This is a genomic window from Bacteroides sp. RTP21281st1_H5_RTP21281_210402, assembly GCF_040918965.1.
GTDB lineage: Bacteria > Bacteroidota > Bacteroidia > Bacteroidales > Bacteroidaceae > Bacteroides > Bacteroides congonensis.
Map to the genome: position 1 here is coordinate 1 of NZ_JBCOWR010000025.1, position 51,995 is coordinate 51,995.

General features: G+C 42.5%; 47 protein-coding genes and 1 tRNA gene. 28 read left to right on the forward strand and 20 right to left on the reverse strand.

The features are described 5' to 3' along the window. Nucleotides 1-1,056: 1,056 nt before the first annotated feature. The 8 genes from AB5443_RS22815 (at nucleotide 1,057) to AB5443_RS22850 (ending at nucleotide 5,378) form a co-directional block, all read left to right on the forward strand. The gene (locus tag AB5443_RS22815; protein ID WP_368119641.1) at nucleotides 1,057-1,461 is read left to right on the forward strand and encodes a hypothetical protein; all 405 of its coding nucleotides are present in this window, start codon (nucleotides 1,057-1,059) and stop codon (nucleotides 1,459-1,461) included. Nucleotides 1,462-1,502: 41 nt separating this feature from the next. Beyond that, complete coding sequence (locus tag AB5443_RS22820) at nucleotides 1,503-2,045, forward strand: hypothetical protein (RefSeq protein ID WP_022137015.1); 543 nt, start codon at nucleotides 1,503-1,505, stop codon at nucleotides 2,043-2,045. A gap of 80 nt (nucleotides 2,046-2,125) precedes the next feature. Further along, nucleotides 2,126-2,716, forward strand: coding sequence for a DUF2695 domain-containing protein (locus tag AB5443_RS22825; protein WP_022137017.1), 591 nt, complete (start codon nucleotides 2,126-2,128; stop codon nucleotides 2,714-2,716). A gap of 76 nt (nucleotides 2,717-2,792) precedes the next feature. Then, on the forward strand, nucleotides 2,793-3,206 hold the full coding sequence (locus AB5443_RS22830) for a transcription factor IIS helical bundle-like domain-containing protein (protein WP_022137018.1): 414 nt from the start codon (nucleotides 2,793-2,795) through the stop codon (nucleotides 3,204-3,206). Nucleotides 3,207-3,340: 134 nt separating this feature from the next. Further along, nucleotides 3,341-3,940: a hypothetical protein gene (locus AB5443_RS22835; RefSeq protein ID WP_022137019.1), complete on the forward strand. Its 600-nt coding sequence runs from the start codon at nucleotides 3,341-3,343 to the stop codon at nucleotides 3,938-3,940. Nucleotides 3,941-4,045: 105 nt separating this feature from the next. Beyond that, nucleotides 4,046-4,405, forward strand: a complete 360-nt coding sequence (locus tag AB5443_RS22840) for an immunity 22 family protein (RefSeq protein WP_229087778.1) — start codon at nucleotides 4,046-4,048, stop codon at nucleotides 4,403-4,405. 80 nt (nucleotides 4,406-4,485) lie between these two features. Continuing rightward, on the forward strand, nucleotides 4,486-4,998 hold the full coding sequence (imm9, locus tag AB5443_RS22845) for an Imm9 family immunity protein (protein WP_195406465.1): 513 nt from the start codon (nucleotides 4,486-4,488) through the stop codon (nucleotides 4,996-4,998). A 119-nt stretch (nucleotides 4,999-5,117) separates the two neighbouring features. Continuing rightward, nucleotides 5,118-5,378, forward strand: coding sequence for an Imm17 family immunity protein (locus tag AB5443_RS22850; RefSeq protein ID WP_022137022.1), 261 nt, complete (start codon nucleotides 5,118-5,120; stop codon nucleotides 5,376-5,378). A 472-nt stretch (nucleotides 5,379-5,850) separates the two neighbouring features. Here AB5443_RS22850 and AB5443_RS22855 read toward each other — a convergent pair whose 3' ends face one another. The 9 genes from AB5443_RS22855 to AB5443_RS22895 form a co-directional block, all read right to left on the reverse strand. Next, nucleotides 5,851-6,366: an RNA polymerase sigma factor gene (locus tag AB5443_RS22855; RefSeq protein WP_368114331.1), complete on the reverse strand. Its 516-nt coding sequence runs from the start codon at nucleotides 6,364-6,366 to the stop codon at nucleotides 5,851-5,853. A gap of 95 nt (nucleotides 6,367-6,461) precedes the next feature. Next, nucleotides 6,462-7,928, reverse strand: a complete 1,467-nt coding sequence (locus AB5443_RS22860; RefSeq protein WP_368114330.1) for an ATP-binding cassette domain-containing protein — start codon at nucleotides 7,926-7,928, stop codon at nucleotides 6,462-6,464. A gap of 70 nt (nucleotides 7,929-7,998) precedes the next feature. Next, on the reverse strand, nucleotides 7,999-10,194 hold the full coding sequence (locus tag AB5443_RS22865; protein ID WP_368114329.1) for an alpha-glucuronidase family glycosyl hydrolase: 2,196 nt from the start codon (nucleotides 10,192-10,194) through the stop codon (nucleotides 7,999-8,001). Between the two features lie 10 nt (nucleotides 10,195-10,204). Continuing rightward, entirely contained in the window at nucleotides 10,205-11,185 is a 981-nt protein-coding gene (locus AB5443_RS22870) for a glycoside hydrolase family 43 protein (RefSeq protein ID WP_022137526.1), read from the reverse strand. Nucleotides 11,186-11,236: 51 nt separating this feature from the next. Continuing rightward, nucleotides 11,237-12,373, reverse strand: coding sequence for an endo-1,4-beta-xylanase (locus AB5443_RS22875; protein WP_368114328.1), 1,137 nt, complete (start codon nucleotides 12,371-12,373; stop codon nucleotides 11,237-11,239). Between the two features lie 26 nt (nucleotides 12,374-12,399). Further along, on the reverse strand, nucleotides 12,400-13,884 hold the full coding sequence (locus AB5443_RS22880) for an MFS transporter (protein WP_277135533.1): 1,485 nt from the start codon (nucleotides 13,882-13,884) through the stop codon (nucleotides 12,400-12,402). A gap of 250 nt (nucleotides 13,885-14,134) precedes the next feature. Continuing rightward, nucleotides 14,135-16,141, reverse strand: a complete 2,007-nt coding sequence (gene pulA, locus AB5443_RS22885) for a type I pullulanase (RefSeq protein WP_277135532.1) — start codon at nucleotides 16,139-16,141, stop codon at nucleotides 14,135-14,137. Nucleotides 16,142-16,206: 65 nt separating this feature from the next. After that, nucleotides 16,207-16,773: a crossover junction endodeoxyribonuclease RuvC gene (ruvC, locus tag AB5443_RS22890; RefSeq protein WP_022137522.1), complete on the reverse strand. Its 567-nt coding sequence runs from the start codon at nucleotides 16,771-16,773 to the stop codon at nucleotides 16,207-16,209. After that, nucleotides 16,770-17,072 carry a DUF4286 family protein gene (locus AB5443_RS22895; protein ID WP_022137521.1) on the reverse strand — a complete coding sequence of 101 codons (303 nt, stop codon included), beginning with the start codon at nucleotides 17,070-17,072 and terminating at the stop codon, nucleotides 16,770-16,772. Before AB5443_RS22895 ends, ruvC begins: the two co-directional genes overlap by 4 nt. 118 nt (nucleotides 17,073-17,190) lie before the next feature. On the opposite strand from AB5443_RS22895, the gene AB5443_RS22900 reads away from it, so the two are divergent. Beyond that, nucleotides 17,191-17,264 (forward strand) — tRNA-Ala (locus AB5443_RS22900). A gap of 115 nt (nucleotides 17,265-17,379) precedes the next feature. Here AB5443_RS22900 and AB5443_RS22905 read toward each other — a convergent pair. Next, a complete protein-coding gene (locus tag AB5443_RS22905) occupies nucleotides 17,380-17,592 on the reverse strand; it encodes a hypothetical protein (protein WP_022137520.1) in 213 nt (70 codons plus the stop codon). Between the two features lie 156 nt (nucleotides 17,593-17,748). After that, nucleotides 17,749-18,765, reverse strand: coding sequence for an energy transducer TonB (locus AB5443_RS22910; protein ID WP_044656677.1), 1,017 nt, complete (start codon nucleotides 18,763-18,765; stop codon nucleotides 17,749-17,751). Between the two features lie 377 nt (nucleotides 18,766-19,142). On the opposite strand from AB5443_RS22910, the gene AB5443_RS22915 reads away from it, so the two are divergent. The 9 genes from AB5443_RS22915 (at nucleotide 19,143) to AB5443_RS22955 (ending at nucleotide 32,935) form a co-directional block, all read left to right on the forward strand. Beyond that, nucleotides 19,143-22,136 (forward strand): SusC/RagA family TonB-linked outer membrane protein, encoded by a 2,994-nt coding sequence (locus AB5443_RS22915; RefSeq protein ID WP_368114327.1) that lies wholly within the window; start codon nucleotides 19,143-19,145, stop codon nucleotides 22,134-22,136. A gap of 27 nt (nucleotides 22,137-22,163) precedes the next feature. Further along, nucleotides 22,164-23,771, forward strand: a complete 1,608-nt coding sequence (locus AB5443_RS22920; RefSeq protein ID WP_277135525.1) for a RagB/SusD family nutrient uptake outer membrane protein — start codon at nucleotides 22,164-22,166, stop codon at nucleotides 23,769-23,771. Between the two features lie 101 nt (nucleotides 23,772-23,872). Beyond that, nucleotides 23,873-24,892: a phenylalanine--tRNA ligase subunit alpha gene (gene pheS, locus AB5443_RS22925; RefSeq protein WP_022137516.1), complete on the forward strand. Its 1,020-nt coding sequence runs from the start codon at nucleotides 23,873-23,875 to the stop codon at nucleotides 24,890-24,892. A gap of 98 nt (nucleotides 24,893-24,990) precedes the next feature. Continuing rightward, nucleotides 24,991-26,190 carry an MFS transporter gene (locus AB5443_RS22930; RefSeq protein WP_073342458.1) on the forward strand — a complete coding sequence of 400 codons (1,200 nt, stop codon included), beginning with the start codon at nucleotides 24,991-24,993 and terminating at the stop codon, nucleotides 26,188-26,190. Further along, the gene (gene nth / locus AB5443_RS22935) at nucleotides 26,187-26,864 is read left to right on the forward strand and encodes an endonuclease III (protein WP_044654172.1); all 678 of its coding nucleotides are present in this window, start codon (nucleotides 26,187-26,189) and stop codon (nucleotides 26,862-26,864) included. The genes AB5443_RS22930 and nth overlap by 4 nt, the downstream gene beginning before the upstream one ends. A gap of 93 nt (nucleotides 26,865-26,957) precedes the next feature. After that, nucleotides 26,958-28,217, forward strand: a complete 1,260-nt coding sequence (pgk, locus tag AB5443_RS22940; RefSeq protein ID WP_044654171.1) for a phosphoglycerate kinase — start codon at nucleotides 26,958-26,960, stop codon at nucleotides 28,215-28,217. Nucleotides 28,218-28,324: 107 nt separating this feature from the next. Continuing rightward, nucleotides 28,325-29,371, forward strand: coding sequence for a porin (locus AB5443_RS22945; protein WP_277135523.1), 1,047 nt, complete (start codon nucleotides 28,325-28,327; stop codon nucleotides 29,369-29,371). A 163-nt stretch (nucleotides 29,372-29,534) separates the two neighbouring features. Then, on the forward strand, nucleotides 29,535-30,716 hold the full coding sequence (locus AB5443_RS22950) for a DUF418 domain-containing protein (protein WP_277135521.1): 1,182 nt from the start codon (nucleotides 29,535-29,537) through the stop codon (nucleotides 30,714-30,716). Nucleotides 30,717-30,730: 14 nt separating this feature from the next. After that, nucleotides 30,731-32,935: a tetratricopeptide repeat protein gene (locus AB5443_RS22955; protein WP_368114326.1), complete on the forward strand. Its 2,205-nt coding sequence runs from the start codon at nucleotides 30,731-30,733 to the stop codon at nucleotides 32,933-32,935. Here AB5443_RS22955 and AB5443_RS22960 read toward each other — a convergent pair. From AB5443_RS22960 to AB5443_RS22980, 5 genes are all read right to left on the reverse strand, one after another. Continuing rightward, the gene (locus AB5443_RS22960) at nucleotides 32,930-33,511 is read right to left on the reverse strand and encodes a Maf-like protein (RefSeq protein ID WP_277135519.1); all 582 of its coding nucleotides are present in this window, start codon (nucleotides 33,509-33,511) and stop codon (nucleotides 32,930-32,932) included. The two genes, AB5443_RS22955 and AB5443_RS22960, sit on opposite strands and share 6 nt — an antisense overlap. Before the next feature lie 99 nt (nucleotides 33,512-33,610). Beyond that, entirely contained in the window at nucleotides 33,611-34,132 is a 522-nt protein-coding gene (locus tag AB5443_RS22965) for an HAD family hydrolase (RefSeq protein WP_022137508.1), read from the reverse strand. Then, nucleotides 34,113-34,907 carry a Rossmann-like and DUF2520 domain-containing protein gene (locus AB5443_RS22970; RefSeq protein WP_277135518.1) on the reverse strand — a complete coding sequence of 265 codons (795 nt, stop codon included), beginning with the start codon at nucleotides 34,905-34,907 and terminating at the stop codon, nucleotides 34,113-34,115. The genes AB5443_RS22965 and AB5443_RS22970 overlap by 20 nt, the downstream gene beginning before the upstream one ends. Before the next feature lie 7 nt (nucleotides 34,908-34,914). Next, the gene (locus AB5443_RS22975) at nucleotides 34,915-35,250 is read right to left on the reverse strand and encodes a hypothetical protein (RefSeq protein WP_022137506.1); all 336 of its coding nucleotides are present in this window, start codon (nucleotides 35,248-35,250) and stop codon (nucleotides 34,915-34,917) included. Between the two features lie 2 nt (nucleotides 35,251-35,252). Further along, on the reverse strand, nucleotides 35,253-35,789 hold the full coding sequence (locus AB5443_RS22980; RefSeq protein WP_022137505.1) for a nitroreductase family protein: 537 nt from the start codon (nucleotides 35,787-35,789) through the stop codon (nucleotides 35,253-35,255). A 102-nt stretch (nucleotides 35,790-35,891) separates the two neighbouring features. On the opposite strand from AB5443_RS22980, the gene AB5443_RS22985 reads away from it, so the two are divergent. Beyond that, entirely contained in the window at nucleotides 35,892-36,113 is a 222-nt protein-coding gene (locus AB5443_RS22985) for a hypothetical protein (protein WP_073342472.1), read from the forward strand. A 77-nt stretch (nucleotides 36,114-36,190) separates the two neighbouring features. Here the strand turns inward: AB5443_RS22985 and AB5443_RS22990 are convergent, their stop codons facing one another. From AB5443_RS22990 to AB5443_RS23000, 3 genes are all read right to left on the reverse strand, one after another. Beyond that, nucleotides 36,191-36,733, reverse strand: coding sequence for a carbonic anhydrase (locus tag AB5443_RS22990; RefSeq protein WP_022137502.1), 543 nt, complete (start codon nucleotides 36,731-36,733; stop codon nucleotides 36,191-36,193). Nucleotides 36,734-36,871: 138 nt separating this feature from the next. Continuing rightward, complete coding sequence (locus tag AB5443_RS22995; protein ID WP_277135517.1) at nucleotides 36,872-38,671, reverse strand: RagB/SusD family nutrient uptake outer membrane protein; 1,800 nt, start codon at nucleotides 38,669-38,671, stop codon at nucleotides 36,872-36,874. Between the two features lie 13 nt (nucleotides 38,672-38,684). Further along, on the reverse strand, nucleotides 38,685-41,801 hold the full coding sequence (locus AB5443_RS23000) for a TonB-dependent receptor (RefSeq protein WP_277135516.1): 3,117 nt from the start codon (nucleotides 41,799-41,801) through the stop codon (nucleotides 38,685-38,687). Between the two features lie 242 nt (nucleotides 41,802-42,043). Here AB5443_RS23000 and AB5443_RS23005 point away from each other — a divergent pair, with 242 nt between their 5' ends. From AB5443_RS23005 to AB5443_RS23035, 7 genes are all read left to right on the forward strand, one after another. Then, complete coding sequence (locus tag AB5443_RS23005; RefSeq protein WP_277135515.1) at nucleotides 42,044-43,042, forward strand: GNAT family N-acetyltransferase; 999 nt, start codon at nucleotides 42,044-42,046, stop codon at nucleotides 43,040-43,042. A gap of 175 nt (nucleotides 43,043-43,217) precedes the next feature. Continuing rightward, the gene (gene mce, locus AB5443_RS23010; RefSeq protein ID WP_008999807.1) at nucleotides 43,218-43,622 is read left to right on the forward strand and encodes a methylmalonyl-CoA epimerase; all 405 of its coding nucleotides are present in this window, start codon (nucleotides 43,218-43,220) and stop codon (nucleotides 43,620-43,622) included. Between the two features lie 29 nt (nucleotides 43,623-43,651). Continuing rightward, nucleotides 43,652-45,205, forward strand: coding sequence for an acyl-CoA carboxylase subunit beta (locus AB5443_RS23015; protein ID WP_044655719.1), 1,554 nt, complete (start codon nucleotides 43,652-43,654; stop codon nucleotides 45,203-45,205). 31 nt (nucleotides 45,206-45,236) lie between these two features. Beyond that, nucleotides 45,237-46,157, forward strand: coding sequence for an OadG family transporter subunit (locus tag AB5443_RS23020; protein WP_044655720.1), 921 nt, complete (start codon nucleotides 45,237-45,239; stop codon nucleotides 46,155-46,157). A gap of 24 nt (nucleotides 46,158-46,181) precedes the next feature. After that, nucleotides 46,182-46,613, forward strand: a complete 432-nt coding sequence (locus tag AB5443_RS23025) for a biotin/lipoyl-containing protein (protein WP_022137408.1) — start codon at nucleotides 46,182-46,184, stop codon at nucleotides 46,611-46,613. 1 nt (nucleotide 46,614) lies between these two features. Next, entirely contained in the window at nucleotides 46,615-47,775 is a 1,161-nt protein-coding gene (locus AB5443_RS23030; RefSeq protein ID WP_022137409.1) for a sodium ion-translocating decarboxylase subunit beta, read from the forward strand. Nucleotides 47,776-48,030: 255 nt separating this feature from the next. Beyond that, complete coding sequence (locus AB5443_RS23035; RefSeq protein WP_044656133.1) at nucleotides 48,031-49,344, forward strand: hypothetical protein; 1,314 nt, start codon at nucleotides 48,031-48,033, stop codon at nucleotides 49,342-49,344. A 100-nt stretch (nucleotides 49,345-49,444) separates the two neighbouring features. Here the strand turns inward: AB5443_RS23035 and AB5443_RS23040 are convergent, their stop codons facing one another. Then, a complete protein-coding gene (locus AB5443_RS23040) occupies nucleotides 49,445-50,449 on the reverse strand; it encodes a class II fructose-bisphosphate aldolase (protein ID WP_022137411.1) in 1,005 nt (334 codons plus the stop codon). A 372-nt stretch (nucleotides 50,450-50,821) separates the two neighbouring features. On the opposite strand from AB5443_RS23040, the gene AB5443_RS23045 reads away from it, so the two are divergent. Together AB5443_RS23045 and AB5443_RS23050 are read left to right on the forward strand one after the other, a co-directional pair. Next, nucleotides 50,822-51,076, forward strand: a complete 255-nt coding sequence (locus AB5443_RS23045) for a type B 50S ribosomal protein L31 (RefSeq protein WP_004300906.1) — start codon at nucleotides 50,822-50,824, stop codon at nucleotides 51,074-51,076. 168 nt (nucleotides 51,077-51,244) lie between these two features. Beyond that, nucleotides 51,245-51,652 (forward strand): hypothetical protein, encoded by a 408-nt coding sequence (locus AB5443_RS23050; RefSeq protein WP_191029627.1) that lies wholly within the window; start codon nucleotides 51,245-51,247, stop codon nucleotides 51,650-51,652. Nucleotides 51,653-51,995: the final 343 nt, after the last annotated feature.

Consider the following 51,995-nt stretch of genomic DNA (forward strand, 5'->3'; position numbering starts at 1 on the left):
TTGACAAACTTTTCAAAGAACTCATTTTATTTACTGCCAGAGCCGCTTAGGCGTGGCGAATTTTTAACGAACTATTGATATGTTTCTAAAATATATAAATAGACAGCTGTGGGGAAAATGTGGGGAAAAATTAGATAATTAAAAAGGCTAAATGACTGGAAATAATCACTTAGCCTTTTAATCCGTACCCAGACCCGTACTTCGTAATTGCTGCGCCCATCATTCAAGACTGTCAAATCGGGTCTTTCCTGTCAAGCCAATGATGCCTATGCGTATGCCAAACACATGGATTACGGATTTCTCGTTCCGTGAACAAACACTTTATCCGCAACTCTGCTATGTGGTGTATTGGCTTAACTCCATTTCTATGGGCAACACTTTTGTTGCAGATTTCAAGCAGCTTTTATCGAAATACCCATCAGTAAGAACTCGTTTATTAGGCTTTCCTCATAATTGGGAACAAGAGCCTTTGTGGAGATAAAATAATTGCCCTGTTTCTTAAAAAGCACTGGGGCAAACCAGCTCCGTCTTTAATTGTTTCCAATAAATGGATTGTTTCAAGCCCCTATAGAAAGAGAACAAAAATTCCTGTGTGAAAATTAATCTACGACAAGGAGCAAGCAAGGAGCAATATCAAACAAAAATCAATACCTTTGCAGTACATATGAGATAGACCAAAACAAAAGTGGAATATCGGAAACGAATAGCAAGGAAAAGAGAAGAAACGACCCAAGTTGATGTCCTTTTTGAGTTAATAATCAATAAAAGCGTTAAATCTTCACCTTTTAGAATGTGCAATTAAAAATAACAACCATATTTCTGACTTATTATCTATAAAATATTGAGTAATAATCGGTTGTAAATACTGATTATAATAATAGACAGGCTGAATGGATATATTTGAATAGTTGTTGTTTCAACGTTAAGCATAAAGATTTTAGTAAATGGCATAGTCGATATTTATCACTGGATAACTTTTCTGTTTACAATGAATGTTTTGGACATCATTGGAGCCTATTATATGAAGAAGAACAAGAAAAAGCTCTAAAAGAAATAATGGATATAATAGATAAAGCCGTATTGCCAATAATAACAGATTTGAATGAAAATATAGAATCTTTTTACTACAAAATAGCATCATCCTATTTGAAGGACACTATTGATGATAAGTTTATATCTACAATGGCTTTTTTACTTTATAACGAAAGAAAAGAATTCGTACAAAACTGCTTGCTAATAATCTTAAAGAATCTGGAAAATGAAGAAATAATGATGTTAAATACTGCGTATGATTTAATAAAACAATCATTTAATATTTCAACTTATAATTGTAAACGCATGATTGTAAAAGAAGGTTTTGGAACGATTAATTATTTCTATCCATTAGCAAAATTACTTTTATTATATTCAATCGAAATTGAACACATAACAAACGGCTCAACCTTCCCAAAGTTCGGTTAGCCTATAGACATCATTACCGATAATTATTAAAACATAAAGATATGAACGAACTATATGCCAAATGTATCCCCTTTGATGCTAATGTAAAAGGAAGAATAGGTGGAAATCCTCCACTAATAATAGAAAATAGCATTCCTGATGGGTATTTGTTTTATGCAACATTGGTGCATACTGAAAAAGAAAATATGATGCTATCTATTTTTATACATGGTGACTTTGACACATTGCTCTATAATAATATCTATCCGTCAGTAACAGTGAAAGTAATAGAACACGAGTATTCAGACATAGGTACTCGTTCAGAGAAAAGCATCAAAGAATTATCTGTTAATTCTATTAGCAATTATTATTACCCACAAGACAGCGATTTTCAATTTATCAAAGTGGGTGGTGAACCACGTTTTATTCAGTGGAAAGATTACTATTATGAAGAATTGGAAAAAGACGGATATTCATTCTATTTACAGATTGACGAAGAAGGTTATAGGGATGGTATGGATTACGTATTTATGTATGGTGCCTTGTATTTATACAAGCACAATATGACAGGTGAAATAATTGCTGGTTTTTGGCAATGTTCGTAAAAGAATATCGGTAACACGCACCTGTACCGCCTAAAACGGCGGCAAGCTGCATCCCATTACCGACTAATATAAAGATGAAAATGAATAAGAATGAAATAGAACAACTTTGCAAGAAAACACCGGATGACAGATATATGTCCTTTATAAATAATGTGAGGCATACAGATTCATTATATGTTCTCTATAATAAAAGTAAAAGAGAAATAGCATTGAATATAGCAAAAGATACTCGGAAATATCTATATCTATTTCCAGATGAATATTCGGGGGCTTTATTCATAGAAGCGAATAGTGACATGAAAAAATATGTTTCTCACAAATGGGAGCTAACTTTTTTTATTGAAACTGCCATACCCAGATTGAGCACAGAAAATGTAGAAAATGCTTTCATTTTTCCAACTCCTGCTGGTCTGGGTTATAATGCAACTTTTGATAAGATAGTTAAAGACATTCATTGTGAAGGTAGCCAAGCAGTAGATATAGGTATGATGAAAAAACTTTTAGATTATTTGGATAATAATCTAAAAGCAGGATGCAAGCATGACTATACTTTAACAAAGTTGTTCTGCCAAGAAAATAATATAAACTTCAATGATATTGTTAATTGTCTGCGTGAACATGGTGGTTTTTGTGATTGTGAGGTTTTAGCAAATGTGGAAGAGTCTTTATAAAAGTCGGTAACAAACAGCGTATTGCCTAAAACAGCACGTTGCCCAACATTAGTCACTGAACATAATAATTAAAAATATGGAAGAAGATTTATTGATACATCCTTATATCTCTATAGGTAATATAAAATTTGGAATGAACGAAGAAGAAGTAAAACTACTATTTAATAAAAATCCAGATATAGTATTACACGACTATCTGAAAAGAACAGATGCACATTGGGATAATATTTCTGTCAAATTTAATAAAAAGGGATTAGTAAATGAAGTCTCTTTAGTAAACGGTAGGTACAGGGCTCTTTTTGAAAATATTGATATTTTGAACGACAATAATATAGTAAAAGCATTGGGCAAAATAGAAAAGCCTTTAAACACAATGGGATTTAAAGTTTATTTTAAAATAGGAATAGCAGTAACTAGGTTTGGTAAAAATAAAGAGGAAAAAACAATTTCAATATTTTCAAAAGAATTGATTAAAATTTGGAAGGCATAAAAAGAACGTTTCAAGTCGAAATCAAATTATACAGAGTATGCTAAATAGCAGTCTAATAACAAGAAAGTGACTAACATTCACCTTAACTGCTAAACACAGTTAGCTGAATCCCATTAATAGTAAAGAAACAACATATGGAAATAGCAAGATTAGAAAGCGGTGAAACAAATTATCAAGCTCTAATACATCGTCCTCGTGTATCATATAAGATAAGTGAATATGTATGGAAGTACATTTACGAAAATTACCTCTTCAAACTTAAATTGATGTCAGAGGATAAGTTTAATTATCACATCCTTCTTACATTCGCAAAATATAATCCAGATATTCATAAGTTCATGTTTAAGTCTCCATACAATCGAGAGAAATGTTTTTTTAGACCTTCGCCCAATTTTAGAAAGGTTAAGATTACAAAATGTCTTGTAATTGGATTAACGGGTGAATGTGTCGATGAAAATATCAGCTCGTCTTTATATGCAAGCCTTGTTTATGATATGTTCTGCGCACAACTTATCGTTTTATACAAGAAAGTCAAAAAAGAGGACTTAGATAAATTGAAAACGGGGTTAGACTATGAATATATAAATAGCTTTCCATATCCAGCACCATTTGAAGAGCAAAGATATATGATTGATAATCAGCCAACATTAACAACCACATATGATAACGGGAAAGAACGTTTCATAGAGCAGTTGAATATAAAAGAAGAATATTTGAAGTACTGGGGAAAATGACAAATTCTATTAACAAGGTCGAGTAAACAGCTAAACGCAGTCTCTCACCGATCCATTATCAATAACTCTAAATAAACTGTTATGTATTTAAGTCCATTAGAAAGAATGAAAAAAGTCCATATATGGATTGGTACTTTTTCTGGAAGTGAAAAAGAATATGAAGATTACTTCAATCTACAGGATTCTCCTTGTCGATTTTGTATAGATATAAATACCGATGAATATGAAGAAGATTTTATAGGTATTATTCCTTTATTCAACGAAGAACAAGATATTAGCATCTTGTTGCAGGAAGTACCTATAGATATGGACGACATAGAGGATGTCCTGACAAAATGTAAAGTGATGAATATAAAAAAAGGAAATGCAGTTTTGTACTTGACGGATGCCTCTCTTGTTGTCCCGAATAAAGAGAATAATTTCAATGGACTTAAATATATTGGAATGTATAATAGTTCTTTATAGAATTTAGTTGCTAACAAGGAAAGCTAACCTTTAAACGATGCCCCTTTCCAAACCATTAGTAACAGTGCAAATAGTGAAATATGAAATTTAAAATAAAGGTTACATCGAGACTTTATTCTCAGAATCAATATCAAAAAACTATGAATTTTGATTATTCAAGTGGTTATCCAGAAATGAGTTGCTTTGATTATAATGCCATTGAAACTTATTTTCAAGATTTGACAGGACAAATTAAGGTGGATGAGTCAATAACTAATTGGACTTTATTTATTGAAATTTCTCTTGGCGGAGCAATTGGAAAAAAGGAAATTTGTATTGGAAAACGAGGTATCACTTATTTGGCAGATAAGGAAAAGTTTATAAGCGTCAATATATCTTTACCAATAAAAGAAGAAATAAGTTGGGGAATTGATAAAAAACACCGTTTCAATGAATATGCTAAAAGAAAATCAGACAAGGGCCTGACAATAATCCCCGTTGATTATGCTCAATTTAAAGATATGACAGATTATGTGGAAAGTAGTATTAAACTATCCTTAAAGCAAGTTTTCACTGACGGGATTACTTTGAAAGGGCATACAATAAAGTTATAATCATTATAGAATTTAGTTGATAATAATCTGCTTAACCACCTAAAAGCGACACGCTGCCATACATTACCAATAGTGCAATTGTGAAATGAAAAACAACAAGAAATAGAAGAAAAATGAATATGAATAAAGAACCGGATTTTTTCAGTAACATCACCCCTGTAAATGGCGGTTTAATAATTATCGCCCTGGGAACTTTACTTCTTATCGGCGCCATTCGCAGATGGAAGTGGATATTCGATATGACGGGACAACGCGACAAGGGATTTAATTTTCTCCTTTTACTGTACGACCTGTTTGGCGACAAAGGATTGAGGGTCGGGATGATAATCACATCAATCATCTTTATTCTTGGCGGGATTGGGATGATGGTGTTCATGTAAGTTATAATAGTAAATGAATCGTCCCGATGGTTCACAGCCTTCACCATTCAGATGAACAACTATAAATCAGATATTTATGGTGAAGGGAAGCAGAAAAATTAGCCTTCACACCCTTCACCTCTTTTTTTCATATGCCATGAGCTAAAGTAAATATGTTATAAGCAAAAAAGAATATGCTATAAGCTAAAACAAATTAGCTTATAGCAAATGCCCCATTGGGTATTAACTTTTGAGTTATCAGGTATTAATACCTTGTTTACAGGAGATATATGCCGTGCGTATTGGACATATAGCTCCAATATGTTAGACATATAGATCCAACACGTCAGACATATATGCCCAACAAATCCATATAAGTGCGTGAAGGGTGTGAAGGGTTATTTACTTTATTTTTCTACTTCCCTTCACCATAAATATCTGACTTATAACCATTCAGCTAAAGCGTGAAACCAGTGAAGAGCAGGATTCAACATTAAACTGTAATAAATAAAAAGACACTCAATCGTTTACGGAGTATTTTCAAAGCCCGGGCAATATGAGTTCTGACTGTATTATCACTGATATTTAAAATCTCACTGATTTCCGCACATTTCTTTTCGTTCAGAAAATATTCTTCCACTACTGTGCGCATTTGCGGAGCCATCTGACGGATACTCTCCTGCATCCGGTTGATTTTATCTTCGTAGTCCCGATACTCTTTGGCAGTCCAATCGCTGTAAAGTTCTTCCAGGTATCTTTCCGCATTCCGGTTCACTACATTCTGATGACGTATGTGGTCAATGCAACGGTTTTTCACCATGACATAGAATAAAGGCAGCAAATCAGTCTTCCCCTCAAACTGCTCGCTGTTTTCAAGTACTGAGCAAAACACATCGCTCAATACATCCTTTGCGCTTTCTCCGTCATTCAGCAGATTATATGCATGAATATAGAGCTTTTGCCAATATTTCCTGTACAATACAGCTATGGCATTTTGGCTACTACTCATATCTTTGTGGTTACTTTTTGCATTTAATTAAACACAAAGATAACCAAATAACACAAAAAGCAATCAATTCATTAAAAAATATTAGAAATCATATTCTAATATATTGACGTATCATTTCTTTTCAAGAAGATGCGGTTTGTAATCGTATCTGGAAGTTCTGATTCATAATGTGTTACCATAATCATCGTCTTATCTTTACGTTTGCAGAAGGCTTCGATAACCTTTTTGACCCGACGACGATTGTAAGTATCCAATCCATGAAGCGGCTCGTCCAAAATCAGCAATTCCGGATCTTTGACGAAAGCACGTGCCAACAGAGCCAGACGTTGCTCCCCGCTGGAAAGTTGCAGGAAAGGTTTGTCTTTCAGACCGGCAATACCGAATATATCCATCCACCATTCACAGACAGCCATCTGCTCCGGTTGGGGGCGTTTGTACAAACCGATACTGTCGTGCAAGCCGCTCGCAACAATCTCGATGGCCGGCAGGTTCTTGAGATAGGCACGGTGCATTTCGGGACTTACATATCCGATGTGTTTCTTGATTTCCCAAATGCTCTCCCCCGTTCCCCTCTTCCGTCCGAAAAGGCTGATGTCGCAGGCATATGATTGTGGATTATCCGCACAAACCAAACTCAATAATGTGGACTTTCCTGCGCCGTTCTCTCCGCTCAACGCCCATTTTTCCCCACGACGCACCGTCCAGTCCAGTTCGTTCAGAATAGTACGGTCATCGTAGCGGATACTTACCTTATTCAGTTTCACCACTTCGTCCGAATCATAGTTATTGCCGTCATAAGGCAAATCAATGATACGCTTCTGCAATTCATCGAAAGAAACAGCTATATCTCTGTCGCGAAAAGCATCGAGGTAGGCTTCACGTTCCACCTTGGGAAACACTTCCATTTTATCTACCGGAATAACGTGGGTGATAAACGACGGTATATCATCGAGCATGGAAAGTACCAGAATAATCTGGACAGACGACATCTTTGTCAGACGTTCGAGCAAAGAGAACAAAAGTTCGCGGGTAGGCGCGTCCAGTCCGATAAACGGATTATCCATTATCAGGACGCGGGGGGCTGTCAACAGTGTTTTTGTAAGTTGGAACTTACGCAGTTCGCCACTGGAAAGAAGAATTATCTTTTTATCAAGAAGAGGTTCGATACGGAAGAGCTCGAACAACTCATTCTTTAACTGTTCGTCTTTGATTTCCCCCAACATTTCGCGGACATCCGGTGTTTCATCCTGGTCATGCGCATTCCAACGCTGTTGGTAGTAATAATTGGCATCCGCCGCTCCATAAGTATCACGGAACGCGATATATTTCACATTATCATAAACGGTTTGAGTGGCAGAAGGGGAAAAGTCATACTGGAGCGTTCCTTCGCGCAACGGATATTTTCCGGTCAATGTATCTACAAAAAGGCTTTTGCCACCACCATTAGGCCCTACAATGGCTATATGTTCATCCGCACCGATAGTTGCCGTGACAGGTTTGGCTAAACGCACAAGCGGGTTGCGTGCAACGCCCCCCGCCATGCTAAATGTATTTTGGCTCATATTCTTATATTCTGTTTCATTATTGTCCGCAAAGGTAACAATTTTATCACAGAACAAGCATTTTTCTTGTCTATTTAGTAAATCCGTAAGGCGGACATTCAAAATTAGTAATATTCAGCCTGTATTCCATCATATCTTTTAATTCATGCACCGGACGTTCTAGTTCATAAGGTATCGGCTGCTTGCTGAATTGCTGGAAATACAGTAAACAGGCATCTTTCCACCACACTGCATCCCGTGCCTGAATCTTCAACCGATGCTGTACATCACGAAAACGTTCCGGGTCGATGTATTTCTCCATAGGCTCCCACAACTTTTGGAAGTTTCTGGTTTCTTGCACCCCACGGTCGTAGGCATAGCATAACTCCGCCCAAAGTGTCCGACCGCTTTTCATCTGATAAGTCCAAGGCACATGATGAAACCAAAGAAGCAGGTTTTCGGGACAGACGTCTACGTCATCCAGTTGTTCGCATAAAGGAGAATGATATTGTGCAGTCGCATTGCTTCCTTTGCTGCTGCGGTCGAATCCGATGCCGTCCTTATCCGCCCTGTGATAATAAGAAGGCATCCAGTCGGGACGGGCGCCGGGAATATCACACCAGGGTTCCGGCCCGTAATGATGTCCCCATGCAAAGATGTGATGCAGTCCGAGGGGCATCATATAATCGACTACTGCTTCCCTGGACTTTTGGAGAAGTTGAGAGTTGAGAAGGGAGAGTTGAGAGTGAAGTTGTTGTCTCTCTTTTGGTGACAGTTCATTTGCGGAATCACTGCGTGACTGTTCGGAAATGGGTAGAAAGGTTTGCTTCAGCCATTCTTCGCCTATCTCTTCGGATGAAAGGGAATGTTTCCAGGCGAGACGCCCGAAGGCATACCAGTTGGCTTGCGCAAAAGGATGCCCGCACCAGTTTACATCGTCACCGATGTTGGTAACTCCGGCAATAGCAGTCAACGGATGAGAAAACAGAGAGCCATCCGTCACACGGGCGATGGTAGAACCTGCGCCTTGCACGTAAGTGTCACTATCCAAACATTCCTTCCACATGGGAGCGAGAAAGGCAAGGTGGTTGGAGAAGCCCAGATACTCCTGTGTGATTTGGAATTCCGGCATCACGGGCGTTTTCTTCATGGCTCCGAATAGCGGACTGAACGGTTCACGGGGTTGGAAGTCAATCGGGCCGTTCTTTATCTGCACAATTACATTGTCGCGGAACTTTCCATCCAAAGGTTCAAATTCAAGGTAGGCCTGCTTGGCACGGTCGCTGTCCGTGGGCGAGTAAACGAAGGCACGCCACATGATGATACCGTGATAAGGTTTCAACACATCGGCAAGCATATTCGCTCCTTCGGCATGAGTACGTCCGTAATCACACGGGCCGGGCTGTCCTTCGGAATTCGCTTTCACCAGGAAGCCGCCGAAATCGGGAATCAGGGAGTAAATCTCTTTTGCTTTCTTCTTCCACCAGGCGATTACTTCTTTATTCAAAGGGTCGGAAGTAGGTAAGCCACCCAGGGCGGCCGGAGATGAAAAATTGATAGAAAGATATACTTTCAATCCGTAAGGACGGAAGATATCAGCCAGTGCTTTTACTTTTTGCAGATAGTCGTCGGAAAGAATCCTGGGACTTGCGTTAACGTTATTCACCACGGTTGCGTTGATGCCGATAGAAGCATTGGCACGTGCGTAGGCTTCGTAACGGGGAGAGATTACGGCAGAAAGTTCTTCCCACTTCCAAAGTGAATGTCCGGCATAGCCACGCTCAATCGTTCCGTCCAGATTGTCCCAATGGTTCAGGATACGAATCCGGTAATCCGGTTTTTCCGAGATATTCAGAGCGTTCAAGCTTGAGTCCGGATTAGAGTTTGAACTCAAGTTTGAGTCTGAGCTTGAATTTGAGCTTGGGTTTGGATTCAAAAGCTGTTCCGTAGCTTGCAGACGGAGTAAGTGGTAAGTTCCATAAAGCACGCCTTGTTCACCGGAAGAAGCAATAGTGATTTGCTTGCCGTCGGCAGAAGTACGGATGGTGTATCCTTCATTTCCAAGTGCACGCAGTTCTTTAGTTGCGTTTACTTCCAAAGCCACAGGTATACCGCCTTTCCAATGTTTCTGTAATTCGGAAACGGCAATATTCAATGTCGGCGATTGTTTCCTGCAACTAATTTCCGCCTTCGTACCCGTCGCATAGCGAAGCCACAGGGCGCTTCCATCTTCCGCACGGGACGAAAGACAGAAGAACAAGGCTAATAATATAGATATTATTCTCACAAGTAATAGTTCAAAGTTTATCTATTCCTTCAATGGTGATAATCCGCCCATCCGCATCATATTGGAGTTCACAGACTTTCAGACTACGAAGCCATGTCTTCCCTTCGGACGGCACACAGTCGTGATGGAACAAGTACCACTTACCTTTGAATTCCACAATGGCATGATGGGTAGTCCACCCCACTACTGGAGTAAGGATAACGCCCTGATAGGTAAACGGCCCGTAAGGATTGTCGCCAATCGCATAACAAAGCAGATGAGTGTCTCCCGTAGAATAAGAGAAATAGTATTTACCATTATATTTATGTACCCAGGAAGCTTCAAAAAAACGACGGTCGGTATCTCCTGCTGTCAACGGCTTGCCATTCTCATCCAAAATTATCACCGGACGGGGTTCTTCCGCAAATTCCATCATATCCCCACTCAAACGGGCTATACGAGCCGGCAAAGCCTCTTCCTCTCCTTCCGGCAGAACAGCCGATTCCAACGCCTTATTATTCCGGTAACGTTGAAGTTGTCCGCCCCACAAACCACCGAAATACATATAGTAATTACCGTCGCCATCGTCCAATACGGCAGGGTCTATGCTATAACTTCCCTTCATCGGGTTGGCTTCCGGCACAAAAGGGCCGTATGGCTTATCGCTGACAGCCACTCCGATACGGAATATGTCATTCCGGTCTTTCAACGGGAAATACATATAATACTTACCGTTCTTCAAAGCAACATCGCAATCCCAAAGTTGACGTCCCGCCCACGGAATATCCTCTGTGGACAGCACTACACCGTGGTCGGTAATCTCACCGTTCATCACATCGTCCGTAGAATAGACGTGATAGTCTTTCATGTTGAAATGATCCCCGTTGTCATTTTCGGCAATCCCGCTTTCCCAGTCATGAGAAGGGTAAATGTAGAGTTTGCCGTCAAATACGTGTACGGCAGGATCAGCCATATAATCATTGGGAACTAAATATCTTTTTTCTGTTTTCATGGTTCTATTCTTTTTACTAATAAAGTTAATATTATCGCTCAGACAAATGATTCATTTCCGCACTGCTTCTTTGATAATCAAGTCGACTATCGGTTTCGGTTGGTAGTTGCGGTCGAAAAGCAACGGATAATCCGTGCGTCCATTCATCGGCCAGTCGTTGCGCCAGGAGTTATGGTCGGCCACTCCCCAAAGGGTAACCCTGGTTATAATATCCTGATGTTTCAGGAAAAGACGGAAAAAGTCGTTCATACGCGCTGTCCATGCTTTTGCCACTTCTGCAGGCAGTTCCTTCGGATAGGGATTCATCTCTTTCTTATATTCGAAAGAAGCGGAGACTTCCGCACCGACATTGGGATTCGGTGAGGGAATAACTGTCAGATCCAGTTCCGTTATCATCACCTTTACTCCTGTTTCGGCAAAAGCAAGCATACTCTTTTCAAATTCACTGATTTTCGGATACTCCATGCCGACATGTCCCTGCATACCTATGGCATCAATACGGATACCCCGTTTTTTCAAGTCTTTCACCAGTTTCACAACAGCCGCCCTTCTTCCTGGAAGAGCCATTGAATAGTCGTTGTAGTATAATTCGGCGTTCGGGTCGGCTTCGTGTGCATACTGGAAAGCCAGAGGAATATACTCTTCTCCCAAAATCTCATAAAACTTCGTCTTACGATACGAACCATTATCTTCAAATGCTTCATTCACTACATCCCAACCTTTGATACGGCCTTTGTAACGTTTCACAACGGTGGTGATATGTTCTTTCATCCGTTTCTTCAAGAGTTCGGGAGAAACATTTTTGCCATCCTTATCCACGCAGAACCAACGGGAAAGTTGAGTGTGCCATATCAAGGTATGTCCTGTAACCGTCAAATTGTTTTTCTCGCCGAATTCTACAAATTCATCCGCCTTTGTAAAGTTATAACGGTTCTCCTCAGGATGGATTTCCTGGCTTTTCATGCAATTCTCCGCTACAATGGCATTAAATTGTTTCCGGATAACCTCTGCTCCTACTTTATCTTTGCCGGATGCCTGTTGTGTATTCACTGCCGTTCCTATCAGGAATTTATCTTTCAAGGCTTCTTTCAAAGTATTCTTTTCTTGCGCAGAAGCTATCGAAGAGCCTGCTATCAATGCTGCCACAACCCATAAGAATGATACAGTTGTTTTTGTCGAAATCTTCATATTTATCTAATTCTATTAATTATTAATCAATTGTTTTCCAGTCTTCGTTTTGTCAGGTCTGCCTGAATATGCTCATTCAATTTCTTTGAAATCGGATAGAAGAACAACGCAATCACTCCGATAAAGAATGTGATAGAAGGAATCACACTGGACGTCAGGCGAATGCCAAAGAGCGCACTCTCTGTTTGTGCTACATTAGGGATGAAACCGAACGAATCGACAATCGCGCCGCAGATAGCTCCACCGATACCTAATCCGGCTTTCAATGCAAAAACCACTCCTGCAAAGACAAAACCCGTAGCACGGCGATGGTTCACCCATTCGGAGTGATCGGCTACATCACCCATCATCGCCCAAAGCAACGGGATGGTAGGTGCGTAAGCCAAGCTCTTCAAACAGTTTATGATGAATATCGTACCGATGCTCGTTGAATCTACCATAAAAAACAAAGCTGTAAACAATGCGGTCAGTGCCAGACAAATCAAGAACACATTCCGCTTGCCAAAGATATTGGAAAGATAGCCGGAAAGCAAAATTACACCCGCTAAAGTGATAATCTGACCAATCATATTGAACAGGCTGAAACCTACTGCAAATACATTGCTATGGTCAGGCTGCGCTATCAAGCCGAAAGCATCAAGAAAAGTATGCCACATTCCATACGTTTCCCCTTCTACCCTCACCAGTCCGAAGTTTTGCAGGAAATCGAAAAGGGCTGTCTTATCTACGAAGTAATTAAAATAGTAGGACATACTGCTGCCCCACATAGCCAATGTCGTAAACAGGAAAAGGGTCAGGATAAACATAGACTTCCAGGGACGGCTGCTTACAATGTCCTTGAAATCCTGTTTCACGGAAGTCTTCTGTCCCACAGGCGGAGTAATACGTTCTTTCGCAGAAAAGAAAGTGATTACTAATAGAATGACTCCGATAATGGCGAACAGAGTGATTGTCAGAAACCATCCGCGCTGGTCGTCTCCCTGTCCGAATTTAGAGACTAACGGCAGAGTAAGTCCTTGTACAACGAAAGTGGCTATCGTAGCCGTCACGAAACGGATGGACGAAATACTGGTACGTTCCTTTATATCACTGGTCATCACGCCACCCAAGGAAGCATAAGGTGTGTTATTGAAGGAATAAATGGACATTAATAAGGTATATGTAATACCTGCATAGATTATTTTACCACGCTCGCTAAGGTCGGGTGTCGTAAATGCCAGGATGAAGAATACAGCAAAAGGGATAGCCGTCCACAATAGCCAGGGGCGGTATTTCCCCCAACGGGTATTGGTTCTATCGGACAGGATGCCTACCACGGGATCGACAAACGCATCGAATATGCGTGCGACGAGTAATATCATTCCTGCTGCTGTTGCTTTGATTCCGAACACATCTGTATAAAAGAAAAGTTGGAACATCATCATCATCTGGAAAATCAGGTTCGCAGAACCGTCTCCCAGGCTATAACCGATTTTCTCGGCCATCGACACTTTTTGAGTCTGTGCTTTCATGGTACTGTTATTTATTTTATTCATTCTGTATTTTCTCTTATGTTTTAGCCTGTGAGCATTTGAAAGGAAAAACCATCCGAAATGTCACAGTGCAAACTTAAGAAGTTTATTCCCTACCGCCGAGGAATTACGATTCAGAATGTTTCTTGTCTGTTACATCAGCGTTTGCAAATGTTACAAATACGTTTTACCATGTTACATCCAAGCTAAGACAGGCTTTAGAAGGCAGGTGCAAGCAGCAAAGTGAGTTTTACTTATACATTATCAGCGCAGACTGACCGGGGACAATCACTTCCGCCCCAGTTTGTGTTCCCAATCCGCGGACGTCTATCATACCGTCTTTGCACACGACTGTGTATTTGCCGGCAGGCACTTCAAGACGGGCAGGCGTAGTACGGGAGTTGTAAGCAACGACAATATCTCCCCAACGATCCCCGTTGGCATGGTCTTTCAGGCGGAACGCAATCAGGTTCCTGCCTTCTACGGGAAGAAACTCCAAATGTTTCCGAACTTTGTCCGCATCTCCCATACGGAAAGCGGGATGGGTTTTGCGAAGGTCTATCAGCCGTTTGTAGTACATGAAGACATCGCCATTCGTCGTTTTGCGTCTCCAGTCAATGGCATTGACCGCATCCGGACTTTTGTAACTGTTATCCACTCCTTGTTTGTCACGCATCACTTCTTCTCCGGCATAGATAAACGGAATGCCCTGCGAAGTAAAGACGACCGTTTGCGCCAATTTATCAAGGCGTACAAGTTGTTCGGGAGTAATCCCCGGCATACTCGCTTTCAACCGGTCTGTCAGGCATAAGCCATCGTGACAGGAGACGTAGCCGATCATTTGAGTCGGTTGTTCCGCCCACGGCTTCTGACTGTAATTCACCGAATCATACCGTACTTGCGGATGCTCAATAGCTCCTACGATACCAAACTTGACGCTATTCTCCCCACCCGGAACTCCGGCAAGGAAAGCTCCTTTCTCTTTTTCCCAAACAGGGCCGCAGAGTCCGTCACGCAGTTCGTCGGAGAAAACGGCGATTCCGGGCATATGGGCAACGTTTCCTTTCATTGCCAGGGAATCAGCAGGATATTGGGGAGTTTCGGCCGCCCAGCCTTCGCCATAGATGCAAATTGTCGGGTCTACTCCGTTCACCGCCTTGCGGATTTCGTTCATTGTCTCGATGTCATGCACTCCCATCAGGTCAAAGCGGAAACCATCGATATGATATTCCTTCATCCAGTAGAGGACGGATTCTATCATAAACTTACGCATCATAGGGCGCTCGCTTGCCGTCTCATTGCCGCATCCCGAACCATTCGCCAAGCTGCCGTCTTCTTTCTGACGGTAAAAATAGCCGGAAACGGTACGTTCAAAGTTACTCTCTGCCGTATTGAAAGTATGGTTGTAGACTACATCCATAATCACACGGATACCGGCTTTGTGAAGTGCCTGCACCATTTGCTTGAATTCTTTCACACGGGTGGCAGGCTGATAAGGGTCAGTTGCGTAGGAACCGTCGGGGACGTTGTAGTTCAACGGGTCGTATCCCCAGTTGTACTGGTTTTCGTCCAGTTTCGTTTCATCTACGGAAGCATAGTCATAAGAAGGAAGGAGATGGACGTGCGTCACGCCCAGTTCTATCAGATGGTCGATGCCGGTCAATAGTTTGTCCGAGTTCATCGTTCCGTGTTCGGTCAGTGCGAGGTATTTTCCTTTGTTCTTTATTCCTGAAGTAGAATCGACGGAAAAGTCACGGTGGTGCATTTCGTAGATAATCATATCGGCAGGAGATTTCAACGGTGGACGCTGGTCGCTCTCCCACCCTTCCGGGTTCGTTAACTTCCAGTCAATGATAGCGGCACGTTTTCCATTCACTCCGACCGCATGGGCATTGATGCCCGGTGTGTCTCCCTGCCACTTATCGTCAATCTTCACATTGAAAGCATAGAATTTATCGAGCAAGTCCTTGTTTACTATGGTAGTCCAAGTTCCGTCCTCTCCGCGCTCCATCTTCACTGTTTCGTAAGCGTGTCCGCCTTCGCCTTCATCATAAAGCATCAGGCGCACTTCTTCCGCTGTCGGCGACCAAAGAATAAACTTAGTTGCTTCCGGCGCATATTCCATTTCCGTAAGACTTCCAGTGCGAACCGGATATAACTCAAAAGAAGCATATTCCTTTTTCGCTGAAGAGCAACTCATCACTGTTGCCACTGTAGTAACCCCTACTATTGCTGAATAATTAATTCCCATCCTAATACTCTCCTGTGATAACGTTTTTCGTTCTATGATTATCTTCTATAATCTATCAGTAACCCATCAGTTTACTTTACCTTATCCGGATTCTTCGCTATAAAATCCTTCCAGCTACTATACCCCTTTTCCATGACAGGGCGTCCCATTTGCAGAAAATGACAGTAGGCAGCAGCCAGTCCGTCCGTAGCGTCCATAAAGACAGGCATATCTTCTTTCGAGAGACGGAGCATCCGCTGTAACATATCCGCCACCTGCTCTTTCGAAGCCTGTCCGTTTCCGGTAATCGCCATCTTTATTTTCAAAGGGGCGTATTCGGTGATAGGAATATCACGGCTCAATGCCGCCGCCATCGCTACTCCCTGCGCACGTCCCAGTTTCAGCATAGACTGCACGTTCTTACCGAAGAATGGAGCTTCAATAGCCAGTTCGTCAGGCAGATAACTTTCAATAATGCCCAATACCCGTTCGTGGATATGGCGCAGTTTCAGATAGTGATTGGCAAATTTGCGCAAGTCGATAATTCCCATGGCAATCATTTCGGGCTTGGTTCCTTTGATTCTCAAGACTCCGTATCCCATGATTGTCGTACCGGGGTCAATCCCCAGGATTATCTTTTCCTTTACCGGCTGAATCACTCCACTATCTCCATTAATGTCGGAAATCCGACCACTTTATCTTTAAATATTTTTGTAAGTTCGTCATTCAAACGCACTCCCTGTTCCAAATGCCAACGATGCAGCAATCCGCTGCTTTCCACTTCCCATTGCAGAGAATAGGCACTTCCATCTTCCCGATGACTCAGAATCCGGCAAATGCGCGGCGCTTTCAATGTGCCGTGTTTTTGCACTTCGGGAATATAGAATTCTTTTATCCAAATCAAAAAATTGTCGTGGATGGCATCGTCCACCTGAAAAGTAGTATTATAAATCAGCATATTTTTTTTTTCAAACAATTATTTACCGCAAACATAGCAATTATTTCAGAATATTGCATTATATTTGCGCCAACAAAAAAGGATTCGTTTGCAAACGTTATCATATAAGGTTGAAAAAGGGGGGTTAGCTCATCTGGCTAGAGCGCGACACTGGCAGTGTCGAGGTGATCGGTTCGAGTCCGATACTCTCCACTAAAAAAAGAGCAATTCTGAAAAGAGTTGCTCTTTTTTGATTTATTTTATGGAGTAACTTTACGCTCTCGAATAACCTATTATGCTTTATGCACACTAAAATAAAAAAAGACCTTTATTCAAGGTCTTTTTTTATCACTTCATCCATTTCCTTTATACGTTTCTTACGATCCTTGATAGGACCGTCCTTCTTGTCATTCTTGAACACATTGTCGGCACGGTCGGCCACCTCGCCGCTCCATTCTTCAAAATCGTTCGTAGCCGGACGACCATTCGGTTCGATATTCTCTTCGGCAATCGAATCATGTCTGTTAATCATATCATCCATAAGTTTTCTTTTTTATAGGTTCATGGCTATAAGACAATTAAGAACAAGATAAGTTTGTTGTATTAATGATTTTTGAAGAAATTAAAGGTACTATTATACCGTGCCAGTGATAGGTGATAGAGGATTTCGCGTTTTTACTTGGGAGAGAGCACTGATTTATTTGGCACGATAACTCTTCGGACGGAAAGGAATATACAAGGTATAATTACTATCCGACGGCTTTCCCCCGACAAGGGCAGGCGACCATTTCGGCATCCCTTTCACTATGCGAAGTGCTTCTTCCGCAAATTCAGGATGAGTGGAACGCAGAATGTGCGGACGAAGAATCACTCCCTCTTTGTCAATAGTAAATTCACAGAGGACATATCCCGATACATTCTTTTCCAAAAGGCTTTCCGGATAAATCATCTGTCCGGCGATATATTCTTCCGCACTCATGTCCGGAAAGTGAGCCAGTTCTTCGACTTGCCTACCCGAAAGCGTTTGTGAACGAGGGCCTATCTGATAAATGCCTACATACATCGGTTTCTTATAAGCATCCGGTTGTTCCTTAGTACGTTGCTGCAACGATTTCAATAAGGCGGCAGCCTCTTCCGCCAAAGTCGGCTCCGAAATATTGTCACCTTTGGACAACATATATGCCGACTGGCAAACCAACACCAGACGTTCCATCAAAGTTCCCTTGGCAGGCGACCATTTACGCCCCATCTGTTCTTTCCCATTCGCATCAGTAGAAAAGAAATAATAGACAATTCCGTCCAAACCTGCACTGGAACCATCCAAATCCTGTATCTGCTCGGTGACTAAACGAAAAATAGCTCCTAAAGACTGGTAAAGGGATGCGCTGATTACTACCGACTTAGTCTCCACTCCCACTGTTCCTTTCTCCGCTTGCCAGTAGGTACGCGACAGCGTATTTGAAATCAGGGAATAACGCCCGTTCCTCTTTTCAACCGACATTGCATATTCGGGTGAAAAGGAAGGGATAGCTACAAAACGTGCATAAGGTTGTTTTTGAAAACCTGTATTTAGTAAAGAAAACACATTACGATAATATTCGCCCAACTCACCTTTATAAGTAGAAAAAGGTCGCACCGGCTCCAAATAATCTATTTGAGCCATAAGGCGGAAAGAAAAAGTCAAAAGCAGAAGAGTGAAAACAATCTTTTTCATAAGTTGCCGGATTTTCGGTACGTATCGGGAACAAAGATACAAATTATTTCGATGGTACATAAAAAAATGTAGCTGAATAAAAACATCTTACGTAAACATTCGCCCTTCCCGACAAATATACTCAAAGAAAAAAACTGAATTATCGGGAATATATACCGGGAATGTGGAATACACTCCACAACACTGTGGATTTTTTACACAACAACACAATTTCCGGTTCTACACATCAAATAAGTTTACTCTTTTTTCATCCATTATATATCACTAATAATCAAGCATTTTCACCCAACAAACAGATAACACGCTGTATTCTGGCACGTTGCTTGTTAAATAATAACCATATTCAACCCCTATAACAAATCTAAACTTAATCAAACATGAAAGTAATAAGAAAAAGCAAATGGTTGTTAAGCGTTCTTTTTATGTTTCTTTTACCATCCCATCTGTTTTCGCAGGCTGCAAGTATGCCTGAAGAACAGCCGACAGAAATACAGGAAGCCGGGGGAGACGACAACAGAACAATAAAAGGAATTATCTATGACGAACAAGGAGAAACTATTATCGGAGCCTCTGTACTAATAAAAGGCGAAGAAACCGGAACGACCAGTGATATGGACGGCAAATTCTCACTGGAAGCGCCACAAGGGGCTACTCTCGTTATTTCTTACATCGGATATCATCCGCAGGAGATAAAGGTAAGAAAAAGGGGCACGCTCAATATCATACTGAAAGAAGATAACCAGTTACTTGAAGAAGTAGTAGTGGTAGGATACGGAACAGTCAAGAAAAGCGACTTGACGGGTTCTGTTTCGGGTGTGTCGACCCGGCAGTTCAGGAATCAGCCGGTGAAGCGGGTGGAAAACATACTTCAGGGCCGTACCCCCGGTGTGGAAGTTACCGCGACAAGCGGTGTGCCCGGAGCAAGCATGAAGGTACGCGTACGTGGTACTACTTCTATTAATAAAAGCAGCGACCCGTTGTATGTAATAGACGGAATCATATCTTCCAGTGGGTTAGATGGTCTCAATCCGTCGGATATCCAGTCTATGGAGGTTCTGAAAGACGCTTCTTCCACTGCCATTTACGGTTCGCGGGGGTCGAATGGCGTTATATTAATCACCACCAAAGGTGGCAGCGAGGGAAAGGCAAGTATTACGTTTGACGCGTCCATCGGTCTTTCTACCGTGAGAAAGCAGTATGATTTATTGAATGCCTACGAGTATGCGACAGCACTGAATGATATCCGCGGATCATCCACTATCTCGCCCGAAAACCTCGCGGCTTACAAGAACGGAACGAAAGGGATTAACTGGGCAGACCTTATCACCCACACCGGAGTGACGCAGGATTATCGGCTGAACATATCGGGTGGAAACGCCAAGGTGAAATATCTTATTTCAGGGAATGTACTGGATCAGGAAGCGGTCACCATCGAGACGAATTACAAACGGTATGGTATCCGGGCAAATATTGACGCGGATGTAAAACCGTGGCTGACAATATCGGCAAAGATGAACGCCACCAGTCTGCATAAGCACAACGACGGTGCCAACTGGTTTCACATCACCAACTTCTCTCCTACGATGGAAATGAAAGACCCGGAAACCGGCGTATATAACAGAGACCCGTACAACATCGCCAACGGTTCGAACCCATACGGTGAACTGATGGTGAATTACAGCGACAGTTACAGTTATAACCTGAACGCGAACCTGACTTTCTTATTTAAAATAATGAAAGGACTTACCCTCTCCGTGCAGGGTGGTTATGACTACGACCATAGTCCTTCCTACTCTTTCAAATCTAAACTGGAAGCACCCGGCGCTATCAATAGCATGAGTAATACCAGCAATATGCACAACTACTGGCAGAATACCAATAACCTGACCTGGCAGAGACAATTCGGCGACCACAGTGTCACGGCGATGGCCGTATGGGAAATAAGCCGTTCATGGGACACAAGCCTGCAAGGTAACGGCTCGAACCTGAACAATGAGAGTGTAGGATACTGGAATATCGCCAACGCCGCGATAAGGAACGCAAGTAACTCGTACACGGAAGCGTCTCTGGCTTCAGGAATCATACGTGCCAATTACGACTACAAGAAGCGGTATTTTATTACTGCGGCATTGAGAGCCGACGGTTCTTCCAAATTTCAGGGAGATAATAAATGGGGTTATTTCCCATCTGCGGCAGTAGCCTGGGATATAGCAAAGGAAAAATTCATGAGTAACCAGCATGTACTGGAACAATTAAAACTAAGAGGTAGTTTCGGTGTGACCGGTAATCAGGATATCGGTGCTTACAGTACCTTAGGAATGCTGTCGGGCGTAGCTTACGGCTGGGGGACTTCCAACGCTTACACCGGATATTGGGGAAATCAGTTTCCTACGCCCGGCATCACATGGGAAAAGACTTATCAATACGACCTCGGGGTAGACTTGAGCCTGGGTGGTTTCAATATCACATTCGACTGGTTCAAGAAAATGACCAAAGACCTGCTCTTCCAAAAACAAGTGCCCAAGTATAACGGCGGCGGTACGTATTGGGTAAACCAGGGCGAGTTGCGCAATACGGGAGTCGAATTCTCCGTCAACACCTTCCCGGTGAAAGGAACCGTGACTTGGGAAACAAGTTTCAACGCCGCTTACGTGAAGAATGAAATAACCAACCTTGCCGGCAGCGATTTTGTATTGACAGCTAATTACAGCGACTTGGGCGGCGCGATGCAAATCATGAAACCGGGTTACCCGATGGGGTCTTTCTATGTATATCAATGGAAAGGTTTCGATGACAAAGGCGCCAATCTTTATCAGAAAGCGAACGGCAGCCTGACCACGAGCCCTACTTCCGAAGACCTGGTAGTCAAAGGACAGGCAAGCCCGAAATGGACAATGGGATGGAACAATACAATCAATTGGAAGAACTGGACTGTAAATATCTTCTTCAATGCCGCCACCGGATACAACCGTCTGAATATAAGCCGTTACACGGCGGCTTCCATGACCGGAAATTCACGTTTCGTCACCTTGCGGGATGCATACTTCAAAGGTTGGGATCATATAAGCAACAAAGCGGAAGCTGCTTATCCGAGCCTTACCAATACGGACAGCAAAAATTATGCGAACTCGGACTTCTGGCTGGAAGACGCTTCTTTCGTGAAATTGAAGAACATCAGTATTTCGTACCGTATCCCGAAACGGGTTGCCAAATTCGCGAGCATACAGTTGTCCGTAAGCGCGCAGGATCTTTTCACCATCACCCGTTACAAAGGAATGGATCCGGAAGTTTATACCAGTTACGACGGTCTGGACTATGGCGCTTATCCTATTCCGAGAACTATTACTTTCGGTGCTAAAATCAGATTTTAACCATTGACCTATTAATATAAGAACAAGATGAAAACAGCATATCAATATATCAGAAAGACATTGCCATTCATTTTGGCGGGCTTGTGCCTGGTTTCGTGCAACGACTTCCTGACAGAAGACCCTAAAGGACAGTTGACTTCGGAGAATTTCTTCAGCAACAAGGAAGACCTCGATGCGTCACTGACTGCATTGTATTCCGTGATAGCAAGTTCGCAAGCCAGTAACAACCTTTGCGGCACTAACTTTTTGGTCGGCGATGATATCTCCACCCACCCTTCCAGTAACAAACAGCCGCTCAGGGAGCATGACCAGTTTGACGTGAAGGATAATAATTCATGGTTGTCCAGCATGTGGGAACAACGTTTCAAGGTTATCAAGGCAGCCAACTTTATCATAAACAATGCCGGACGCACCCCTGATGTATCAGAAGATGAAATCAAGGCAGCCATCGGACAGGCACATTACTGGAGAGCTTATTCTTATTTCTATTTGGTGACAACCTGGGGAAAGGTACCTGTCATGTTAGAGGAAGAAATCAATTACAACGCCCCATTGAAAACGGAAGAAGAGATATATGAACTGATTGTATCCGACCTGAAAATAGCGGAAACAGACTGCCCTGTAAATTATACCAAAGAGCCTTATGCCAGAAACGGAATGAATATCGCCGTAAGCCGGGGAGCAGTGAAAGCGACAATGGCATATGTGTACATGTGCATGGCAGGTTGGCCGCTCAACAAGGGCACGGAATATTATAAACTGGCTGCCGGCAAAGCCAAGGAAGTGATTGACGGTACAGAGAATCATACCTATTATTATAAACTACTGGATGAATACAGCAAAGTATATTCCTGGGAATACAATAATAAGAATACGGAACTCCTGCTGGGTATCTATTATAACAGGGATCAAACGAACCAGGCTGCTCCTCTGACCGACTTTCTTCAGGATATGGCACAAGGCGGATGGGGAGATACAAACGGGGAAATCAAGTTTTGGAAAGAATTTCCGGAAGGCCCGCGCAAAGACGCCACTTACTTTCCCAAAATCATATTAAACGACGGTAAGGAATACGACTGGTGGTATGACACTAATCCCCCTTCCCGCGAAGTGGTTGCGCCCGTTTTCATGAAAACCGTGGAAGGTGCCGTGCGCGGAACGGAGTTTGATTACACCAATCCCGCCCCGGTCAATGCCGCAGGCGAAAAGACTTTCCAACTGATACGGCTTTCACAGGTATATTGTTGGTATGCCGAAGCGACAGGACGTTCGGGAGAGATGAACGCGAAAGCCGTCGAAGTATTAAATAAGGTACGCAACAGGGCTGATGGCAAAGAAACCAATCTTTATGAAGAAACGATGAGTCCCGAAGAACTGGCGGAAGCCGCCTACAATGAACACGGTTGGGAAATGGCAGGCTATTATTGGGGCGGCATTGCGAGCAGAGCCAGGGATATGTTCAGAATGTACCGGTACAAAGACCATTTTGAATACCGCAAGGAAAACCCGGAGATTGAGGTGGCTCCCGGAGTGAAAAGAAAGGAAATCGTACCCGTCACGGGTACATGGGATGACAGCAAAATGTATGTCCCCTATCCTTACGAGGACGCAATTTTAAATCCGAACCTAAAGTAAGCTGCTCTATAAAAACGTCTATATAGATTTCACCAACTGAAATAAATATTATATCTTTGCAAGGTTTTTACTAAGAAACTGAATAACAATATATCAAGAATATGATAGCTAAGATTGAACAACTTCTGAAAGAGGTGGAAGCCTTGCACGCCTCCAATGCCGAAGAACTCGAAGCTCTCCGCATCAAATACCTTAGCAAGAAGGGAGCCATTAACGACTTAATGGCGGATTTCCGTAACGTAGCCGCCGAACAGAAAAAGGAAGTCGGTATGAGACTGAATGAACTGAAAACAAAGGCGCAGGATAAAATCAACGCGCTGAAAGAGCAGTTTGAAAGTCAGGACAACGGTTGCGACGGACTGGATTTGACGCGTTCGGCTTATCCCGTAGAACTGGGTACACGCCACCCGCTTACCATTGTAAAGAACGAAGTCATTGATATTTTTGCCCGTCTGGGATTCAGCATCGCTGAAGGCCCTGAAATCGAAGACGACTGGCATGTATTCTCGGCGTTGAACTTTGCCGAAGACCATCCGGCACGCGACATGCAGGATACTTTCTTTATCGAAGCTCACCCGGATGTAGTATTGCGTACGCATACTTCTTCTGTGCAGACCCGTGTCATGGAAACTTCAAAACCTCCTATCCGCATCATCTGTCCGGGACGTGTATATCGTAACGAAGCTATCAGCTACCGTGCACACTGTTTCTTCCACCAGGTAGAAGCGCTGTATGTAGACAAAGATGTATCGTTCACGGACTTGAAGCAGGTATTGCTGTTGTTCGCCAAGGAAATGTTCGGCGCGGATACGAAGATTCGTCTGCGTCCTTCCTATTTCCCGTTCACCGAGCCTAGTGCCGAAATGGATATCAGTTGTAATATCTGCGGTGGAAAAGGTTGTCCGTTCTGCAAGCACACCGGTTGGGTGGAAATCCTCGGTTGCGGTATGGTAGACCCGAACGTACTTGAATCCAACGGTATCGACAGCAAAGTGTACAGCGGCTATGCCCTCGGTATGGGTATCGAACGTATCACGAACCTGAAATATCAGGTGAAAGACCTTCGTATGTTCTCCGAAAACGACACACGCTTCTTAAAAGAATTCGAAGCGGCATACTAAATAATGTGTTCACATACATACTAATGTGCCAATATGCTGCGCTTTATCCGCAGGAAATTGGCACATTAGTATTATTGATACATTAAATAATATTCATTATGGCAAAGGATAGACTCATTACTTCCAGTTATTGTTTCATCTTGGCGGCCAACTTCCTGCTCTACTTCGGTTTTTGGTTGTTGATTCCCGTTTTGCCGTTCTATTTATCCGAATTTTTCCAAGCCGGAAACTCGACTATCGGTATCGTGCTTTCCTGTTATACGGTGGCGGCACTCTGCATCCGTCCGTTTTCCGGTTATCTGCTCGATACTTTTGCCCGCAAACCTCTCTATCTTTTCGCTTACTTCATCTTTATGATGATGTTTGGCGGCTATCTCATTGCCGGCTCCCTTACCTTATTTATTATATTCCGAATCATACATGGCGTTTCATTCGGGATGGTCACAGTAGGTGGCAATACGGTGGTAATCGATATTATGCCTTCGTCCCGCAGAGGGGAAGGGTTGGGTTATTACGGGCTTACAAACAATATGGCGATGTCCATCGGGCCGATGTTCGGATTGTTCCTGCATGACGCGGGAGTGTCTTTTCCCACAATCTTCTGTTATGCGCTCGGTTCCTGCATTTTGGGCTTTTTATCCGCAAGTCTGGTAAAGACGCCCTATAAGCCCCCTGTGAAACGGGAACCTATTTCGCTCGACCGCTTTATCCTGCTAAAGGGAATGCCTGCGGGACTTAGCCTGCTGTTGCTTTCCATTCCGTATGGTATGACGACCAATTATGTGGCGATGTATGCCCATGAGATAGGGCTTCGCACACAAACAGGATTCTTCTTTACCTTTATGGCAGTCGGCATGGCTATCTCGCGGATATTTTCGGGGAAACTGGTAGACCGGGGAAAAATAACACAAGTAATAGCTGCCGGATTATATTTGGTGGTTTGCAGCTTTTTCCTGCTTTCGGCCTGTGTGTATCTGATTCAGTGGAATGATAGGGCTTGCACGGTTCTGTTTTTCGGTATTGCACTGCTGATGGGTATCGGGTTCGGGATTATGTTTCCGGCATTCAATACGCTGTTTGTGAATCTTGCACCCAACAGCCAACGAGGAACAGCCACTTCGACCTATCTCACGTCCTGGGATGTGGGAATCGGTATCGGTATGCTGGTCGGGGGATATATTGCGGAAATCAGTACATTTGACAAAGCCTATCTTTTCGGAGCCTGCCTGACGGTGGTTTCCGCTATCTATTTCAGAATCAAAGTAACGCCTCATTATCATAAAAACAAACTACGATGAGAAAGAAAGAACGTTATGAGAAAGTAATCGCCTGGTTTCAGGAAAACGTGCCTGTGGCCGAAACTGAATTGCATTACAATAACCCGTATGAGTTGCTGATTGCCGTAATCCTTTCCGCACAATGTACAGACAAGCGGGTGAATATAATCACTCCGCCTTTGTACAGGGATTTCCCGACGCCGGAAGCCCTTGCGGCCACTACACCGGAAGTGGTTTTCGAATATATCCGAAGTGTGTCATATCCGAATAATAAGGCTAAACATCTGGTGGGAATGGCGAAAATGCTGGTAAATGACTTCAATAGCCAGGTGCCGGACAATATGGAGGATTTGATAAAACTGCCCGGTGTGGGGAGAAAGACGGCGAATGTCATTCAGTCCGTGGTATTCAACAAGGCTGCCATGGCGGTGGATACGCATGTGTTCCGCGTCAGTCACCGCATCGGATTAGTGCCGGACAGTTGCACAACTCCGTTCAGTGTAGAAAAGGAGTTGATGAAGAATATTCCGGAAAAACTCGTACCGATTGCCCATCACTGGCTCATCCTGCACGGTCGTTATGTTTGTCAGGCACGCACTCCAAAATGTGTCACCTGTGGTTTGCAAATGATGTGCAAATATTTCTGCAACACTTATAAAGTTACAAAAGAGACACCAAAAGGCAAGAATAAATAACGATTTAATAGCAGAGAACCGAAATAAATAGTAACTTTGCGGTCATTCTAAAAGAAGAATTCTAAAAACACTTTTAAATAAAAATAGAGTATTATGCAGACAATTGACAAATTCAATTTTGCCGGTAAAAAGGCATTTGTTCGCGTGGACTTCAATGTGCCCCTGGACGAAAACTTCAACATTACAGATGACACTCGTATGCGTGCAGCTCTTCCTACTTTGAAGAAGATTCTGGCAGACGGTGGTAGCATTATCATTGGCTCTCACTTGGGCCGTCCGAAAGGCGTTGCCGATAAATTTTCTTTGAAACATATCATCAAGCACTTGTCTGAATTACTGGGCGTTGAAGTTCAGTTTGCTAATGACTGCATGGGTGAAGAAGCTGCTGTAAAAGCTGCTGCCCTGCAACCGGGCGAAGTTCTGTTGCTCGAAAATCTTCGTTTCTATGCTGAAGAAGAAGGCAAACCAAGAGGTTTGGCGGAAGACGCGACAGACGAAGAAAAGGCTGCTGCCAAGAAGGCTGTAAAAGAAAGCCAGAAAGAATTTACCAAGAAATTGGCTTCTTACGCTGACTGCTACGTTAACGACGCATTCGGTACTGCTCACCGTGCTCATGCTTCTACTGCATTGATTGCTAAACATTTCGATGTAGACAACAAGATGTTCGGTTACCTGATGGAGAAAGAAGTGAAAGCTGTTGATAAAGTATTGAACGACATCAAACGTCCGTTCACTGCTATCATGGGTGGCTCTAAAGTTTCTTCTAAAATCGAAATCATCGAAAACCTGCTGGGCAAGGTAGACAACCTGATTATCGCAGGTGGTATGACTTATACATTTACTAAAGCTATGGGTGGTAAAATCGGTATCTCTATCTGTGAGGACGACAAACTCGACCTGGCTTTGGACTTGATCAAGAAAGCAAAAGAAAAAGGTGTAAACCTTGTTTTGGCTGTTGATGCCAAGATTGCTGACGCTTTCTCTAACGATGCAAATACTAAATTCTGTCCGGTTGACGAAATTCCTGACGGATGGGAAGGTCTTGACATCGGCCCTAAGACTGAAGAAATCTTCGCTAACGTTATCAAAGAATCAAAGACTATTCTTTGGAACGGTCCTACGGGCGTATTCGAATTTGAAAACTTCACTCACGGCTCACGTACAGTAGGTGAAGCTATCGTTGAAGCAACTAAGAACGGCGCTTTCTCACTTGTTGGTGGTGGTGACTCTGTAGCTTGTGTCAACAAGTTCGGTTTGGCTAGCGGTGTATCTTATGTTTCAACCGGTGGTGGCGCATTGCTCGAAGCAATCGAAGGAAAAATTCTTCCGGGTATCGCTGCTATTCAAGAATAAGAATTTATAGCTGATTTTTACAAGGTTAAAAATAAAAGGGCAATTCTTTGTGAAAAGAGTTGCCCTTGTTTGATAAGTATCAACCATAATCAAATAACAACTACTTCATGCGAAAAACACTCCTCCAACTCTCCGTCATCGTGCTATGCTTAACCGGCATACAGGACACTCTCGTTGCACAAGAGAAAACGACCTCACTGAACCAGGTAGTGAACACCCTGAAAGAGCGTATCAGCCTTGCAGGATATGCGCAACTCGGATATACATATGACGACGCTGCCAAACCGGACAATACGTTCGACATCAAACGTATCATTTTCATGGCACATGGAAAGATTACCAAACGATGGACTTGTGATTTCATGTATGACTTCTATAACGGCGGGATGCTACTCGAAGTTTATACCGACTATCAGTTCCTGCCCGGACTTACAGCTCGTATCGGTGAGTTTAAAGTTCCTTATACCATCGAAAATGAATTATCGCCTACCACGGTGGAGTTAATTAACTGCTACTCGCAGTCTGTCTGTTACCTGGCGGGAGTAAGCGGCAGCGACAAGTGCTACGGCATGACTTCGGGACGGGACATCGGTATGATGCTCCACGGTAAATTGTTCCATGACTTTCTGCAATACAAGGTGGCTGTCATGAACGGACAGGGATTGAATACAAAAGATAAGAATAGCCAGAAAGATGTTGTCGGTAACTTGATGGTTTATCCATTGGAGTGGTTGTCCGTAGGCGGTTCGTTCATTCGCGGAACGGGACATGCGATAGCGGATTCGGAATATACCGAAATTAAAGCCGGAGAAAATTATGCCAAGAAGCGTTGGAGTGCGGGAGCAGTTGTCACTACTCCCAAATTCAATTTGCGTTCGGAATATCTTGGCGGAAAAGACAGAAATGTGAAAAGTGAAGGTTTCTACGCAACAGGTAGCGTACGTTTTGCCCGGAACTTCGATTTCATCGCTTCGTATGACTATTTCAACCCGAACAAGGCTGCCGGTTTCAAACAGAATAATTATATTGCAGGCGTACAATACTGGTTTTATCCCAGATGCCGTCTACAAGCACAATATACCTTTTGCAATAAAAAAGGAGACGGACAAAAAGACTCCAATCTGATACAGGCACAAGTACAAGTGAGATTTTAACTCAACTTAGTCTCTTGCCAAAATAATCTTATATTATTTGGCACGGATTACACGAATTAACGCTGTTGTTTTACATATTCATCATTCTAAAAACCGTGAAATCCGCGTAATCCGTGCCTAAATTTATTATATAAACCAATTAATAACAGAAACTAAAAGAATCATGGAACACAAAATCGCCGAACCCAACGCCCGGGTAGACGTTGCCGACGTATTAAGAGGATTAGCAGTCATGGGAATTATCCTCTTGCACAGTATCGAACATTTCAATTTCTATTCTTTTCCGAAAGAAGTGCCTTTCGAATGGATGAAGTTCACCGACCAGGCCATTTGGAGAGGATTATTCTTTGCATTCAGTAATAAGGCATATGCCGTATTCGCCCTGCTCTTCGGCTTTAGTTTCTATATTCAGGATAACAACCAGCAACGGAGAGGAAAGGATTTCCGCCTGCGGTTCTTATGGAGATTATTTATCTTGTTCATTATCGGACAATTCAACGCAGCTTTCTTTACGGGAGAGATATTGACGATGTATGCCATCCTTGGAATTATCCTGCCGATATTCTGCCGGATGAGTGACCGTACTGTTCTTATATTTGCCACTTTACTTATTCTTCAACCTATCGACTGGGTAAAGCTAATCTATGCTTTATGTAATCCTGACTATGTGGCAGGGGAAAGTCTTGCACGCTATTACTTTGGCATCGCATTCGATGTGCAAAAAAACGGAACATTCCTCGAAACGGTTCGTATGAATATGTGGGAAGGACAGATGGCTAACATGACCTGGGCTTTGGAACACGGACGTATCCTGCAAACACCGGGATTATTCCTGTTCGGTATGCTTGTCGGCCGCCGTCAATATTTCCTGTACAGTGAAAAGAACGAACGTTTGTGGCTGAAAGCACTGGCTTTTTCCCTTCTCTGCTTCTTCCCTATCTACGGGCTCAACAATATGTTGCCGGAATTTATAGAACGGAGTGCCGTACTTGTTCCCTTACAACTTATCCTAAGTTCATTCAGCAACCTTAGCTTTATGGTGTTACTGGTGACGGGATTATTGCTGACTTTCTACCATGTGAAAGACCGCAGTTTCTTTATGCGTTTCACAACTTATGGAAAAATGAGTTTAACTAACTATCTCGGACAATCTATTTTCGGCTCCCTTTTGTTCTATCATTGGGGATTCGAACTGGGGCGGTATTTAGGTATTACATACAGTTTCCTTTTTGGCATCCTTTTTGTTCTATTACAAATGGCATTCTGTTCGTGGTGGCTTCGTCACCACAAACACGGTCCTTTTGAGGGTCTTTGGAAACGTCTGACCTGGATTGGAAAAAAATAAATAATTAAATCACAATGAACGAAAAAACGATTAATGAACAATACGCATATATACGTACCTTACTTGAGGATAAAAGACTCAAAGAGGCTTTGATGCAACTGGAATCCTTGTTGTGGCAATGTCCTGACTGGGATTTACGTACACGTCTGGAGCAATTGCAGACCTCGTACAAGTATATGCTTGACTATATGCGGCAGGGAGCAAATGACCCGGAACGCTGGAATCTGTATCAGAAAATGGTAGCGGACACATGGGGAATTGCCGACCAGTCACGGTTGCTTATACTGGATAACGTATCATCAAGATATTATCACGAGGTACGCCGTACTCCCGTGTCGCCTGATTTGTCGGACTACGGCATTAAAGCAATATTGCATATATTGGAGTCATTTAATGACGACTTGGCAGTCAGCGGATTGCTTTCTGACGAAAAAATGGACGAAGTCCTGAAACGGCATGAGGATACACTCAAATTTATATTCATCAGGACATGGACAAACAGTGCATGGACACCCCAGGATGAGGAAGAGGCACAAGGCATGCTTACATCGGAATTACTTCCGGGAGATGATTTATGCTTGTTCGTCAGTGCTGTCACATTGAGTTTGATGGAATGTTTCGACTTGCGGAAAATCATGTGGCTGCTTGATGCATACCGCCATACGAACGTCAACGTCAGCCAACGGGCATTGGTGGGCGCAATGATTATCTTCCACATTTATAGGAACCGGCTTCCTTTCTATCCGGAACTTATCAAACGGGTGGATCTCATGGAAGAGATTCCTTGGTTCATAGAGGACGTCGCACGCATTTATCGTCAGATGTTGCTGTGTCAAGAGACGGAGAAGATCGACAAAAAGATGCGGGAAGAGATTATTCCCGAAATGCTGAAGAATGTTTCTTCGATGAAGAATATGAGGTTTGGCTTTGAGGAGAACGACGAGGAGAATGACGACAAGAACCCGGACTGGGAAGATGCTTTCGAGAAGTCCGGCTTGGGAGATAAATTACGTGAAATGAACGAACTTCAATTGGAAGGAGCTGATGTATATATGAGTACGTTTGCCGCTTTGAAGAGTTATCCGTTCTTCCGCGAAGTACACAACTGGTTTTATCCGTTCAGCAAACAGCAGTCTAATGTGTTTAAATCACTTAAACAGGCGGGAAACAGTGGAAGCAGTTTATTGGATTTGATTCTTCAATCGGGATTTTTCAGTAATAGCGATAAGTATTCGTTGTTTTTCACGATTCATCAGTTGCCGAAGATGCAGCAGGACATGATGTTGAGCCAACTGAACGAACAACAGGTAGCCGAATTGGCTGAAAAAACGAATGCAGACACAATGAGACGGTTCAATGAGCGTCCGGGAACGGTAAGCAATCAGTATTTGCACGACCTTTACCGTTTTTTCAAACTTAGCGTACGCCGTCAGGAGTTCAGGGATATTTTTAAAGAGAAGCTCGATCTTCATCACATCCCTGCACTCGACAACGTGTTGTCTTGGGAAGATGTATTATTCCCTATTGCCGATTTCTATTTGTCAAAGGAACGTTGGGACGAGGCTATCGAAATTTTTGAGGAATTGGATGCTATCAGTGAATTCGGAGAGGACAGTGCGGAATATTATCAGAAATTCGGATATGCATTGCAAAAGAGAAAGAAATACGCAGAAGCTATCCAAGCCTACCTGAAAGCAGATACGCTGAAGCCGGATAATATTTGGAATAACCGCCATCTGGCTATTTGCTATCGCTTAAACAGAAATTATCAGGCTGCCCTTACTTATTACAAGAAGGTGGAAGAAGTTGCTCCGGAAGATGTGAATGTCACGTTCCACATCGGTAGCTGCCTGGCTGAAATGGGACAATATGAAGAAGCACTGAATTACTTCTTCAAACTGGATTTCATTGAAAGTAATTGTGTAAAGGCATGGCGTGGTATCGGATGGTGCTCATTTATCAGCCTGAAATATGAGCAAGCAATGAAGTATTACGAGAAAATCATCGAGCAAAAGCCATTGGCCATCGACTATATGAATGCCGGACACGTTGCATGGGTGATGGGAGATATACAGAAGGCTGCTGTTTTCTACGGAAAGGCGATAACAGCCTGTGGAAACCGGGAGCGTTTTCTTGAAATGTTCCATAAAGACGAAGAGCCTCTTCTCAAACAAGGTATTCGAGAAGAGGATATTCCTTTGATGCTGGATTTATTATAATTTCTTTAACTCCCCGTACAGTTTCTGTATGGGGAGTCCCATTATATTATAGAAACTGCCTGAAATAGACTTGACGCCGATATAGCCGATCCATTCCTGAACGCCATAAGCTCCCGCCTTATCCATAGGTTGGTAACGGTCAACATAGTACCGGATTTCATCTTCAGACAAGACATCGAACAGTACATCGGAAGAAGCGGTAAAGCTCTTTTGCCATTCGGTAGTTGTCAGACAGACACCCGTAAATACCTGATGGGATTTTCCCGAAAGAGCGCGAAGCATTTCAACAGCCCCTTCCCTGCCCTCCGGCTTGCCGAGAACTTTTCCATCCAACCAAACGATGGTATCCGCCGTCACTAACAATTCTCCCGGTTTCATCATAGTGCGATATGCATCGGCTTTCTCACGGGCGATAAATTCAGGGATTTCTGCACCAACCAACGTATCGGGATAAGATTCATCGACATCGGGCAATGTCCTGACTACATAGTCTACTCCCAAACCTGACATCAGTTCTTTTCGACGGGGTGAATTGGAAGCCAGTATGATCTGGTATTTCTTTAGATTATCAAGCATTATTCTATTTACGATTTGAGATTTGAAGATTTGATAATTTACTATATACTATTACTATTTACGATTGAAAATACTTTTTATTGATATCACAGGTTGTTCTTACCACCCGAAAGCATCTTGCGCCATCCATAAACCATGTGCCTTCAAGACTTGCTCTACGACATCACGTCCGCAGCCACAGCCACCGTCCGCATAAGAGATGTATTTCGCAACGGATTTTACTTCCGGCACAGCATCTTTCGGGCAACAGGGAAGTCCACATTCCCGCATCACTTCTATATCGGGAACATCATCCCCCATATATAATATTTCATCGTCAGCCAATCCGTATTTGCCACGGAAGGCACGATAATCATGTATCTTCACCGCAGAACCCATATATAAATCCTTCACTCCCAAGCCTTCAAAACGGATGCGTACCGCTTCTGTCCGTCCGCCGGTGATGATGGCGATATGAAGTCCTTTTTTCACTGCAAGCTGGATAGCATACCCATCCTTGATATTCACAGTACGCATCGGCTCACCGGAAGGATGCAGCGGAACTGTGGTAGAACTCAATACTCCGTCTACATCAAAAGCTAACGCTTTGATACGGGATAAATCATAATTGATGGTGCTCATGGATACTTTTGCTCATTAATTTATATATTTCCTGTAATGCCGGCGAGTCTGCCAGCATGGCAAGATGATTGCTTATCACATTTTCATCATAACGCACAGCCGGACCGGTTTGCGCATCCAGGGGCGTCAGTTCGTGCACTTTACGTGCCGTTTCATCAATCAACGGAAGCATGACATCAAACGGCAGATTATATTTCTCAAGCAAATCTGCCGCTAAAGCATACATGTGATTGGTGAAGTTACAGATAAAGACTGCCGCGAGGTGAAGGCTCTTGCGTTGTTCGGAAGTAGCTTCATAGACATTCTCAGAGAGAGTGGCGGCAATTGCTTTCAGTAGTTCCACGTCTTCCGACTTCTTGGCTTCTATAAAGAATGGTATCTCCCGGAAATCGACTTCACGTTGTTTGCTGAATGTCTGCATCGGATAGAATACTCCGTAACGTTCCGCGTGTCCTTCCCAAATACTCATCGGGATGCTTCCTGCCGTATGTACTAATAGGGCGTTTTGTTTGCCTTCTGTTATTTGGGGCAGTAGTTCCACAAAAGCGGCATCTTTCAGGGATACGATATATAATTGGGCTTCTTTGGAGATTTCCTGTAAGTCGGTTGTATATTCCGCTTCCACTTGTCCGGCTAAGATACGGGCGGATTCCTCAGTCCGGCTATACACTTGCACGATACGGAAGCCTTTATGATAAAGTGCTTTTGCCAGGTTGGTAGCCAGGTTTCCGGCACCGATAAACACAATCGGAGTATCTTCTATACTTCTATTCATCGTTTCTTTACCGTTTTGCAATCCAAAATAAAATAATTCCGATGATGAGTAATGTCAATGGCAGCAAATATCCTGAAAGCGAACCCAGCAATGACATTACCAAACCGATATTCATCACCAACCAAAGTCCCAATAATACGAAACCGATGGATTTATCGCGTTTGAAAATAAGAAAACAGATAGAAGCATACAGCAACATATTATCCTTATTCATCACCCAAGGCAGACCGATGGAAGAAAAATGAATCAGTTTATCAATCAGATATAGTGCTCCGATTACCATAAAGGTAACGGCGGTAGCCATATAGGTATCTTTGCTATTATTTGCTTTGGCAGCTCCCATCGTTATTTTCCTCCGAACTTGTTAATATGAATTTTCTCCCACTGAAGATGTTCTTCGTTGAAGGGTTTGCGTTCCATTGCTTTGTGCCCGATGGCTATGACGGAAAGAATCTGAAGTTGCAAAGGTATATCCAGTATGCCATGTACAAATTCATCGGAAGGCATTCCGGTAGCAGTGAAGCGTTCACGCACCTGTACCCAGCAACTCCCCAGCCCGAGGTCTTCCGCCTGCAACTGTATCATAATGGAAGCAATAGCGGCATCTTCAATCCAGACATCACTCGCCAGCGGGTCAGCCATTACGACAATCGCCAAAGCGGCATCGGCTATGAAGGAAGAAGCCTGTTCTTTGCAATGAGACAGTTCTTTCAACATTTCTTTATCATCGACTACTACAAATTGCCAACTGTTACTGCGCTTGGAAGAGGGGGACATCAAGGCTGCTTTCATCAATGTAACGACTTCGTCCTGTGTCAGCTCTTCATCGGTAAACTTGCGCATACTGCGACGGTTCTTTATCAATTCACTGAAATTTTCCATATTGTTTCCGGGTTTCATTTGATTAATAATTGCAAAGATAGTGCAAAACAGGCGTAATCGAAAATAAAATAGTATCTTTGCACTGACAAATAATATCATGGTATGAAAAAGCAAATTACGCAGGACGATTACATTAAAGCGAATCGTAAGGCAAGCCGGGAGGCTGAAATCGAGATGTACGGACACCCCATTTGTCATAAACGGGTGCACCAGTCAAAGAAAGTATATAACCGCAAAAAGATAAAGGCAGCTAACAAAGAGCTGCCTTATTTTTTTGTCCTTTTCCAAAGGGATTTTCCAATATTCCGGTTGGATTTCCGATAATCCGAAAAGAGTCCTGATAATCCGAAAGAGAAGCCTGACAATCTAAAGAGATTCCTGATAAGATATAAAGAGCCTGCTTATACTACTCTCGTCAACTCTCCTGTAGTAGAATCAATAATAAATCCGTAAACTTTCACATCCGAAGGTATCAAAGGATGGCGTACAATAGAATCTACCGTTCCCCTCACCGACTTTTCCGTATCTTCAAAACCATCCAGCCATGCATGGAAGTCCACTCCGCAGAAACTCATCATGTCGATATATTCGGGATTAATTCCCCGCGCTTTCATTTTTTCAAGCATTTCTTCGCTGTGCATATGACAGGCTCCGCAATCGGAATGGGCTATCACCATAATCTCTTCGACACCGAGTTCAAAAATAGCAACGAGCAGACTACGAACCACACTACCAAAAGGATGGGAAATAACCCCTCCTGCATTCTTTATCATTTTTACATCCCCATTCTTTATACCCAGCGCGGCCGGCAACAAAGCAGTCAGCCGGGTGTCCATACAGGAAAGAATAGCTATTTTCTTGTCGGGATACTTGTTCGTAATATACTCTTCATATCCCTTTTTCTCTACAAAATGCTTGTTGTAAGCTAAAATTTCTTCAATCATAGTGGTTGTTTCATTTACAGTGCGTATTAATACAGCAAAAATAAACAAAACAGGATAAAAAAAGAAGGATACACCACAAGATATATCCTTCTCTATCAAATTTTAACCTACTATCATTTCATCAATATCCCGAACATATTAATAATTCGGATTCTGATACTCCACACCATTCTCTATAATCTCCGTGAATGATTGCGGAATAGGACGCACAGTATGGGTATTATCCCGGAAATACTGACCGACATCCGGATTTTTCTGCTGCAAATAATCTTCGGTCAATTTACCCGTTCTCTTCAAATCAAACCATCGGACACTTTCACCGGCCAGTTCCCTCGCCCGTTCATCCAATACATATTGAATATCTACTGCACCGTTGTATTGAGAAGCATTAGCCCGTTCACGCACCTTATTAATATATTTATTCGCATTCGTTCCACCTGTCAGATAAATATCCGCTTCGGCTGCCAACAAGTAGATTTCAGCCATACGCATAGTTATAATGGAAGCATTACTACCATAGCGTCCTTTGCTCCAGTTAGAAACAATAATATTGGTTGTATTGAACTTGGACAAAGACGGATAGAAATAATAAAAAGGATTTAAAACCGTTTTCCCGTCATTCTGGCGAGTATAGTTCATCTTGACCTTGCCATCAGTACCATATAAATCTTTTGTATCAACAATCATATAATCGGCCTTCAATTTATTCGCTGCCAAAGTTACATAATCGTCTTCCTCGGGTCGTATAACACGAATAGCTTCATCGCCCGCAGCCAAAGAAGTATTAGTTGTAATATTACCTTCTCTATCCATCTCCTTGATTTTATCTTCCGACCAGGTGAAATCTTTGTTAGCTTTCCATGAAGTCTTGAAAGAAGCGGCATAACGGGGATCTAACTTATTATCAGATTGAACATACAAGTCCATCAAATATTTAGAAGGCATAAATGTTCCTTCCGGATTACCTCCCCACTGCTTTATACCATCCTCCGTCTTCTCAATAGCCGGAAAATAATATGTGTTGCAATAGAATTCCATCCAACTTAAATTATTTTGCCATTTATTGACGCTTCCATATTGAGTACTACAAGCAATTGAGAACATAGACTCTTTGTTATTCTGATTGTTGGCATCAGCAAAAACATCGTCGTAGGTAGGGTACATATAAGTATCCAAATCTGCTCCACCAGTCTCACAATCCCGAATTAGCTCATCCGCCAAGTCCTTGGCAGCCTGCAAATAATCAGAGCATCCATATTCTTTGGTTGTCAGATAAGCCTTTACCAAATAAGCCTTGGCAGATTTACGCAATGCACGTCCTTCTTCCTTGGGACGGGATATCGGTAAATAAGTAGCGGCAAATTCCAAATCCGGGATAATACAGTTTTTGTAAATTTCCAAAGGTTCTGTCCTGACGGGAGCTGTATCCACACCTTCATTTTTAGCAGTGATAAATGTGACTCCGCCAAATATCTCCACCAAATTATAATAATATAGGGCTCTCAGGAAATGCGCTTCGGCAAGCACTTCATTCTTAACCTCTTCCGAATCCCAATCTATTACCTTATCAGCCAACGCGAGTGCTATATTGCATGAGCCTATGCCGTCATATCCCGAATTCCAGATACTTTGAGCCATATTTTGGTTCATAGAACCACCTTCCGCATATTTAAAATAGTTGGCATTTGTATTAGAATTCTGTTTGGCTGTCCACAAGTCTGTACCTGCTTCTGCCAATTCGATATAAATCTGCTTACCATAAAAGCTACGTTGCAAACCGAAATAGCAATTATTTATAGCCTGCTTGAAGCCATCTTGTGTTGTCATTAATGCTTCAAGAGAAGAACCGCCCGGATTATATTCATCCAAAGAACAAGACGCTCCTCCAAGAATCCAAACCGCAGCTAACAATATATTGTATATTTTTCTATTTTTCATAACTCTCAATTAATTAAAAGGTTACATTTACACCAAATACAAATCTCTTGGTCAATGGGAAATTGGACGCACCGTTATTTTCAGGGTCAAGATCTCTCATCAGTTTTTCTTTGGCAAAGATAAACGGGTCATAAGCTGTTGCGTATACGCGAAGTTTTTCCATGCGAATCTTAGCCAGCCACTTTTTCGGGAGAGAGTAACCTAAAGTAATATTCTTCACTTTGATATAAGAACCGTCCATATAAGCAAGAGAAGTGAATCCTTTATAATCAGCGGCCTTGTCATGAAGTCCCGGACGAGGCAAATAAGCTCCCTGATTTTCCGGAGTCCAATAATCACTTCCTGTCGGTGAGTTATCCAGACTAGTTGTCGGATTGTAACGAGTGATAACGTCATTATTAACCATATACCCCCAGCGCGCCATAACAAAGAAACTCAAATCAAAATCACGATAAGTAAAATTGTTCTGGAAGCCAAGAATCCAGTCCGGCGTTTTTTTACCTAAAATAAAATAATCCGTATTACTGCTGTAGGAATGGATACCTTTGTCATTAAAAGAGCCGTCGGTAGCGACCTTTATGTCACCAGGTTTAGAGCCATATTTAGCTGCTTCTTCAGCTTCGGCGGTCGACCATATTCCCAAATACTTGAAATCATAGAAAACACTGATTGCCTCACCCTCAAAGAGTTTCTCCGCCTTTACGTCTCCATCCGGCAAAGAGACAATTTTTTCCTTATTAGCCGTAAAAGTAATATTGGAAGACCAGGTGAAATTCTTCTTGACAATGTTTTGGGTATTCAGCGACAACTCAATACCTTTATTATTAGTCTCACCGAGGTTCTGCCATGCTTTCATCGGTGATCCCCATGCAGCTATTCCGGAAGTAATCGGCATTGTACGTGAATACAGCAAATCTTTTGTATCTGTATTATACCAGTCAGCCGCCAGATTAATCCTCCCATTGAATAGTCCAAGATCAATACCGATATTCGTATTATATGATTTCTCCCATCCAACATCCGGATTTCCATATGTACCGCCGTACTGAATATGTCCGGCTGCACTATTGCCGAAGCCAACTCCCGAAGGATAAGTATAACTACCCGTAGTAGAAGAATAAGCGGCATCTTTACGGCCGGAGTTACCCGTTACACCATAGCCGGCACGTAATTTCAGATTAGATAACCAATTCTGAGTCTTCTCCATAAACGTCTCATCACTGATACGCCACCCGATTGCAGCAGCAGGGAAAGCATCCCATTTATGTCCTGCCGCCAAATGGGAAACCCCATCCCAACGATTGGAGAATGTGAACAAGTACTTCCCTTTATAGCTATAATTCAAACGGAAAGCATAAGACATCGACTGTGTCTGCGAAAAGCTTGACGCTACCTGAACTTTTTCCGTTCCCGCGCTCAAATTATGAAATGACTGTGCCGCCAGTTCCTGACCTTGAGCATGGCTTTCATTTGCTTCATCTTGATTTTTGGAATAAGATGTGATTCCCGTCACGCCAAAACTATGGTCTTTAGCTAATGTAAAGTTGTAAGTAAGTACATTTTCCCATCTATAAGCATAAGAAGCACTATTATATATTTCGGCAAGAGGCGCCTGATAGCCGGAAGTAATATTGGCTATTGATTTTTTTCCAAAGAAAACACCGTTGCGGGAATTACTCAAAGTCGTTCCCAACACTGATTTAAAAGTCAATCCCTTCAGCGGGGTTAATTCCAAATAAGCATTGCCGGTAAAATAAGTGCTGCGGGTATTATTCACATACTGGTCTTTGGCTTCATCAGCCATCGGATTGACCTTCCCGCCATCTTTGCAATATTCATAATTAATATTACCACCAGCGTCATAAACATCCCCTAAAGGCAGGAAAGTCAACGCATTTACAAAAACACTTTGATTACGGGTATTTCCATCTGTATATGTCAGGTTTGTATTAAAACCTACCTTAGCCCAGGAAAAGATAGATTGATCCAGATTCAAACGCATACTATAACGCTTACGGTTATCATTCTTAATCAACCCTTCTTCATTGTTATAATTCAAGGAAGCAAAAATCTTCGTTTTTTCAGTTCCTCCTGTTATTGACAAATTGTAGTTTTGCTGGACGCCGTTCTTACCCATAACCTCATCTACCCAGTCAATCCACTTGCCTGCGTCATATGCATCTAGCACTCCCTGCTTATCAAAGATGGTAGACATGAATTCAGGATACTCCTCATTATTCTTAGTCCTCCATGCTTCCCTTTTCAGATTAACATATTCATCACCGATCATGCCGTGAGGAAATTTTGCAAATCCGCTTACACCGACATAGGCATCAAAGTTGACCGTCGCCTTTCCGGTCTTGCCTTGCTTGGTAGTGATTATTACAACACCATTCGCTCCGGCCGAACCGTAAATGGCAGTTGAAGAAGCATCTTTCAACACCTCAATAGACTCAATATCAGCAGGATTCACCTGATTATAACTTCCTTGGATTCCATCAATAATGAACAAAGGAGAATTTGAGCCGTAAATGGAACGAGTTCCGCGTAATTGAATATCGACATCAGATCCTGCCTTACCGGAAGATTTCATAATATCCAGACCAGCCACCTTTCCCTGGAGTGCTTCCATCGGGTTATTCACCGGACTTACTGTAATATCTCCACTTTTAACGGAAGTAACGGCTCCTGTCAAATCACGTTTTTTTACCGTACCATAACCAATCACCACTACCTCGTCCAAAGCTTGCGTGTCCGGAATCATTTTCACACTTAACGGTGAACTTCCCGTTACAGTTATAGTCTGATCTTTGTATCCGATATAAGAAACCAACAGTTCTTTACTCCCTCCGGGAAGATCAATTGAGAATTTACCGTCAAAATCAGTAATTGTACCGGTACCCGTACCTTTCACTACAATAGAGACACCAATCAAAGGTTCTCCATTCTCATCCAAAACAGTTCCTTTCACAGTTTTTGTTTGTGCCGTAATCTGTACCATAGTATTAGAGCTCCCATTTTCTGCCTGAACAGAATATGGAATAGGGGAACATAATAAAGCCAGCCCCAAAATCATGGAAATGCGTCTATGTTGCATCTTCCACATTTCAACAAATGCATAATCTCTCATTCGTCTTAAGTTAAAGTTAATATTAATTATTTGACATAACATATTTGTTTCAAATCTATAAAGAGACGCTATATTTTTTATTTTGTACCCACAAATAACTCATTATCATGCAAAAATTCTTCTTTTTCATTCTTTTTTTCCATATGCCTGCTTTAAAGAAAGGACTGACAAGTTTAAACATTGCCAACAAATTCTCTGTTTTATTGTTGAATGAAGAATAAAAAGTGTAAATTTGTACTTGGATGCCACTTAAACTAACCACATATTATAAAGGAAAGGATATTCCTGATTTATCGGGAAAGAACACATTCCACTCCAAAGAGCTGTTTCAGATTTATGAAGCGACTCCGGGCTATACACCCTTATTAATAGTAGCGACAGAAGACGGCAAACCGGTGGCACGCTTACTTGCCGCTATCCGTAAGGCAAAGAGATGGCTTCCATCCTCTTTGGTGAAGCACTGCGTGGTATATAGTGAAGGCGAAGCTTTGGATGAAACTCTCTATACTAATAAAGAAAAGGCGGAAGAAGTTTTCGGCGAGATGCTTGAGCATCTTACCCAGGAAGCATCACGTACCTGCTTCCTTATTGAATTCCGTAATCTGAATAATGCCATGTTCGGTTACAAGTTCTTCCGAAGCAATGATTACTTTCCGGTCAATTGGTTACGGGTGCGAAATTCACTGCACAGTATGAAAAAGACTGAAGACCGGTTCAGTCCGTCGCGTATCCGGCAGATTAAAAAAGGACTTAATAGCGGAGCAAGAGTAGAAGAAGCACATACGGTAGAAGAAATACGTGATTTCTCACGGATGCTGCACAAAGTCTATTCATCCCGCATACGCAGATACTTCCCTGCCAATGATTTCTTCCGGCATATGAACAGTATGTTTATCAAAGGAAAACAGGCAAAAATATTCATCGTCAAATATAAGGAGAAAATTATCGGAGGTTCCGTCTGCATCTATTCCGATGACAATGCATTCCTTTGGTTTTCAGGGGGAATGAGAAAGACCTATGCGATGCAATATCCGGGTGTACTCGCCGTTTGGAAAGCCCTGGAAGACGCTCACGAACGAGGATTCCGACATATGGAATTTATGGACGTAGGACTTCCGTTCCGCAAACATGGTTATCGTGATTTCGTGCTTCGCTTCGGCGGAAAGCAGAGTAGCACGCGCCGTTGGTTCCGCGTCAGTTGGACTTGGCTGAACAAACTCCTAGTCAAATTTTATGTCTAAATGCAATCTCAAGATTACAAAACGACTTCTTGTGCCACTTCCCTACCATTTTTTATGCTTTATAACCCAACAATTAAATGCTGAAATATTTCTTTATTAGGTAAGAATTGTCTTTCTTTGTGCTGTTTTATGCCGTATAAGCACATAATTAAAACCAAATAATAAAAGTATAGTTATGAAGATTTCACACATTGAACATCTGGGCATCGCTGTAAAAAGCATCGAAGAAGCCCTTCCTTACTACGAAAATGTATTAGGTCTGAAGTGTTACAACATTGAAACAGTGGAAGATCAAAAAGTAAGAACCGCTTTCTTAAAAGTAGGCGAAACAAAAATCGAACTGTTGGAGCCGACTTGCCCTGAGAGTACCATTGCCAAATTTATTGAAAACAAAGGTGCAGGTGTTCATCACGTTGCCTTTGCTGTTGAAGATGGCGTAGCTAATGCTTTGGCTGAAGCTGAAAGCAAAGAAATCCGCCTCATCGACAAAGCTCCACGCAAAGGTGCCGAAGGTTTGAGCATCGCTTTCCTTCATCCGAAATCAACTCTTGGCGTGCTGACAGAACTCTGCGAACATTAATCATAAACTCTAAAAACTAACAAGAACTCATGAGTAATCAACTTGAAAAAATTAAAGAGCTTATTGAACGCCGTGCCGTAGCACGTCTCGGGGGCGGCGAAAAAGCAATTGCGAAGCAACATGAAAAAGGGAAATACACAGCACGCGAGCGCTTGGCTATGTTGCTGGATGAAGGTAGCTTCGAAGAAATGGACATGTTCGTTGAGCATAGATGCACGAACTTCGGCATGGAGAAAAAACATTATCCGGGTGATGGCGTAGTAACCGGTTGCGGTACTATCGAAGGACGTCTGGTATATGTTTTTGCACAAGACTTCACAGTTTCTGCCGGTTCATTGTCCGAAACAATGTCATTGAAGATCTGTAAGATCATGGATCAGGCAATGAAGATGGGTGCTCCATGTATCGGTATCAACGACTCGGGTGGCGCACGTATCCAGGAGGGTATCAACGCCCTTGCAGGTTATGCAGAAATTTTCCAGCGCAATATCCTTGCTTCAGGTGTTATTCCGCAGATTTCAGGTATCTTCGGTCCTTGTGCCGGTGGTGCCGTTTATTCTCCGGCTTTGACGGACTTCACATTGATGATGGAAGGTACCTCTTATATGTTCCTTACCGGACCGAAAGTTGTAAAGACTGTAACAGGCGAAGATGTAAGCCAGGAAAACCTTGGTGGCGCAAGTGTTCACTCTACCAAATCGGGTGTCACTCATTTCACCGCTAAGACAGAAGAAGAAGGTTTCGCGCTGATTCGTAATCTGTTGAGCTACATTCCTCAAAATAATCTTGAAGAAGCTCCTTATGTAGATTGTACAGACCCGATCGACCGTCTGGAAGATTCTTTGAATGATATTATCCCTGACAGCCCGACTAAACCGTACGATATGTACGAAGTAATCGGTGCTATTGTTGATAATGGTGAGTTCCTGGAAATCCAGAAAGACTATGCCAAGAATATAATCATCGGTTTCGCACGTTTCAACGGACAGTCCGTAGGTATCGTTGCCAACCAGCCTAAATACTTGGCAGGTGTGCTCGATAGTAACGCATCTCGTAAGGGTGCACGTTTCGTCCGTTTCTGCGACGCATTCAATATTCCTATCGTATCATTGGTAGACGTACCGGGATTCCTTCCGGGAACAGGACAGGAATACAACGGCGTTATCCTTCATGGTGCCAAATTGCTGTATGCTTACGGCGAAGCTACCGTACCAAAAGTAACTATCACATTGCGTAAGTCTTACGGTGGTTCTCACATCGTGATGAGCTGTAAGCAACTTCGTGGTGATATGAACTATGCATGGCCGACAGCTGAAATCGCAGTAATGGGTGGTGCAGGAGCAGTAGAAGTACTGTATGCACGCGAAGCCAAGGATCAGGAAAATCCGGCGCAATTCCTTGCTGAAAAAGAAGCAGAATACACGAAACTGTTTGCCAATCCTTACAATGCTGCTAAATACGGTTACATTGATGACGTGATTGAACCACGCAACACACGTTTCCGTGTTATCCGCGCTTTGCAGCAGTTGCAGACCAAGAAGCTGACCAACCCGTCTAAGAAGCATGGTAATATTCCGTTGTAATCCAACTTTTCACATTAAAACAAGAACGATTATGAACAAAACCAAAATCGGAATATTCCTTTCTTTGCTGTTGCTGGTTGGACTGACTTCCTGTGGAGAGAAAAAGTCGAACAACAAGCTAGTGCTGAACGAAGTCCTGATAGACAACCAAACCAACTTTCAGGATGATTACGGACTGCACAGTGCATGGATTGAAATATTCAATAAATCATTCGGTAGCGCCGATCTGGCAGCTTGCTTGCTGAAAGTAAGCAGCCAACCGGGCGATACAGTTACTTATTTTATCCCGAAAGGTGATATACTTACGCTAGTGAAACCACGCCAGCACGCTTTATTTTGGGCGGACGGCGAGCCTAACCGCGGAACATTCCACACCAGCTTCAAGCTGAATCCCGAAACAGCCAACTGGGTTGGCCTATTCGACTCCGGCAAAAAGCTGATGGATCAGATAGTAATACCGGCAGGCGCTCTCGGCCCTAACCAATCATATGCACGCATAAGTGACGGTGCAGCAGAATGGGAAGTAAAAGGAGCAAGCAGTGACAAATACGTTACTCCGAGCACCAACAACCAAACTCTTAACAGTAATGCTAAGATGGAAAAGTTCGAGGAACATGATGCTAATGGTATCGGTATGTCTATTTCTGCTATGAGTGTGGTATTCTGCGGATTGATTCTTCTGTTCATTGCTTTCAAAGTTGTCGGCAAAGTTGCAGTCAACTTAAGCAAGCGCAATACTATGAGAACGAAAGGCGTCGACAAACAAGAAGCGAAAGAGCTGTCACAGGCTCCGGGCGAAGTTTACGCTGCCATTTCTATGGCATTGCACGAAATGCAGGATGAAGTACACGACGTAGAAGATACAGTACTGACCATCACTCGTGTGAAACGCAGCTACTCACCGTGGAGTTCGAAGATTTACACGTTGCGTGAAACTCCTCCCAGAAAGTAAGTCACCCTATAAAAAGTAAAAACGATGAAAGAATATAAATATAAAATCAACGGTAACTCATATAAAGTAACCATCGGAGATATTGAAGACAACATCGCTCATGTAGAAGTGAACGGTACACATTATAAAGTAGAAATGGAGAAACAACCCAAAGCGGCTGCAAAGCCAGTAGTGGTACGTCCTATGCCTAACGCGCCTGCCGCTCCTACCCAAGTTGTGAAACCGGCTGCTCCGTCTACCGGCAAATCTGGCGTCAAGTCTCCGCTACCGGGTGTTATCCTCGACATCAAAGTGAATGTAGGCGATACTGTAAAAAAAGGACAGACCATCATTATATTGGAAGCCATGAAGATGGAAAACAATATCAATGCGGACAAAGACGGCAAGATTACTGCCATCAATGTAAATAAGGGAGATTCTGTTCTCGAAGGTAATGACCTCGTAATTATCGAATAATATGGGAGATTTTATAAACTTTTTAGGAAACAACCTTGCCGACTTCTGGACCTACACGGGTTTTGCCAACGCTACCGTAGGACACGTGGTGATGATCCTCGTAGGCTTGGTGTTCATCTATTTGGCGATAGCCAAAGAGTTCGAGCCGATGTTGCTGATTCCTATCGGGTTCGGTATGCTGATCGGTAATATACCTTTTAATATGGATGCCGGTCTGAAAGTCGGTATTTACGAAGAAGGTTCAGTTTTGAATATATTGTATCAGGGAGTAACTTCCGGATGGTATCCGCCACTCATATTCTTGGGTATCGGCGCCATGACGGACTTCTCGGCACTTATCTCTAACCCGAAACTGATGTTGATCGGTGCTGCTGCACAGTTCGGTATCTTCGGCGCATACATGATTGCATTGGAAATAGGTTTCGACCCGATGCAAGCCGGAGCAATCGGTATCATTGGTGGAGCAGACGGTCCGACCGCCATCTTCCTCTCATCCAAGCTGGCACCTAACTTAATGGGAGCCATTGCGGTGTCCGCCTACTCCTATATGGCGTTGGTTCCGGTGATACAGCCGCCTATCATGCGACTGCTCACCACCAAACACGAACGCGTCATCCGCATGAAACCGCCGCGTGCCGTTTCTCACACGGAGAAGGTGATTTTCCCGATTATCGGTTTGTTGCTGACTTGCTTCCTGGTTCCTTCCGGTTTGCCTTTGCTCGGTATGCTGTTCTTCGGTAACCTGTTGAAAGAAAGTGGTGTAACCCGTCGTCTTGCCAATACAGCAAGCGGCCCGTTGATTGACACGATCACTATCCTGTTAGGTTTGACAGTAGGTGCTTCTACCCAAGCTTCTGAATTCCTTACTATCGACTCTATCAAGATTTTCGCTCTCGGTGCATTGTCATTCATTATTGCAACTGCGTCAGGTGTAATCTTCGTCAAGATCTTCAATCTCTTCCTGAAGAAGGGTAACAAGATTAATCCGTTGATCGGTAATGCAGGTGTATCTGCCGTTCCCGACTCAGCACGTATCTCACAAGTTATCGGTTTGGAATACGACCCGACCAACTACCTGTTGATGCACGCTATGGGTCCGAACGTTGCCGGAGTAATCGGTTCAGCAGTTGCTGCCGGTATCCTGCTGGGATTCTTGATGTAGGGGCAAGGTGCTCCTGCCGGGTTTCCATTCGGTATGCCTTAAAACTATAAAAGTAGATTTTTCTACTGCGAACATGCCTCTTTCCCGGGAAAGAGGCATGTTTTATTATCACTCTTTTCGTTGTATCACATTCCTCTGCAATGTTATCCAGTGTTATCGGTACGTTAATCTATCTGAAACATATTACGAATATTTCGTAAATGCAATAATTTTAGTAACTTGCAACTCATTAACAACACACTAAAATTACGATTTATGAAACGGTTACTTCTATTGTTCCTGCTCTGTCCCACCACCCTGTTAATGGCACAACACCTCGACCCTATCCAGGAAGCAATGGCAAACTATGATTACGAGGCAGCACTTTCTCTTATTGCGGCAAAAAAGCCCACAACTCCCCTGCTCCTGCAAAAAGGAAAAGCATTGCGGGGGCTAGGACTCAACACAGAAGCACTTTCCACCTATCAGGAGATTATCACGAACGACACCACAAATAGCCGTGCATTTATTGAAGCAGCCGAATGTTGCCGTACGCTTGCCAAAAGTAATCAGGCACTGAAGTATTACGAACGGGCACTCGACCTCAATCCGGAAAACAAATATGTCCGTATCCAATATATCAACCTGCTCCTATCCCTGCAAAAATTCAGGGACGCATTAGGGGAAAGCAGTTTGATGACAGAGAAAGACAGTTCAGCTATTGCCCTGCACTTGCAGGCACAAAGTTTCGAAGGAATGGGTGAACCGCTCCCCGCAGCCGGGTGCTATTACAATATTCAGGAGAAATATCCGAGCGATTATCTTGCCGCCGCCAAACTGGGCGCTATAAATATAGCAGGTTCCTACTTCGACGAAGCCATCGAAGCCACAGAGAAATACCGGCAAATCGACACTACCAATATCGCAGTCAACCGCCAGAATGCTTTGGCGTACTGTTTGAAACAAGATTATCCTACCGCAATTCGCCGTTATCAATACTTGGTGAACCAAGGAGACAGCTCCTTCCATACTTGCTACTATCTTGGCATCAGTTATTATGCAATAGAAAGATATTACGAAGCACATGACTTTTTGGAAGCCGCCCGGAAATACGATCCGGAAAATGTAAACCTTCTCTATTATCTCGGACGTGCCTGCGCCAAAACTTCGTGGAAAAAACAGGGAGTAGAGTATTTGGAACAGGCTATCAATCTGTCGATACCGAAAGACAGTAGCATGACGCGGCTTTACATCGGTATGACTGATTGCTACAAGATGGCACAGATGTATAAAGAGCAACTGGCATCCATGAAAGAACGCTATCAGAAATACGACAGGCAAAATCACAAAATTCTGTATGATATGGCCCACCTATCCTTTTCTGCCTTGAAAGACAAAAAAAGCACAGAGCGTTATTTGGAAGCATTCTTGAAAACACGCCCTAAAGATGATAAGACCGAGCAAGCTAAATTGAACGAAAAAGGTGAACTTGTTTTGGGAATGGCCAATTATTATAACGCTGCCGCCAACTGGCTGAAAGATTTGAAAAGCAAACAGAAAATTGAAGATTTCTTTCAGAATGGAAAATGATAATTTCTTTTTAGACAGAAGACCTCTTTAGCACCAATTAAAAAGGCTGCCACCGTTAACCGGAAGCAGCCTTTCTTATTATATTGGAATAATCTGATGATTACTGAGCCAATTTGTTATCAGAACCAAGTACATTGATGATTTTGTGCTTGTACAATTTTTCCATATTGTCACGAGCCGGACCAAGATACTTACGCGGGTCGAATTCAGCCGGTTTTTCAGCGAATACCTGACGGATAGCAGCAGTCATAGCCAAGCGAGAGTCAGAATCAATGTTGATCTTGCAAACTGCAGAAGTAGCAGCTTTACGCAACCATTCTTCAGGAATACCGATAGCAGCTTTCAGGTTACCACCGAACTTGTTGATAGTTGCAACTTCTTCCTGAGGAACTGAAGATGAACCGTGAAGAACGATAGGGAATCCCGGAAGTTTTTCCATTACAGCGTCCAATACTTCGAATGCCAATGGAGGAGGAACCATCATACCTGTAGCCGGGTCAATGTGACATTGTTCCGGAGTAAATTTGTATGCACCGTGAGAAGTACCGATTGAGATAGCCAAAGAGTCGCAACCTGTGCGAGTAGCGAAATCAATAACTTCTTCAGGGTCAGTATATGTGTGGTGGTCAGCAGAAACTTCATCTTCTACACCTGCCAATACGCCAAGTTCACCTTCAACTGTTACGTCAAACTGATGAGCGTATTCAACCACTTTCTTAGTCAATGCAACGTTTTCTTCGTAAGGAAGGTGAGAACCGTCGATCATAACTGAAGAGAAACCAGAGTCGATACAAGATTTGCAAGTTTCGAAAGTATCTCCGTGGTCAAGGTGAAGAACGATTTCCGGATGTGCGCAGCCTAATTCTTTAGCATATTCTACAGCACCCTGAGCCATGTAACGCAACAAAGTAGCGTTAGCATACTGACGGGCACCTTTAGAAACCTGAAGAATCACAGGAGATTTAGTTTCAACAGCAGCCTTGATGATAGCTTGCATCTGTTCCATATTGTTGAAGTTGAATGCCGGGATAGCATATCCACCTTTGATAGCCTTAGCAAACATTTCTTTCGTGTTTACCAATCCTAAATCTTTGTAATTTACCATTTTGTTTAAAGTTTATTGTTAGTGAATAAAAATTCTACGCAAAAGTAAGCATTATCCACCGAATAACGAACATCGGAAAGAAAAATATAGTAGAAAAAGGTTTAAATCAGACATCAAATTCCAGTAGGAAAGCTCGCCCGGCATTAGATTGTAATGTCCACCTTGCAAACAAATGACTAAAAGATAGAATAGCCAGGTAGCAGATAATCTAAATTACCCCAATAGGGCACTAAAGTACTTTATCATCTTTTTTTCTGCAAAACCTTTTTCTATTTCACGGAAATACATTATCTTTGCGCTCTGAAAATGACCATTACACTATTTCTTACCAAAATAGTAACAGAATATAAATTAAAAAAAACAGATACTGAAATGAAAAAAGGCCTTCATCCAGAATCATACCGTCCGGTAGTATTTAAAGATATGTCAAATGGTGACATGTTTTTGTCTAGATCAACTGTAGCAACAAAAGAAACCATCGAATTCGAAGGTGAAACTTATCCGTTGCTGAAGATTGAAATCTCTAACACTTCTCACCCGTTCTACACAGGTAAATCTACATTGGTGGATACTGCAGGTCGCGTTGATAAGTTCATGAGCCGTTACGGTGACCGTAAGAAGAAATAACTCAATCTTTCGTTAAAGATGAAAAAAGAGGAGATTCTCACTGAGAATTTCCTCTTTTTCGTTTAAAGTGCCCTTACGACAAAAAGTAAGTTTCTTAAAAGAAACACTTCTTTTTTGTTTGATTACCGAATAAAGAGAGTACCTTTGGTGACTTAATAAACAAATAGAATGGAAATAGCTCAATTAAAACAAATGACAAAAGAAGAGGTACTCAATTTCATCAGACAACGTCTGTCTTTCAGTTCAGACATAAAAAGACAACTCAAACATGTGAATGAAGATGCTTTCAACAAAGAACACCGCAGATTCGAGATGTCGGGAAACGAAGAAACAACAGGGTGGTGTACGCTTTTCAACACTGCCATACTAAATGAATTTGCCAATTTGGGGATTTACGATTACACTTCTTATCTTTTCCTTGATTTCGATAATGGAACTCCAACTGTTTATCTCAGATACTACTCCGATAACGAGAATCTGGAATATGACCTCAACGGTTATTCAACAGTCGAAATCATATTTACTATTTTCGAACTGACTATCTTTTCCGGAAAACCTAAAAGACAACGGAACTAAAGTTCCAGTAAATTAATAAAAACAATCCCCGACAGTATCACTGCCGGGGATTGTTTTTATTAATAATGTGATTCAATGACTGAAGGAGAGTAAAACTGTATGGAAATGAACTAAACTTAGTTTTTCTAAAATTTTATTGGTAGTATGCAATGATTTAATCCCAGTTATACATAACTTTATTCGTCTGACAATTGTTGAACTTTCGTCTGACAACTGTTATTCTTTCGTCTAACAACTGTCAGACGAAAAAGAAACAGTTGTCAGATGAATAAAGCCATGCATCATTAACCATAAATCCATTAAGCATTAAAAATAAATCTGCACAAGCTCGAAATTAGTTCAT

Coding starts and splice junctions, on each gene's coding strand:
- AB5443_RS22815 (WP_368119641.1), top strand. CDS start 1,057: ATGGATATAATAGATAAAGCCGTATTGCCAATAATAACAGATTTGAAT.
- AB5443_RS22820 (WP_022137015.1), top strand. CDS start 1,503: ATGAACGAACTATATGCCAAATGTATCCCCTTTGATGCTAATGTAAAA.
- AB5443_RS22825 (WP_022137017.1), top strand. CDS start 2,126: ATGAATAAGAATGAAATAGAACAACTTTGCAAGAAAACACCGGATGAC.
- AB5443_RS22830 (WP_022137018.1), top strand. CDS start 2,793: ATGGAAGAAGATTTATTGATACATCCTTATATCTCTATAGGTAATATA.
- AB5443_RS22835 (WP_022137019.1), top strand. CDS start 3,341: ATGGAAATAGCAAGATTAGAAAGCGGTGAAACAAATTATCAAGCTCTA.
- AB5443_RS22840 (WP_229087778.1), top strand. CDS start 4,046: ATGAAAAAAGTCCATATATGGATTGGTACTTTTTCTGGAAGTGAAAAA.
- imm9 (WP_195406465.1), top strand. CDS start 4,486: ATGAAATTTAAAATAAAGGTTACATCGAGACTTTATTCTCAGAATCAA.
- AB5443_RS22850 (WP_022137022.1), top strand. CDS start 5,118: ATGAATAAAGAACCGGATTTTTTCAGTAACATCACCCCTGTAAATGGC.
- AB5443_RS22855 (WP_368114331.1), bottom strand. CDS start 6,366: ATGAGTAGTAGCCAAAATGCCATAGCTGTATTGTACAGGAAATATTGG.
- AB5443_RS22860 (WP_368114330.1), bottom strand. CDS start 7,928: ATGAGCCAAAATACATTTAGCATGGCGGGGGGCGTTGCACGCAACCCG.
- AB5443_RS22870 (WP_022137526.1), bottom strand. CDS start 11,185: ATGAAAACAGAAAAAAGATATTTAGTTCCCAATGATTATATGGCTGAT.
- AB5443_RS22875 (WP_368114328.1), bottom strand. CDS start 12,373: ATGAAGATTTCGACAAAAACAACTGTATCATTCTTATGGGTTGTGGCA.
- AB5443_RS22880 (WP_277135533.1), bottom strand. CDS start 13,884: ATGAAAGCACAGACTCAAAAAGTGTCGATGGCCGAGAAAATCGGTTAT.
- AB5443_RS22895 (WP_022137521.1), bottom strand. CDS start 17,072: ATGCTGATTTATAATACTACTTTTCAGGTGGACGATGCCATCCACGAC.
- AB5443_RS22905 (WP_022137520.1), bottom strand. CDS start 17,592: ATGGATGATATGATTAACAGACATGATTCGATTGCCGAAGAGAATATC.
- AB5443_RS22910 (WP_044656677.1), bottom strand. CDS start 18,765: ATGAAAAAGATTGTTTTCACTCTTCTGCTTTTGACTTTTTCTTTCCGC.
- AB5443_RS22915 (WP_368114327.1), top strand. CDS start 19,143: ATGAAAGTAATAAGAAAAAGCAAATGGTTGTTAAGCGTTCTTTTTATG.
- AB5443_RS22920 (WP_277135525.1), top strand. CDS start 22,164: ATGAAAACAGCATATCAATATATCAGAAAGACATTGCCATTCATTTTG.
- pheS (WP_022137516.1), top strand. CDS start 23,873: ATGATAGCTAAGATTGAACAACTTCTGAAAGAGGTGGAAGCCTTGCAC.
- AB5443_RS22930 (WP_073342458.1), top strand. CDS start 24,991: ATGGCAAAGGATAGACTCATTACTTCCAGTTATTGTTTCATCTTGGCG.
- nth (WP_044654172.1), top strand. CDS start 26,187: ATGAGAAAGAAAGAACGTTATGAGAAAGTAATCGCCTGGTTTCAGGAA.
- pgk (WP_044654171.1), top strand. CDS start 26,958: ATGCAGACAATTGACAAATTCAATTTTGCCGGTAAAAAGGCATTTGTT.
- AB5443_RS22945 (WP_277135523.1), top strand. CDS start 28,325: ATGCGAAAAACACTCCTCCAACTCTCCGTCATCGTGCTATGCTTAACC.
- AB5443_RS22950 (WP_277135521.1), top strand. CDS start 29,535: ATGGAACACAAAATCGCCGAACCCAACGCCCGGGTAGACGTTGCCGAC.
- AB5443_RS22955 (WP_368114326.1), top strand. CDS start 30,731: ATGAACGAAAAAACGATTAATGAACAATACGCATATATACGTACCTTA.
- AB5443_RS22960 (WP_277135519.1), bottom strand. CDS start 33,511: ATGCTTGATAATCTAAAGAAATACCAGATCATACTGGCTTCCAATTCA.
- AB5443_RS22965 (WP_022137508.1), bottom strand. CDS start 34,132: ATGAGCACCATCAATTATGATTTATCCCGTATCAAAGCGTTAGCTTTT.
- AB5443_RS22970 (WP_277135518.1), bottom strand. CDS start 34,907: ATGAATAGAAGTATAGAAGATACTCCGATTGTGTTTATCGGTGCCGGA.
- AB5443_RS22975 (WP_022137506.1), bottom strand. CDS start 35,250: ATGGGAGCTGCCAAAGCAAATAATAGCAAAGATACCTATATGGCTACC.
- AB5443_RS22980 (WP_022137505.1), bottom strand. CDS start 35,789: ATGGAAAATTTCAGTGAATTGATAAAGAACCGTCGCAGTATGCGCAAG.
- AB5443_RS22985 (WP_073342472.1), top strand. CDS start 35,892: ATGAAAAAGCAAATTACGCAGGACGATTACATTAAAGCGAATCGTAAG.
- AB5443_RS22990 (WP_022137502.1), bottom strand. CDS start 36,733: ATGATTGAAGAAATTTTAGCTTACAACAAGCATTTTGTAGAGAAAAAG.
- AB5443_RS22995 (WP_277135517.1), bottom strand. CDS start 38,671: ATGAAAAATAGAAAAATATACAATATATTGTTAGCTGCGGTTTGGATT.
- AB5443_RS23000 (WP_277135516.1), bottom strand. CDS start 41,801: ATGAGAGATTATGCATTTGTTGAAATGTGGAAGATGCAACATAGACGC.
- AB5443_RS23005 (WP_277135515.1), top strand. CDS start 42,044: ATGCCACTTAAACTAACCACATATTATAAAGGAAAGGATATTCCTGAT.
- mce (WP_008999807.1), top strand. CDS start 43,218: ATGAAGATTTCACACATTGAACATCTGGGCATCGCTGTAAAAAGCATC.
- AB5443_RS23015 (WP_044655719.1), top strand. CDS start 43,652: ATGAGTAATCAACTTGAAAAAATTAAAGAGCTTATTGAACGCCGTGCC.
- AB5443_RS23020 (WP_044655720.1), top strand. CDS start 45,237: ATGAACAAAACCAAAATCGGAATATTCCTTTCTTTGCTGTTGCTGGTT.
- AB5443_RS23025 (WP_022137408.1), top strand. CDS start 46,182: ATGAAAGAATATAAATATAAAATCAACGGTAACTCATATAAAGTAACC.
- AB5443_RS23030 (WP_022137409.1), top strand. CDS start 46,615: ATGGGAGATTTTATAAACTTTTTAGGAAACAACCTTGCCGACTTCTGG.
- AB5443_RS23035 (WP_044656133.1), top strand. CDS start 48,031: ATGAAACGGTTACTTCTATTGTTCCTGCTCTGTCCCACCACCCTGTTA.
- AB5443_RS23040 (WP_022137411.1), bottom strand. CDS start 50,449: ATGGTAAATTACAAAGATTTAGGATTGGTAAACACGAAAGAAATGTTT.
- AB5443_RS23045 (WP_004300906.1), top strand. CDS start 50,822: ATGAAAAAAGGCCTTCATCCAGAATCATACCGTCCGGTAGTATTTAAA.
- AB5443_RS23050 (WP_191029627.1), top strand. CDS start 51,245: ATGGAAATAGCTCAATTAAAACAAATGACAAAAGAAGAGGTACTCAAT.